49 protein-coding genes and 1 pseudogene (2 of these 50 cut by a window edge) are annotated in these 57,671 nt (G+C 61.0%); 22 read left to right on the top strand and 28 right to left on the bottom strand.

Annotation, left to right across the window (positions count from 1 at the left end; translation table 11 throughout):
• The 12 genes from BFQ04_RS04655 to ccoN (BFQ04_RS04600) all read right to left on the bottom strand — a co-directional run.
• Positions 1–493 carry the 5' portion of a FixH family protein gene (locus BFQ04_RS04655; protein WP_065949785.1) on the bottom strand. 47 nt of this gene lie to the left of the window's left edge, so the window shows 493 of its 540 coding nt (coding positions 1–493); the start codon lies at positions 491–493; its stop codon lies beyond the left edge, outside the window.
• A gap of 15 nt (positions 494–508) precedes the next feature.
• Positions 509–1,912: a cytochrome c oxidase accessory protein CcoG gene (gene ccoG / locus BFQ04_RS04650; RefSeq protein WP_065949784.1), complete on the bottom strand. Its 1,404-nt coding sequence runs from the start codon at positions 1,910–1,912 to the stop codon at positions 509–511.
• Between the two features lie 207 nt (positions 1,913–2,119).
• Positions 2,120–2,530 (bottom strand): type II toxin-antitoxin system VapC family toxin, encoded by a 411-nt coding sequence (locus tag BFQ04_RS04645; RefSeq protein WP_065949783.1) that lies wholly within the window; start codon positions 2,528–2,530, stop codon positions 2,120–2,122.
• The gene (locus BFQ04_RS04640; RefSeq protein ID WP_043048997.1) at positions 2,530–2,784 is read right to left on the bottom strand and encodes a type II toxin-antitoxin system Phd/YefM family antitoxin; all 255 of its coding nucleotides are present in this window, start codon (positions 2,782–2,784) and stop codon (positions 2,530–2,532) included. Before BFQ04_RS04640 ends, BFQ04_RS04645 begins: the two co-directional genes overlap by 1 nt.
• Before the next feature lie 175 nt (positions 2,785–2,959).
• A complete protein-coding gene (gene ccoP / locus BFQ04_RS04635) occupies positions 2,960–3,922 on the bottom strand; it encodes a cytochrome-c oxidase, cbb3-type subunit III (protein WP_065949782.1) in 963 nt (320 codons plus the stop codon).
• Positions 3,919–4,104, bottom strand: a complete 186-nt coding sequence (locus BFQ04_RS04630; protein ID WP_003193169.1) for a CcoQ/FixQ family Cbb3-type cytochrome c oxidase assembly chaperone — start codon at positions 4,102–4,104, stop codon at positions 3,919–3,921. Before BFQ04_RS04630 ends, ccoP (BFQ04_RS04635) begins: the two co-directional genes overlap by 4 nt.
• Before the next feature lie 5 nt (positions 4,105–4,109).
• Positions 4,110–4,718 (bottom strand): cytochrome-c oxidase, cbb3-type subunit II, encoded by a 609-nt coding sequence (gene ccoO / locus BFQ04_RS04625; protein WP_025854274.1) that lies wholly within the window; start codon positions 4,716–4,718, stop codon positions 4,110–4,112.
• On the bottom strand, positions 4,718–6,160 hold the full coding sequence (gene ccoN, locus BFQ04_RS04620; protein WP_065949781.1) for a cytochrome-c oxidase, cbb3-type subunit I: 1,443 nt from the start codon (positions 6,158–6,160) through the stop codon (positions 4,718–4,720). The genes ccoO (BFQ04_RS04625) and ccoN (BFQ04_RS04620) overlap by 1 nt, the downstream gene beginning before the upstream one ends.
• Before the next feature lie 421 nt (positions 6,161–6,581).
• Positions 6,582–7,493, bottom strand: a complete 912-nt coding sequence (ccoP, locus tag BFQ04_RS04615; protein ID WP_065949780.1) for a cytochrome-c oxidase, cbb3-type subunit III — start codon at positions 7,491–7,493, stop codon at positions 6,582–6,584.
• Positions 7,490–7,690: a cbb3-type cytochrome oxidase subunit 3 gene (locus BFQ04_RS04610; protein WP_065949779.1), complete on the bottom strand. Its 201-nt coding sequence runs from the start codon at positions 7,688–7,690 to the stop codon at positions 7,490–7,492. The genes ccoP (BFQ04_RS04615) and BFQ04_RS04610 overlap by 4 nt, the downstream gene beginning before the upstream one ends.
• Before the next feature lie 3 nt (positions 7,691–7,693).
• Positions 7,694–8,302, bottom strand: a complete 609-nt coding sequence (gene ccoO, locus BFQ04_RS04605) for a cytochrome-c oxidase, cbb3-type subunit II (protein ID WP_057721245.1) — start codon at positions 8,300–8,302, stop codon at positions 7,694–7,696.
• Between the two features lie 10 nt (positions 8,303–8,312).
• Positions 8,313–9,737, bottom strand: a complete 1,425-nt coding sequence (gene ccoN, locus BFQ04_RS04600; RefSeq protein WP_065949778.1) for a cytochrome-c oxidase, cbb3-type subunit I — start codon at positions 9,735–9,737, stop codon at positions 8,313–8,315.
• Positions 9,738–9,816: 79 nt separating this feature from the next.
• Between ccoN (BFQ04_RS04600) and BFQ04_RS04595 the strand changes: the two genes are divergently transcribed.
• Positions 9,817–10,509, top strand: coding sequence for an alpha/beta family hydrolase (locus BFQ04_RS04595; RefSeq protein WP_065949777.1), 693 nt, complete (start codon positions 9,817–9,819; stop codon positions 10,507–10,509).
• Positions 10,510–10,604: 95 nt separating this feature from the next.
• On the opposite strand, the gene BFQ04_RS04590 is transcribed toward BFQ04_RS04595, so the two are convergent.
• The 3 genes from BFQ04_RS04590 to BFQ04_RS04580 all read right to left on the bottom strand — a co-directional run bounded on the left by BFQ04_RS04590 (position 10,605) and on the right by BFQ04_RS04580 (position 14,072).
• Positions 10,605–12,170, bottom strand: a complete 1,566-nt coding sequence (locus BFQ04_RS04590; RefSeq protein WP_065949776.1) for a methyl-accepting chemotaxis protein — start codon at positions 12,168–12,170, stop codon at positions 10,605–10,607.
• A gap of 101 nt (positions 12,171–12,271) precedes the next feature.
• Positions 12,272–13,063: a CPBP family intramembrane glutamic endopeptidase gene (locus BFQ04_RS04585; protein WP_065949775.1), complete on the bottom strand. Its 792-nt coding sequence runs from the start codon at positions 13,061–13,063 to the stop codon at positions 12,272–12,274.
• 103 nt (positions 13,064–13,166) lie between these two features.
• The gene (locus tag BFQ04_RS04580; protein WP_065949774.1) at positions 13,167–14,072 is read right to left on the bottom strand and encodes a DMT family transporter; all 906 of its coding nucleotides are present in this window, start codon (positions 14,070–14,072) and stop codon (positions 13,167–13,169) included.
• 153 nt (positions 14,073–14,225) lie between these two features.
• On the opposite strand from BFQ04_RS04580, the gene aceK reads away from it, so the two are divergent.
• On the top strand, positions 14,226–15,941 hold the full coding sequence (aceK, locus tag BFQ04_RS04575; RefSeq protein ID WP_065949773.1) for a bifunctional isocitrate dehydrogenase kinase/phosphatase: 1,716 nt from the start codon (positions 14,226–14,228) through the stop codon (positions 15,939–15,941).
• A gap of 211 nt (positions 15,942–16,152) precedes the next feature.
• On the opposite strand, the gene BFQ04_RS04570 is transcribed toward aceK, so the two are convergent.
• Positions 16,153–17,391, bottom strand: coding sequence for a hypothetical protein (locus BFQ04_RS04570; RefSeq protein WP_139111896.1), 1,239 nt, complete (start codon positions 17,389–17,391; stop codon positions 16,153–16,155).
• 36 nt (positions 17,392–17,427) lie between these two features.
• Positions 17,428–18,162, bottom strand: a complete 735-nt coding sequence (locus BFQ04_RS04560) for a hypothetical protein (RefSeq protein ID WP_065949770.1) — start codon at positions 18,160–18,162, stop codon at positions 17,428–17,430.
• Positions 18,163–18,465: 303 nt separating this feature from the next.
• Between BFQ04_RS04560 and hrpA the strand changes: the two genes are divergently transcribed.
• From hrpA to BFQ04_RS04540, 4 genes are all read left to right on the top strand, one after another.
• On the top strand, positions 18,466–22,377 hold the full coding sequence (hrpA, locus tag BFQ04_RS04555) for an ATP-dependent RNA helicase HrpA (protein WP_065949769.1): 3,912 nt from the start codon (positions 18,466–18,468) through the stop codon (positions 22,375–22,377).
• A gap of 506 nt (positions 22,378–22,883) precedes the next feature.
• Complete coding sequence (locus BFQ04_RS04550; protein ID WP_065949768.1) at positions 22,884–24,005, top strand: beta-ketoacyl-ACP synthase III; 1,122 nt, start codon at positions 22,884–22,886, stop codon at positions 24,003–24,005.
• A gap of 119 nt (positions 24,006–24,124) precedes the next feature.
• Positions 24,125–24,739, top strand: coding sequence for an RNA polymerase sigma factor (locus BFQ04_RS04545; protein WP_065949767.1), 615 nt, complete (start codon positions 24,125–24,127; stop codon positions 24,737–24,739).
• Positions 24,733–24,966, top strand: a complete 234-nt coding sequence (locus tag BFQ04_RS04540; RefSeq protein WP_065949766.1) for an anti-sigma factor family protein — start codon at positions 24,733–24,735, stop codon at positions 24,964–24,966. The genes BFQ04_RS04545 and BFQ04_RS04540 overlap by 7 nt, the downstream gene beginning before the upstream one ends.
• A gap of 103 nt (positions 24,967–25,069) precedes the next feature.
• Here the strand turns inward: BFQ04_RS04540 and BFQ04_RS04535 are convergent, their stop codons facing one another.
• Positions 25,070–26,392, bottom strand: a complete 1,323-nt coding sequence (locus BFQ04_RS04535; RefSeq protein WP_065949765.1) for a putative porin — start codon at positions 26,390–26,392, stop codon at positions 25,070–25,072.
• A 286-nt stretch (positions 26,393–26,678) separates the two neighbouring features.
• Between BFQ04_RS04535 and BFQ04_RS04530 the strand changes: the two genes are divergently transcribed.
• The 3 genes from BFQ04_RS04530 to BFQ04_RS04520 all read left to right on the top strand — a co-directional run bounded on the left by BFQ04_RS04530 (position 26,679) and on the right by BFQ04_RS04520 (position 28,385).
• Positions 26,679–27,803, top strand: a complete 1,125-nt coding sequence (locus tag BFQ04_RS04530) for a GNAT family N-acetyltransferase (protein WP_065949764.1) — start codon at positions 26,679–26,681, stop codon at positions 27,801–27,803.
• A 77-nt stretch (positions 27,804–27,880) separates the two neighbouring features.
• Positions 27,881–28,159 carry a BrnT family toxin gene (locus BFQ04_RS04525; protein ID WP_065949763.1) on the top strand — a complete coding sequence of 93 codons (279 nt, stop codon included), beginning with the start codon at positions 27,881–27,883 and terminating at the stop codon, positions 28,157–28,159.
• Positions 28,137–28,385: a BrnA antitoxin family protein gene (locus BFQ04_RS04520; RefSeq protein WP_065887908.1), complete on the top strand. Its 249-nt coding sequence runs from the start codon at positions 28,137–28,139 to the stop codon at positions 28,383–28,385. The genes BFQ04_RS04525 and BFQ04_RS04520 overlap by 23 nt, the downstream gene beginning before the upstream one ends.
• A 122-nt stretch (positions 28,386–28,507) precedes the next feature.
• Here the strand turns inward: BFQ04_RS04520 and BFQ04_RS04515 are convergent, their stop codons facing one another.
• The 4 genes and pseudogenes from BFQ04_RS04515 to BFQ04_RS04505 all read right to left on the bottom strand — a co-directional run bounded on the left by BFQ04_RS04515 (position 28,508) and on the right by BFQ04_RS04505 (position 32,201).
• On the bottom strand, positions 28,508–30,340 hold the full coding sequence (locus BFQ04_RS04515; protein ID WP_065949762.1) for an ABC transporter ATP-binding protein: 1,833 nt from the start codon (positions 30,338–30,340) through the stop codon (positions 28,508–28,510).
• A gap of 82 nt (positions 30,341–30,422) precedes the next feature.
• A complete protein-coding gene (locus BFQ04_RS04510; protein ID WP_065949761.1) occupies positions 30,423–30,986 on the bottom strand; it encodes a peptidylprolyl isomerase in 564 nt (187 codons plus the stop codon).
• Positions 30,987–30,989: 3 nt separating this feature from the next.
• Positions 30,990–31,214 (bottom strand): annotated as a pseudogene (locus BFQ04_RS28260) (alpha/beta fold hydrolase); the annotation flags it as partial.
• Positions 31,215–31,277: 63 nt separating this feature from the next.
• A complete protein-coding gene (locus tag BFQ04_RS04505) occupies positions 31,278–32,201 on the bottom strand; it encodes a LysR family transcriptional regulator (RefSeq protein ID WP_065949760.1) in 924 nt (307 codons plus the stop codon).
• A gap of 49 nt (positions 32,202–32,250) precedes the next feature.
• On the opposite strand from BFQ04_RS04505, the gene BFQ04_RS04500 reads away from it, so the two are divergent.
• The 4 genes from BFQ04_RS04500 to BFQ04_RS04485 all read left to right on the top strand — a co-directional run bounded on the left by BFQ04_RS04500 (position 32,251) and on the right by BFQ04_RS04485 (position 34,877).
• The gene (locus tag BFQ04_RS04500; RefSeq protein ID WP_065949759.1) at positions 32,251–32,565 is read left to right on the top strand and encodes a 3-phosphoglycerate kinase; all 315 of its coding nucleotides are present in this window, start codon (positions 32,251–32,253) and stop codon (positions 32,563–32,565) included.
• 150 nt (positions 32,566–32,715) lie between these two features.
• The gene (locus tag BFQ04_RS04495) at positions 32,716–33,315 is read left to right on the top strand and encodes an FMN-dependent NADH-azoreductase (protein ID WP_065949758.1); all 600 of its coding nucleotides are present in this window, start codon (positions 32,716–32,718) and stop codon (positions 33,313–33,315) included.
• A gap of 203 nt (positions 33,316–33,518) precedes the next feature.
• On the top strand, positions 33,519–34,379 hold the full coding sequence (locus tag BFQ04_RS04490) for a carboxylate/amino acid/amine transporter (protein WP_065949757.1): 861 nt from the start codon (positions 33,519–33,521) through the stop codon (positions 34,377–34,379).
• An 81-nt stretch (positions 34,380–34,460) separates the two neighbouring features.
• The gene (locus tag BFQ04_RS04485) at positions 34,461–34,877 is read left to right on the top strand and encodes an Lrp/AsnC family transcriptional regulator (protein WP_065949756.1); all 417 of its coding nucleotides are present in this window, start codon (positions 34,461–34,463) and stop codon (positions 34,875–34,877) included.
• Between the two features lie 36 nt (positions 34,878–34,913).
• Here the strand turns inward: BFQ04_RS04485 and BFQ04_RS04480 are convergent, their stop codons facing one another.
• From BFQ04_RS04480 to BFQ04_RS04460, 5 genes are read right to left on the bottom strand one after another with little or no spacing between them, the layout of a single operon-like run.
• Positions 34,914–35,597 carry a phenylalanine--tRNA ligase beta subunit-related protein gene (locus BFQ04_RS04480; RefSeq protein ID WP_065949755.1) on the bottom strand — a complete coding sequence of 228 codons (684 nt, stop codon included), beginning with the start codon at positions 35,595–35,597 and terminating at the stop codon, positions 34,914–34,916.
• Positions 35,598–35,601: 4 nt separating this feature from the next.
• A complete protein-coding gene (locus tag BFQ04_RS04475) occupies positions 35,602–36,828 on the bottom strand; it encodes an ATP-grasp domain-containing protein (protein ID WP_065949754.1) in 1,227 nt (408 codons plus the stop codon).
• A 3-nt stretch (positions 36,829–36,831) separates the two neighbouring features.
• On the bottom strand, positions 36,832–38,013 hold the full coding sequence (locus BFQ04_RS04470) for an MFS transporter (RefSeq protein WP_065949753.1): 1,182 nt from the start codon (positions 38,011–38,013) through the stop codon (positions 36,832–36,834).
• 5 nt (positions 38,014–38,018) lie between these two features.
• Complete coding sequence (locus tag BFQ04_RS04465) at positions 38,019–38,333, bottom strand: Rieske 2Fe-2S domain-containing protein (RefSeq protein WP_065949752.1); 315 nt, start codon at positions 38,331–38,333, stop codon at positions 38,019–38,021.
• 11 nt (positions 38,334–38,344) lie between these two features.
• Positions 38,345–39,724, bottom strand: coding sequence for an iron-containing redox enzyme family protein (locus tag BFQ04_RS04460; RefSeq protein ID WP_256544553.1), 1,380 nt, complete (start codon positions 39,722–39,724; stop codon positions 38,345–38,347).
• Between the two features lie 645 nt (positions 39,725–40,369).
• Here BFQ04_RS04460 and BFQ04_RS04455 point away from each other — a divergent pair.
• From BFQ04_RS04455 to BFQ04_RS04420, 8 genes are all read left to right on the top strand, one after another.
• Positions 40,370–41,101 carry a thioesterase II family protein gene (locus BFQ04_RS04455; RefSeq protein WP_065949751.1) on the top strand — a complete coding sequence of 244 codons (732 nt, stop codon included), beginning with the start codon at positions 40,370–40,372 and terminating at the stop codon, positions 41,099–41,101.
• The gene (locus BFQ04_RS04450; protein WP_065949750.1) at positions 41,088–41,912 is read left to right on the top strand and encodes an SDR family oxidoreductase; all 825 of its coding nucleotides are present in this window, start codon (positions 41,088–41,090) and stop codon (positions 41,910–41,912) included. Before BFQ04_RS04455 ends, BFQ04_RS04450 begins: the two co-directional genes overlap by 14 nt.
• Positions 41,913–41,984: 72 nt before the next feature.
• Complete coding sequence (locus BFQ04_RS04445) at positions 41,985–44,930, top strand: amino acid adenylation domain-containing protein (RefSeq protein ID WP_083217917.1); 2,946 nt, start codon at positions 41,985–41,987, stop codon at positions 44,928–44,930.
• Positions 44,931–44,932: 2 nt separating this feature from the next.
• Complete coding sequence (locus tag BFQ04_RS04440) at positions 44,933–48,583, top strand: non-ribosomal peptide synthetase (protein ID WP_175413246.1); 3,651 nt, start codon at positions 44,933–44,935, stop codon at positions 48,581–48,583.
• A 16-nt stretch (positions 48,584–48,599) separates the two neighbouring features.
• Positions 48,600–53,669: a non-ribosomal peptide synthetase gene (locus BFQ04_RS04435; protein WP_065949748.1), complete on the top strand. Its 5,070-nt coding sequence runs from the start codon at positions 48,600–48,602 to the stop codon at positions 53,667–53,669.
• Positions 53,670–53,678: 9 nt separating this feature from the next.
• Complete coding sequence (locus BFQ04_RS04430) at positions 53,679–54,464, top strand: AzlC family ABC transporter permease (RefSeq protein WP_083217916.1); 786 nt, start codon at positions 53,679–53,681, stop codon at positions 54,462–54,464.
• A 1-nt stretch (position 54,465) separates the two neighbouring features.
• Positions 54,466–54,792 carry an AzlD domain-containing protein gene (locus tag BFQ04_RS04425; protein WP_065949747.1) on the top strand — a complete coding sequence of 109 codons (327 nt, stop codon included), beginning with the start codon at positions 54,466–54,468 and terminating at the stop codon, positions 54,790–54,792.
• Positions 54,793–54,814: 22 nt separating this feature from the next.
• Entirely contained in the window at positions 54,815–55,372 is a 558-nt protein-coding gene (locus tag BFQ04_RS04420) for an RBBP9/YdeN family alpha/beta hydrolase (RefSeq protein ID WP_065949746.1), read from the top strand.
• Positions 55,373–55,416: 44 nt separating this feature from the next.
• Here the strand turns inward: BFQ04_RS04420 and BFQ04_RS04415 are convergent, their stop codons facing one another.
• Positions 55,417–56,706: a mechanosensitive ion channel family protein gene (locus BFQ04_RS04415; protein ID WP_065949745.1), complete on the bottom strand. Its 1,290-nt coding sequence runs from the start codon at positions 56,704–56,706 to the stop codon at positions 55,417–55,419.
• Positions 56,707–56,898: 192 nt separating this feature from the next.
• On the opposite strand from BFQ04_RS04415, the gene BFQ04_RS04410 reads away from it, so the two are divergent.
• A protein-coding gene (locus tag BFQ04_RS04410) for a DEAD/DEAH box helicase (RefSeq protein WP_065949877.1) crosses the window boundary here: on the top strand, positions 56,899–57,671 show its 5' portion. 574 nt of this gene lie beyond the right edge of the window; 773 of the gene's 1,347 nt are visible here — the first part of the coding sequence; its start codon is at positions 56,899–56,901; the stop codon falls past the right edge of the window.

Below are 57,671 nucleotides of genomic sequence, written 5' to 3'. Positions count from 1 at the left end.
GCAAGTCCTTGTCGTGGCTGACCTCTTCTTCTTCGAACAGACGCCAGGTCTTGTCGCCTTCCACGCCGAGCAATTCGACGAAGCGGCGGCCCTCGACCTGGTCGGTGACCTGGCCGATGTAGCGACCGGGTTCGTTGTCGCTGCGGGTCAGGTTGATCTTGCGATCCTTCTCTGGCTGGGTCGGGGAGATCAGGTTCAGTTCCAGCGTGTTCGGGTTGCTGTTGCCGGTCAGGCGCAGTTCGACTTCACCGGTCAATTCGTCCAGGTGCAGCTTGCCGCGCAATTGGAGGGCCTGGGCCAGGCGTTCACGGTCCAGGGAGCGGTTGATGCCTTTGCCGGCCTCGTAGTAGTTGTCGTTGACCAGGTTGTCCGGGTTGTTGACCGCGATGGTCACCATGGACAAGGTCAGCGTCACCGAGCAGGCCAGGATCGCGATGATGATCCAGGGCCAGAGGTGCTTGTACCAGGGGCTTGCAGCAGTGGTTGCGGGCATTCTTGTGTTCCCTGTCTAACGAACTTGTGGGCCGATGAATCGGCTCTTGGCTTCAATATGAACGCTGGTGTCATCGGCGTCTTCGAGGATGAAAGTCACCTCGTTGGTGCTTGACGGCAGTTGCTCCGGCGCACTCGACAACTCCACCGGCATGCTGACGATATCGCCGGCGGCCACCTTGATTTCGCGCCGGCCTTGCAGCTTGAGGTCGGGCAGGCCGGCGGCGTCGAGCACGTAGGTGTGGTCGTGCTGGTCCTTGTTCATGATCTTCAGGCTGTAGACGTTTTCGATGCGGCCTTCAGCGTTCTCGCGGTACAGCACGCGGTCCTTGCTGACGTCGAAGCCCACCAGTGAGCGCATGAAGAATGCGCCAACCAGCAAGCCGATCATCGCCAGCAGCACCAGCGCATAGCCGATCAGCCGTGGCCGTAACTTATGGGTCTTCTGGCCGGACAGATTGTGCTCGGTGGTGTAGCTGATCAGGCCGCGTGGGTAGTCCATCTTGTCCATGATGTTATCGCAGGCATCGATACAGGCGGCGCAGCCGATGCACTCGATCTGCAGGCCGTCGCGGATATCGATACCGGTGGGGCACACTTGCACGCACATGGTGCAATCGATGCAGTCGCCCAGGCCCTGGGCCTTGTAGTCGACGCCCTTTTTACGCGGGCCGCGCACTTCGCCACGCCGCGGGTCATAGGAAACGATCAGGGTGTCCTTGTCGAACATCACACTCTGGAAACGCGCATACGGGCACATGTAGATGCACACCTGTTCGCGCAGCCAGCCGGCGTTGCCATAGGTGGCGAGGGTGAAGAAGCCCACCCAGAAGTACGACCAGCCGTCGGCCTGGCCGGTGAAGAAGTCCAATACCAGTTCGCGGATCGGCGAGAAGTAGCCGACGAAGGTCATACCGGTGACAAAACCGATCAGCAGCCACAGCGTGTGCTTGCTGAACTTGCGCAGGAATTTGTTGGCGCCCATGGGCGCCTTGTCGAGCTTGATGCGCTGGTTGCGGTCGCCTTCGGTGACCTTTTCGCACCACATGAAGATCCACGTCCACACGCTTTGCGGGCAGGTATAACCGCACCACACGCGGCCGGCGTACACGGTAATGAAAAACAGCCCAAAGGCTGCAACGATGAGAATGCCCGAGAGCAGGATGAAATCCTGGGGCCAGAATGTTGCGCCAAAAATGAAGAACTTACGCTCCGGCAGGTTCCACCACACCGCCTGGTGGCCGCCCCAGTTCAGCCACACGGTGCCGAAGTAAAGCAGGAACAGGCCGGCGCCACCGAGCATGCGCAGATTGCGGAACAGCCCGGTGAAGGCGCGGGTGTAGATTTTCTCTCGCGAAGCATAGAGGTCGACGCTTTTGGCAGGCGGGGTAACGTCATGTACCGGTATCTGGTTGCTCATCATTGCATCCCACGGCGGTGGAGATTTGCCTCGGCCAGTACGTGCCAACCGCGGTCAAATTAAGGGTGTTGCAGTGGCCTAATGATACGCCCCCGATGCTGCGCAAAGGGTGCGACCTTTGGTCGCGTTGGGGCAAATCAATTGATGGTGTAAGTGACCTGGATCAATTGACTTGTTAAGTATGGCCGGTTTTTGCTCGCAGGACGGTCATTCGTCCCATGGATTGATCAGCGCAACGCCGCTGGATTTGAAGTCGCTGACGTTGCGGGTGACCACAGTAAGGCCATGAACCAGCGCAGTAGCGGCGATCAGCGCATCACTTTCATTGGCTCGGTCTGGAACATGTAAGTGGGCACAGCGCAGTGCAACTGCAGCGTCTACGGGTAGGATTCTGGCGTCGAAAGCGGGCATCACATGACGTTTGAGCCAGGTACGCAATACCCTCCCCTGGGCCGGGTCTCGCCGCTCAATGCGCAGAACGCCGGTTTCCAGTTCCTTCAGCGTGATCGCCGAGATAAACATACGCGGCGCTATCACGCTTTTGGCCCAGGCGACTACGTTTGCATCCGCCTGGGGTTTACGAAGTTCGGAAATAACGTTGGTGTCGAGTAGATACATCAAGAAAGGTCCACGGGTCGATGAATGATCACGGCACGTTCGGTTTCGAAGTCGATATCGGCCGCTTCCGGCATCACCAGCAGGTCAACGATGTCGGCATTCAGACCTGTGAGTTTCTGGTAGTCCTCAATGCTTAGCAGCACATGGGCGGGCTTGCCGCGATCGGTGATAAAAACCGGGCCGTTGCGCGCGGCTTTTTTGGCACCACTTGTGTCCTGGTTGAATTCGCGGCTGGAAATGGTCGTGATGGTCATGGGCGCCTCCCAATGAATGGTGTTAATGTAGTTACGTTACTACGTCGTGGTTGCAAGCTTCAAGCGGCAAGCTACAAGGGGTGGGCGTCATTCGCTTGTCTGTGCATCTGGAACGAAAAAAGCCCCGTCAGCGAACGCAGACGGGGCTTTTCTCTTGCCGCTTGCCGCTTGAAACTTAGTCCTGCTTCTGCGACAAGCTGTACACATACGCCGCCAGCAAGTGCACCTTGTCATTGCCCTGCAGTTGCTCCTGCGCAGGCATCTGGCCCTGGCGGCCATAACGAATGGTCTGCTGCAGCTGGGCATAGCTCGAGCCGTAGATGAACGCACCCGGATGCGTCAGGTCCGGCGCGCCCATGGCGGGAGTGCCCTTACCGGCCGGGCCGTGGCAGGCCACGCAGTTGGCGGCGAAGAGTTTCTCACCGTTGGCTACGTCGGCCTTGGCGCCTTCGGGCAGTTTTCGGCCGTCAAGCTGGGTCACGACAAAACCCGCTACGTCAGCCACACCTTGCTCGCCGATGACTTCGGCCCAGCCTGGCATCACCGCGTGGCGGCCTTGCATGATGGTTTGCTTGATGGTTTCCGGTTCGCCGCCCCAGCGCCAGTCGGCGTCGGTCAGGTTGGGGAAGCCGTAGGCGCCCTTGGCGTCGGAGCCGTGGCACACCGAGCAGTTGGAGGCAAACAGCCGGCCGCCCATCTTCAAGGCTTGCGGGTCCTTGGCGACCTCTTCAATCGGCATCGACGCGAATTTGGCGAAGATCGGCCCGAACTTGGCCTCTGACCTGGCCATTTCCTTTTCCCATTCGTGCACGCCGGTCCAGCCGGTCTGGCCATTGGCAAACGCGGTTTGCTTGTCGTTGTCGAGGTAGTTGTAGCCCGGCAGCAGGCCCTTCCAGTTGCCCAGGCCCGGGTACAGCACCAGGTAGCCGAGGGCGAAGACGATGGTGCCGACAAACAGCATGAACCACCATTTGGGCAGCGGGTTGTCGTATTCCTCGATACCGTCGAACGAGTGGCCAACGGTCTCGTCCGTCTGCTCGGCGCGCTGGCCCTTGCGGGTCGACAGCAGCAGCCAGGTCAGGGCGAAGATGGTACCCAGACTGAGGACTGTGACGTACAGACTCCAGAACGTAGTCATTCTTTGTTACTCCTAGACGCTTGCTCGACGTGCTTGATGGCTTCGGGATCATCTGCAAAGGGCAGCATGGTCGCGTCGTCGAATTCCGATTTGCGCCGTGGGCTGAACACCCACAGCGCCAGGCCTATAAAGGCCACCATCACCACAACGGTGCCCAGGCCGCGAATCATCCCGATATCCATGCCGGTCACCGTTTGCTTTTGATGAGGGTGCCAAGGCCTTGCAGGTAGGCCACCAATGCGTCCATTTCGGTCTTGCCCTTCACGGCTGCGGCTGCACCGGCGATGTCTTCGTCGGTGTAGGGCACGCCCAGGGTGCGCAAGACTTCCATCTTCTTCGCGGTGTCCTTGCCGTCGAGCTTGTTTTCCACGAGGAACGGGTACGCCGGCATTTTCGACTCGGGCACCACGTTGCGCGGGTTGTACAGGTGCGCGCGCTGCCAGTCATCGGAGTAACGCCCGCCGACACGGGCCAAATCCGGGCCGGTACGTTTGGAACCCCACAGGAACGGGTGGTCCCACACGCTTTCCCCGGCAACCGAGTAGTGGCCATAGCGTTCGGTTTCGGCACGGAACGGGCGGATCATCTGCGAATGGCAGCCCACGCAACCGTTGGCGATGTAGACGTCGCGGCCTTCCAGTTCGAGGGCGGTGCGCGGCTTCATGCCTTCGACCGGCTTGTTGGTCACGTCCTGGAAAAACAGCGGGACGATCTGGGTCAGGCCGCCGATGCTCACGGCGATGACCATGAAGAAGGCCAGCAGGCCGATATTCTTCTCGACGACTTCATGCTTCATCAGTGGGCTCCCACAACGGCGATCTTGGCGGCGGCTTCGGCTTCTACAGGGTTCGAAGCACGCACGGTGCGCCAGACGTTGTAGGCCATGAACAGCATGCCGGCGGCAAAGAACGCACCGCCCAGGGCACGGACGATATAGCCCGGATGGCTGGCTTGCAGCGCTTCGACGAAGGAATACGTGAGGGTGCCGTCATCATTGATCGCACGCCACATCAGGCCCTGGGTGATGCCGTTGACCCACATCGAGGCGATGTAGAGCACGGTGCCGATAGTGGCCAGCCAGAAGTGGGTGTTGATCAGCCCGACGCTGTGCATCTGTGCGCGGCCGAACAGCTTGGGGATCATGTGATACAGCGCGCCGATGGAAATCATCGCCACCCAGCCCAGAGCCCCTGCGTGTACGTGGCCGATGGTCCAGTCGGTGTAGTGGGACAGCGAGTTGACGGTCTTGATCGCCATCATCGGGCCTTCGAAGGTCGACATGCCGTAGAACGCCAGCGATACCACCAGAAAGCGCAGGATCGGGTCGGTGCGCAGCTTATGCCAGGCGCCCGAGAGGGTCATCATGCCGTTGATCATGCCGCCCCAGCTCGGCGCCAGCAGGATGATCGACATCGCCATGCCCAGGGACTGTGCCCAGTCCGGCAGCGCGGTGTAGTGCAGGTGGTGGGGACCGGCCCAGATGTACAGGGTGATCAGCGCCCAGAAGTGCACGATGGACAGGCGATAGGAGTAGATCGGACGTTCGGCCTGTTTCGGCACGAAGTAATACATCATTCCGAGGAAACCGGTGGTCAGGAAAAAGCCGACGGCGTTATGCCCGTACCACCACTGAATCATCGCATCGGTCGCGCCGGAGTAGGCCGAGTAGGACTTGAACAGGTTCACCGGCAAAGACGCGTGGTTGACGATGTGCAGCATCGCCGTGACCAGGATAAACGCCCCGTAGAACCAGTTGCCGACATAGATGTGCTTGGTCTTGCGCTTGACGATGGTGCCAAAGAACACCACGGCATAGGTCACCCACACGATGGCGAGCAAAATGGCGATCGGCCATTCCAGCTCGGCGTATTCCTTGGTGGTGGTGTAGCCCAGGGGCAGGCTGATGATGGCGCCGACGATGACCGCCTGCCAGCCCCAGAAGGTGAAGGCGGCGAGGCCATCGGAGATCAGGCGCGTCTGGCAGGTACGCTGCACGACGTAATAGGAGGTGGCAAACAACGCACAGCCACCGAAGGCGAAGATCACCAGGTTGGTGTGCAGCGGGCGCAGGCGGCCGAAGGTCGTCCAGGGCAGGTCGAAATTCAATTGCGGCCAGACCAGTTGCGAGGCGATGAACACCCCGAGCCCCATGCCAAGGATCCCCCAGACCACCGTCATGATGGCGAACTGGCGAACCACCTTATAGTTATAAGCAGTCGGACTGATTGCTGTGCTCATTCTAAGGTTCCACGGTTTAAGTATTTTTATAGGTAAAATCGGCCGCAAGTATGTAGAAAGCGAGGGGCCATTGCAACGCAATGACTGACCTGTATCAAGGCGTTCCACGCCAGATTCTGCGCCCTTTCCATGTTGTGTGTAAGGATAAAGTCAGAAATCGAAAGCTGATCGAGTGGACAGGAATTTTCGAGGGCGCAACGGATACCGTCGCGTACGCCAGGATTGGCCCACTGCAGGAACAAGCGTAGACCCGAAAGCGAGGAGGGGACAGTTGGGTTTTGAAGGGGTGTGACACTTGGTCGCGAATGTCGCAACACTGTAGGAGCGAGCTTGCTCGCGAAAAACGTCAACGGTAACGCGGTCAGTCTGGTCTATCGCGTTGTGTTTACGTGCTTCGCGAGCAAGCTCGCTCCTACAAGTGCTAATGGGTCAGGCTATACACATAGGCCGCCAGCAGATGCACTTTGTCATTGCCTTGCAGCGCTTCCTGCGCCGGCATCTGGCCCTGACGGCCATGGCGAATGGTCTGCTGCAATTGCGCCAGGCTGGTGCCGTAGATAAACCCGGCTGGCTCGGTCAGGTTTGGCGCACCCATGGCTTCCACGCCGTGGCCTTGCGGACCGTGACAGGCCACGCAGGTGGTGTTGAACGTGGCCTGGCCCGCCACGAGGTCGGCAGTGCTGTCGGCGGGCAAGGGCAGCTTGGCCAGGTCGTGGCGTACATAGGCGGCGACATTCTTCACCCCATCCTCGCCCAGTACTTCACCCCAGGCCGGCATCGCCGCGTGACGACCGCCCATGATGGTGGCCTTGATCGCTTCGGCCGAACCGCCCCAGCGCCAATTGTTGTCCGCCAGGTTGGGGAAGCCATACGCGCCCTTGGCATCCGAGCCGTGGCACACCGCGCAGTTGGACGCGAACAGGCGACCGCCCATCTTCAAGGCTTGCGGATCCTTCGCCACTTCTTCCACCGGCATGGCCGAGAATTTGGCGAAGATCGGCCCGAACTTGGTGTCGGCCTTGGCCATCTCCTTGTCCCACTCCTTGGCCGACGTCCAGCCGTCTTCATAGCCCGGCAACACGCCTTTCCAGTTGCCCAGGCCCGGGTAGAGGATCAGGTAGCCGACCGCAAACACCAGGGTGCCGGCGAACAGCATGAACCACCACTGGGGCAGCGGGTTGTCGTATTCCTCGATACCGTCGAAGGCGTGGCCCATGGTCTGGTCGACGCTGCCCTTGGTCTCGCCCTTGCGGGTACCGATCAAGAGCCAGGTCAGGCCGATCAGGCTGCCGAGGGTCAGTACGCAGATCCATGTACTCCAAAACAGGGTCATGGCCGAGTGCTCCTTATTGCAGGCTCTTCTTGAGCGTCGGATGGAGAAGGTTCATCGGCGAAGGGCAGCAGGCGCGCCTGCTCGAATTCCGCAGTGCGCCGGTTGTTGAACACCCACAGCGACAGGCCGATAAAGGCGATGGCGACCACCAGCGTGCCGAGGCCGCGGATGGTGCCCGCATCGAATTCAAATCCCATGGCTCACCTCTTGCTCTTGATGGCAGTACCGAGTACTTGCAGGTAGGAAACCAGTGCGTCCATCTCGGTCTTGCCCTTGAGGCTGGCGACCGCGCCCGTGATGTCATCGTCGGTGTACGGCACGCCGAGGGTGCGCATCACCTTCAACTTGGTCTCGGTGTGGCTGCTGTCGACGGCGGCGGTGACCAGCCATGGATAAGCCGGCATTTTCGACTCCGGTACCACGTTGCGCGGGTTGTACAGGTGCGCGCGGTGCCAATCGTCCGAGTAGCGTGCGCCGACGCGGGCCAGGTCCGGCCCGGTGCGCTTGGAACCCCACAGGAACGGGTGGTCCCACACGCTTTCGCCCGCCACCGAGTAGTGACCGTAGCGCTCGGTCTCGGCGCGGAACGGGCGGATCATCTGCGAGTGACACTGCACGCAGCCTTCACGGATGTAGATGTCGCGGCCCTCCAGTTGCAACGCGGTGTAGGGCTTCATGCCTTCGACCGGCTTGTTGGTCACGTCCTGGAAGAACAGCGGGACGATCTGGGTCAGGCCACCGATGCTCACGGCGAGCACCATCAGCAGCATCAGCAGGCCAACGTTCTTTTCAATCGTTTCGTGTTTCATCACAGACTCCTCAGGCCAGCTGCGCGACAGGGACAGCTTCGACAGGCTGCACCGAACGCACGGTGCGCCAGGTGTTGTAAGCCATCAGCAACATGCCGCTGAGGAACACCGCACCGCCCACCAGCCGCACGATGAAGCCTGGGTGACTGGCCACCAGGGTTTCGACGAAGGAGTAGGTCAAGGTGCCGTCTTCGTTGACCGCACGCCACATCAGGCCCTGGGCAATGCCGTTGACCCACATCGAGGCGATGTAGAGCACGGTGCCGATGGTGGCCAGCCAGAAGTGCGCGTTGATCAGGCCGAGGCTGTACATCTGCTCGCGACCGAAGACTTTCGGGATCATGTGGTACAGCGCGCCGATGGAAATCATCGCCACCCAACCGAGTGCGCCGGCGTGTACGTGGCCGATGGTCCAGTCGGTGTAGTGGGAGAGGGCGTTGACGGTCTTGATCGCCATCATCGGGCCCTCGAAGGTCGACATGCCGTAGAACGCCAGGGACACCACCAGAAAGCGCAGGATCGGGTCGCTGCGCAACTTATGCCAGGCGCCCGACAGCGTCATCATGCCGTTGATCATGCCGCCCCAGCTCGGGGCCAGCAGCACCAATGACATCACCATGCCCAACGACTGCGCCCAATCCGGCAGCGCGGTGTAGTGCAAGTGATGAGGGCCGGCCCAGATATACAGGGTGATCAGCGCCCAGAAGTGCACGATGGACAAGCGATAGGAATACACCGGGCGTTCGGCCTGCTTGGGCACGAAGTAGTACATCATCCCGAGAAAGCCTGCGGTGAGGAAAAAGCCCACAGCGTTATGGCCGTACCACCACTGCACCATGGCATCCGTCGCACCGCCGTACAGCGAGTAGGACTTGGTCAGGCTGACCGGGATTTCCAGGTTGTTGACGATATGCAGGATCGCCACGGTGATGATGAATGCACCGAAAAACCAGTTGCCCACATAGATATGCTTGGTGTTGCGCTTCATGATCGTGCCGAAGAACACGACGGCATAGGCGACCCAGACGATGGTGATCAGGATGTCGATCGGCCATTCCAGCTCGGCGTATTCCTTGGAACTGGTGTAGCCCAGCGGCAGGCTGATCGCAGCCAACAGGATGACAAGTTGCCAGCCCCAGAAACAGAACGCAGCGATTTTCGGCGCGAACAGCGTTGTCTGGCAGGTGCGCTGCACCGAGTAGAAGGAGCTTGCGAACAGCGCGCAGCCCCCGAAGGCGAAGATCACCGCGTTGGTGTGCAACGGGCGCAGGCGACCGAAGCTGGTCCAGGGCAAATCGAAGTTGAGCGCAGGCCAAACCAATTGGGCCGCGAGAAAAACCCCGAGCCCCATGCCGACGATGCCCCATACCACCGTCATAATGGCGAATTGGCGGACCACCTTGTAGTTATAGGCGGTACTTAAAGTAGTGTTCATGGTTCCCCATCCACGGTTCAACCCAAGCAGATGCGGCACTTGGGCTGGAGTTATAGGCAGACTAAAAAGCGAGGCAAGCATGGGCAAAGAGCACAAGGCCAGTATTGACGGGGATCAATGGGCACAGTGTGTGCGCGAACGCGGCTGGTTGTGGGATGTCGCCACGGGCGCCCCCTCGGGCCAGCCGGCCACGCTGATCCTGGCCCACGGCGCCGGTGCGCCGATGGACTCGGCGTTCATGAACGACATGGCTGCGCGCCTTGCCGGGCATGGTGTGAGCGTATTGCGCTTCGAGTTTCCCTACATGGCCCAGCGCCGTGCGGACGGCGGCAAGCGCCCGCCGAATCCGGCGCCGAAACTGTTGGAATGCTGGCGCGAGGTGCATGCGCAGGTGCGACGTCATGTCGCTGGGAAACTGGCGATTGGCGGTAAATCCATGGGGGGGCGCATGGCCAGTTTATTGGCCGATGAGCTGGGCGCCGATGGGCTGGTGTGCCTGGGGTATCCGTTCTATGCGGTGGGCAAGCCGGAAAAACCTCGGGTCGAGCATCTGGCTGCACTGAAAACGCCGACGCTGATTGTGCAGGGCGAGCGGGATGCACTGGGTAATCGGGCGGCGGTGCAGGGATATGAGTTGTCGCCGAACATTGAGGTGATGTGGTTGGTGGCGGGGGATCATGACTTGAAACCGCTGAAGGCGTCGGGGTTCAGTCATGAGCAGCATCTGGAGGCGGCTGCGGCGCGCGTGGCTGAGTTTCTGGGTGCCTGTTAGGGACCTATCGGGGGCAAGCCCCCTCCCACATGTTGACCTCATGCCAACCTTGGAACTCGGTCGAGTGTGGGAGGGGGCTTGCCCCCGATAGCGGTCTAGCGGTTGAAACGCTCCACGAGCGAGTACTGGGTATTGGCGGTATGCGTCAGCTCTTCACTCAACTGCGCCGAGTTCATCGCCTGCTCCGAGGTCTGGTCCGCCAACAGCGCAATGGTGCTGATATTGCGGCTGATCTCTTCTGCAACCGCGCTTTGCTCTTCGGTGGCGGCGGCGATCTGAGTGGTCATGTCGGTAATATTGGCTACCGCCTCACTGATGCCCACCAGCGCCTGATCCGCTTCCATCACCCGCGCTACACCCTCTTCGGCCTGGCGATGCCCGGCGTCCATGGTTTGCACGGCTGCGGCCGCGGTGCTTTGCAGCTTGGCGATCAGGGTATGAATCTGTCCGGTCGACTCGGCGGTGCGTTGCGCCAACTGGCGCACTTCATCGGCCACCACCGCAAACCCACGGCCCATCTCACCGGCACGCGCGGCTTCGATAGCGGCATTGAGCGCCAGCAGGTTGGTCTGGTCGGCAATGCCCTTGATCACATCCACCACGCCGCCGATTTCATCGCTGTCCTTGGCCAATTGCGTGACGGTGACACCGGTCTCGCCCACCGCCACCGACAGGCGCTGGATCGCCTCGCGGGTTTCCCCGGCGATATCGCGGCCGCGACCGGTCAGGCGATTGGCTTCCTGGGTGGCATCCGCCGTGCGCTGCACGTGGCTTGCGACTTCCTGGGTGGTCGCCGCCATCTGGTTGACCGCCGTGGCCACTTGTTCGGTCTCCACGCGTTGGCGCTCCAGGCCGCTGGAGCTGTTGTGCGCCAGGGTGTTGGACTGCGCCGCCTGGTCGTTGAGGTGTTCGGCGGTGTCCTGCAGGCGGGTGAGGCAGGTCTTCAAACGCGCTTCCTGGCTGAGGATCGACATCTCCAGGCGCGCCTGGGCGCCACGGCTGTCGGTGTACATCTGCGCGATCAGCGGGTCGGAGGTGGTCTGCTCGGCCAGGCGCAGCAAACGCTTGAGGCCGCGCTGCTGCCAGCTCAGGCCGAGCAGGCCCAACGGCACCGACAGCCCTGCCGCCAAGGCAAAGCCCCATTGGGACGTGAGGGTGGCGCCGATCATGAAACTCAACTGGCTGACCAGGATAAACGGCAGCCAGTCCTGCAGCACCGGCAGCCACTTGTCCCGCTGGGGAACGGCCGACTTGCCCTGGTTGATGCGTTGATAGAGCGCTTCGGCCCGGCGGATCTGCTCGGCGGTGGGCTTGATGCGCACCGATTCGTAACCGATCACCTGGTTGCCGTCGAAAACCGGCGTCACATAGGCGTTAACCCAGTAGTGATCACCGGTCTTGCAGCGATTCTTGACAATGCCCATCCATGGCAAGCCTTGTTTGAGCGTCGACCACATATGCGCGAACACCGCCGCCGGAACATCCGGGTGACGCACCAGGTTGTGCGGGGCACGGGTCAGTTCGTCGCGGGTGAACCCACTGATTTCGACAAAGGCGTCGTTGCAGTAGGTAATCACGCCCTTGGCGTCTGTGGTGGAGATCAACCGTTGCTGAGCGGGGAAGGTACGTTCGCGCTGGGTAACGGGTTGGTTATTACGCATGATTGTTCAATCCGCAAGGCTTTCACGGGTTATCGGCCATGGCGGGCGTTTATTTAACTTATTTTTGCAACAATCCAGCTCCCTCCTACCGTCAGGAAGGTTCAGCTGGCCAGCATCGGGTAGGTGAACAGGCCGAAGTGAAGCAGATTCAAGCCAAAGTGCGTGGCAATCGCTGCGCCGAGCCCGCCAAACCGATACGCCAGGCCGTAACCGACACCGGCAATGCTCGCCAGCAGCACCCAGTGCCAACCGGCGCCATAATGCACCAGGCCGAATATAAGCGAGGCCAGCAGCAGCGCGAGGTTGTCGCCGTAGGGCAGGTGTTTGAAGCGTTGGCTCAGGCCACCCTGGATATAGCCACGAAACAGCGCCTCTTCCACCAGCGTCACCAGCAGCAGGTTGTTCAACACCCATAACCACGCCTGGTCCGGCCACTTCGGCGCCCAACTGATTATCCCAAGCAGGGCTGCGCCACCCAGCGCGGCGATGGCGGTCAGGGTGAGTGCCAGGGCCGTGACGCAGATCGACAGGCGCAATGAACGCCGCGCCACGATCCATGGGCAAGCCAGCAATAACCAGAAGCCGATCAGGGGTTTGTCCTGGTTCAGGTACATCGAGAACGGCACGGCGTCCGGAGTGAAGCGCTGGGGCGCAATGCCCCGGCCATTATGGAAACCCGGCAGCCAATGCATCGCCAGGCCCAGGGCCAGGACGATAAACAGGCCGTGACCCAGGTAGCGTGCCCAAGGGTTGCGTTGCTGGCGTACGGCATACCCGGCCACTAGCAACAGCGCCACTGAGACCGCCGCCAGCACGCCCAGTTGGCCGTAGCTCAAGGCCAGGACATAGCCAATGGAAAGCAGCGTGAGGTACAGCCAGGGCAGAGCAGTCATGTGAAGTCCTTCGAAAAAAACGGCCGGCATTATAGCGAGCGGTCCGGCTCGACGGAATGAAAACGCCTCCATGGCCTGAAGTATCCGGGAGCCGCGCGTGCATTCAGGCTGCTCGTGGCTCGCGCCTACTGTTGTGTGGCCGCAGCACCAGCCACAGCGCCCCTGCAATCAGCACCCCACCGTACAGGTGAGCCATGGACAGCGGCTCATCCAGCCACAGCGCGCCCCACAACACGCCGAACGGCGGGATCATGAAGGTCACGGTCATCGATTTGACCGGCCCGATGGAGGACAGCAGGCGAAAGTACAGAATGTAGGCAAAGGCCGTACACACCAGGCCCAACCCCAGCAACGACATCCACACCTGCCACCCACCCCAGCTCACCGGTGGCTGGCTGATGGCGCTGTAGGCAAACAACGGCAGCAAGAACAAGGTGGCGCCGAGCATGCTGCCCAAGGCCGACAGGCGGCTGTCCAAACCGCCGCGTTGATCCAGCCAGCGCCGTGCCAGAAAACCGGCAAAGCCATAGCAGGTGGTCGCCAGTAGGCACGCCATCGCGCCCATCAACAATTCCATGTCAAATGCCACCGGCCCCGCACGCGTGAGCACGGCTACGCCAAACAGCCCCAAGGCTACACCCGCGATTTTCGACGGTGTCAGGCGTTCACTGAAGAACAGCCCGCCAATCAGCACGCCCATCAAGGGGGTGGTGGCGTTGAAGATCGCTGAATAACCCGCCGGCAATACCTGGGCCGCCACCGAGTACATGGTTGCCGGAATTCCGGAGTTGATCACGCCCAACAGCAGGACGGTCTTGAACTTGCCCTGGAAATCCCAGCTCACGCGCATCAGTGCAAGAATCACCAACAAGCCGGCGGCAGCGATCGATACGCGGAAAAACGCGGTCGGCACGGTGCCGATTTCCGGCGCGATGATGCGCATGAACAGGAAACTCGCACCCCAGATGGCGGCCAGTCCCAGCAAGTAGAGGGTGTCGACAGGTTTCACGGAAAACTCCTACGCAATCAGGCGGGGGAGTGTTGCCCAGCGTCCCGGTCGACACAATCGCTAAGTAGCGTCGCCGATGAAAAATCGGCCTTCTCCTGCCTCGCTTCACTGGCTAAGCTCAGGGCTTCCCGCAACCCGTTCGAGGTTTTCCGTATGTCGCAGCCCGCCCTCGCTATCGCCCGGATGATCCTCGACGGTTTCGACGACTACCGTGAGCACTTTCGCCAAATTACCGATGGCGCGCGCGAACGCTTCGAAAAAGCCCAGTGGCAGCAAGGGCAGGCCGCTTCGGCGGCGCGCATCAACCTCTACGAAGATAAGGTGGGGGAGGTCACGGCACGTCTGCGCGCCGCTTTCGATGCGGGCACGTTGCAGGACATCGACCTGTGGCCCCTGGTGAAAAGTGCCTACATCGGCCTGATCGACCTGCGCTTTGACGATGAGCTGTCCGAAACCTGGTACAACTCGGTGTTCTGCGGCCTGTTCAGTCATGACCTGATCAGCGACGGCTGCATGTTCATTCATACCACGCGGCCCAGCCAGCGGCGGGCGCGGGCAGCGCAAACCCGCTCCTACACGCCTGTCGGCAATATAACCGAGATGCTCGCGCAGATTTTCTCGGACTACAGCTTCAGTGAGCCCTACGCCGACTTGCCTGCCGACCTGCGACGCCTGGAAGCGCAACTGCGGGAAAACCTGCCGGACTGGGTGTGCAAAGACCCGGACCTGAACGTCGAGCTGTTTTCCTCGGTGCTCTACCGCAATAAAGGCGCCTACCTCGTCGGCCGTATCTACACCCGCGACGAACAGTGGCCGTTGGTGATCCCCTTGCTGCACCGCGAAGAACGGGGCATCCAGATCGATGCGTTGATCACTGATGAAGCCGACGTGTCGATCATCTTCTCCTTCACCCGGTCGTACTTCATGGTCGATGTGCCGGTACCTGCGGAGTTCATCGGCTTTCTCAAACGCATCCTGCCCGGCAAGCACATTGCCGAGCTATACACCTCCATCGGCTTTTATAAACACGGCAAGTCGGAGTTCTATCGCGCCCTGATCAACCACCTGGCTACCACCGATGACCAGTTCATCATGGCCCCGGGTGTGCGCGGCATGGTCATGAGCGTGTTCACCCTGCCGGGCTTCAACACCGTGTTCAAGATCATCAAGGATCGCTTTTCGCCGTCGAAAAACGTCAACCGCGCCACGGTGATCGAAAAGTATCGCTTGGTGAAAAGCGTCGACCGGGTAGGGCGCATGGCCGATACCCAGGAGTTCGCCGACTTCCGCTTTCCCTTGAGCAAGTTCGAGCCCGAGTGCCTGGCCGAGTTGCTGGAAGTCGCCGCCGGCACGGTCCAGGTAGACGGCGACACGGTGCTCATTCGCCACTGCTGGACCGAACGGCGCATGACCCCGCTCAACCTCTACCTCGACAACGCCAACCCCGCCCAGGTGCGCGAAGCCCTGGAAGACTACGGCCTGGCGATCAAGCAGTTGGCGGCGGCGAATATCTTCCCTGGCGATATGCTGCTCAAGAACTTCGGCGTCACCCGTCACGGCCGGGTGGTGTTCTACGACTACGATGAAATCTGCTTTCTCACCGAAGCCAACTTCCGCCACATCCCCGCGCCGCGCACTCCCGAGGATGAAATGGCATCGGAACCCTGGTACTCCATCGGCCCGCTGGACGTGTTCCCTGAAGAATTCCCGCCGTTCCTGTTTGCCGATGCTGGCCAGCGCAGGTTGTTCGATGAGTTGCATGGCGAGTTGTACAACGCCGATTACTGGAAGGGCCTGCAGGAGGCGATTCGGGCTGGGAAGGTGATTGATGTGTTTCCATATCGGCGCAAGTGGGAAGGCATGTCTTGAGTCACCGGGTCTGCGCGATTGAGCCAGCGCTACGGCGTGGCCCAAACAGTCCGCATGGGGGGACTTATTTTTTTGCCCATTCGACAAGGCGGATAACGCCGTGCGGCCCCATTTGATTGACCGTCTCAAGGCCGCACGACGTCTGCGCCAACCTGTTCCCCTTCAATCGATCCAGGCGGGCCTGGGTGTATCAGGCATTTTCGCTATCGCGTTATTGATGTGAAGCGGTCATGCCATGAAGGGCCAGATTGTTTGCCAGATCTGTATAGATATTGCGCAAGTCGGTGTTCAGTTCAGCCACCAGCGCTCGCTGTTTATTGCTTTCTTTAAGTTGACTGATAGCCGCCTGCTTGACGTGCATGCTGGTACTGGAATGAACCAGTGACTTGAACTGCGCGCGCTCCTGGGCGCTGTCAGCTTGTTCCGTGCGGGGCACTGCGTTCAGTTGTACAAAGCCTTTTTCGATGACGGCCAGTTCCAGTTTGATTCGGCGGTTGTTTGGCGCAGTCAGCAGCAGCGCGGGGTTCATGCCCTCGATCGAGCTGCCATCAAGATTGCCGTTGCGCCAGGCATCGCGCAAATTCACCAAGGCGCCCCGTGCGGCATCGACCGCCTGGGACGAGAGTTTATCCCCCAGGCCGTTGCGCTGTGCGGTATCGACAGTGCGGTCCAGTCGGTGGAGTGTCAGTTCCACCGATGCCAGTTGCTTGTGCCGCTCGAGATTCTGCTCCAGGCGTTTGCGCTCCGGAACCAGGCCGATGGAGGATTTGAACTGGCTGCTGCCTTTCAAACGGCCCGTCGCCCATGCATTGCGATAATCGGTCATGGCGTTGCGTTGTTTGAGAAAGAGGTCTTCCTCGGCGTGAGAGAGGGGGAGCGGCTGTTGCTTGATGTGGCTATCCAGCAGCGCAATCTCTTTGTCCAGGACGTTGATATGTTTGACCGCCTGTTCCAGGCCGTGCCCACTCAACTGCTTGCTCAGTGGTGCAGGCTGCAGGACGGCAACCGTTATCGGGTCCAGCTCGCAGGGCGGTGGCGGGGCGGCGGTGGCCCACGCTGCGCGTCGATCCAGCAGGGCAGTGCGTTGCTCCACGCGAGCCGTCAGTTGCGCGTAGCGTTGCTGGAGGACTTGCAGGCTTGTCCTGTCATCTGGTTGCACGGCGAAGTGGCTGCGGCTTTGCTGGTCGAAGGTTGCAAGCGCGTCATTAATCCTTGAAATATGCATCCAGGCTTGAAGCTGATGGCCTCTGTCCTGCGGTGCACTCTCCGGCATGGAGCTGACAGGGCTGAACAACGTCTGTTCAAGCCGCCGGGCGTTGTCGAGTATGTGTCGGTGCCCTTGCCCTACCAGGCTGTTGACCACCGCTTCATGGATAGCGCGGGTCTGCTGGAACAGCTGGCCCACGGTGGAACCAAGTGGGTTGGAGGGAAATACTTCGGGTCTGGTCATAATGGCATCTGCGCTACGGTTGAGTGGTAGTGGGCCTCAAATGTCTGCGTTCTTCAGTTCTTCAGCCAATCTGTAGACCTGTGCCAGGATTGGAGATGCGCTCAGCGGGTCGGGCAGGTAAACGTCTCGGTATTCGGCTTGCGCAATATTCCACAGGTTGTCTATCGCTGCTTTCAGGTCGTTCTCCTTCAATGCTCGCGGAACAGTGAGGCACTGGCCGGCCAATTGAGTGACCAGCTGCGATGACCCAGCGAAAGCGCCGTTGGCCCAGGAATTTTTGAGGCTACCTATCTTGCGCCAGAGATTCCCGACGGTTTCCAGATCAATCGATGTTCCCTGCTCCTGGCCATGGCTCATCAACAATGCGCCCAGTTGTTCAGCCCGCTCGAGCAGGCGGTCGAGGCGGTGCACATGTTTGACTGCCTGGGACAGCGCTCTTCCTGACAAATGGGGAGAAAACTGTGTTGCATCCTGATGGGTGGAGGGGTTGGCTGTGTCTTGCTCGTCGTTTGCGTCACGTGCGGGCTGAGGGCTGATGCTGTTCGTGGCCTGCCAGTAGCTGGGCGGGAGCGATGCAGGTCGTTGTGATTCGAGCTGCCTGACCGAGTCCGGGTGCGTATCTTCGGCGTACATTTGCAGCGTGTTGAAATAGGCCTGAGCGCTGCGAGCACGCTGTTCCAGGGCGGGGTCCTGCTCCTCCGTATAAGCGGGGACCGTGTGCAAGGTCCATGTCGTCGGGAAAGTGGGCGATTCCGCAATGGGTGTGGGCATCAGGTTTTTCCTTGGCGAGCAGCGGAGAGTGGGAGTGCAGGTGTTGTCGCAGTAAAGCGCGCCGGACGGTGGCCAAGCCATATGAAGAGCTCTGATAGCCCTGTATGAAGAGTCTGATGAGGGAGTGGGCTGGGGCGTGCTCGTCGGGCTCAGAATCGCCTGCTGCACGCCTAGGAAACGGCCTTGTTACGGTGATGAAAGAGCCTGGTTCGTTCACAAGGTCAGAAATCTGCGACAATTGCCGCCTTACGATCATGTCACCGCAGGCTCACCTGCCTCACTATAAAGACCTTTGCGTACCTGATGACTGACCAAGCCCCCACCCTCGACCAACTGCTCGACACCCTCGATCACGCCATGCTCGCCGACCGCCACCGTTTGCGCCGGCAGTTGCTTGAGCTGCGCAAAAAGCCCGACGAGCAAAAGCTGGCGCAGTGGGTGGCGCGCATGCAGGCGTCCTGCGCCCAGGTCACGGCGCGGCGTGCGAGCCTGCCGGTGATTCGTTACGACGACAGCCTGCCGATTGCGGCCAAGCGTGACGAGATCAAGGCTGCGCTGAACAAGCATCAGGTGCTGATCATTGCCGGCGAAACCGGCTCGGGTAAAACCACCCAGTTGCCGAAAATCTGCCTGGAAATCGGCCGTGGCCAATACGGCCTGATCGGCCATACCCAGCCACGCCGGATCGCCGCGCGCAGCGTTGCCAGCCGTGTCGCCGAAGAACTGGCCACGCCGCTCGGCGCGTTGGTCGGCTATCAGGTGCGCTTCGAGGACCAGAGCGATTCCAATACGCTGATCAAGCTGATGACCGACGGTATCCTGCTGGCGGAAACCCAGAACGACCGCTACCTGGAACGCTATGACACGATCATCGTCGACGAAGCCCATGAGCGCAGCCTGAACATCGACTTCCTGCTCGGTTACCTCAAGACGCTGTTGCCGCGCCGGCCCGACCTGAAAGTCATCATTACCTCGGCCACCATCGACCTTGACCGTTTCTCCAAACACTTCGACGATGCGCCGATTGTCGAGGTCTCGGGCCGCACGTTCCCGGTCGACACCTGGTACCGCCCGCTGACGCTGGAGCAGGATGAGGAGGGCAACCGCGTCGAGGACGACCTCACCGTCGACCAGGCAATCCTCGCCACCCTCGATGAAATCGCCGCCTATGAGCGCAGCGAGCGGCGCAGCCCCGGCGATGTGCTGGTGTTCCTGCCCGGCGAACGCGAGATTCGCGACGCCGCCGAGATGCTGCGCAAGGCCCAGCTCAAGCACACTGAAATCCTGCCGCTGTATGCGCGCCTGTCACCGGCCGAGCAACAGCGCATTTTCCAATCGCACCCGGGCCGCCGCGTGGTACTGGCGACCAACGTCGCGGAAACTTCGTTGACGGTGCCGGGCATTCGTTATGTGATCGACAGCGGCACCGCGCGCATCAGCCGCTACAGCTACCGCGCCAAGGTGCAGCGCTTGCCGATCGAAGCGATCTCCCAGGCCAGCGCCAACCAGCGTAAAGGCCGTTGCGGCCGGGTCGAGCCGGGCATCTGCATTCGGTTGTACAGCGAAGAAGACTTTATCGGGCGCCCGGAATTTACCGACCCTGAAATCCTGCGCACCAACCTGGCGGCGGTGATCCTGCAGATGCTGCACCTGCGCCTGGGCGAAATCACCGACTTTCCGTTTATCGAACCGCCGGATGGCAAGGCCATCAGCGACGGTTTCAACCTGCTGCAAGAGCTGTCGGCGGTGGACCGCAACAGCCAGCTCACACCGTTGGGCCGCCAGCTGGCGCGCCTGCCGGTGGACCCGCGCATGGGCCGCATGCTGCTCGAAGCCGCCAAACTGGGCAGCTTGCAGGAAGTGTTGATCGTGGCCAGCGCCATGTCGATCCAGGACCCGCGCGAGCGTCCGCCGGAGCGCCAGCAGGCCGCCGACCAGGCCCATGCGCAGTGGAAAGACCCGGATTCGGACTTCGCCGGGCTGGTCAATCTGTGGCGCGGCTTTGAAGAGCAGCGCCAGGCACTGACCGCCAGTCCGCTGCGCAACTGGTGCCGAAAGAACTTCCTCAACTACCTGCGCCTGCGCGAATGGCGCGACTCCCATCGCCAGTTGAGCCTGATCTGCCGCGACATGCAGTTGACGATCAACAAGGAACCGGCCGACTTCCCGAAATTGCACAAGGCGGTGCTGTCCGGCTTGCTCAGCCAGATCGGCCAGAAGACCGAGGACGGCGACTACCTGGGCGCGCGTCAGCGGCGCTTCTGGATTCATCCCTCCTCGGGCATCGGCAAGAAACGTCCGCAATGGCTGATGACCGCTGAACTGGTGGAAACCACCAAGCTGTATGCGCGCATGGTGGCCAAGATCGACGCCGACTGGATCGAACCGCTGGCCGGGCACTTGATCAAGAAAAACCATTTCGAACCGCATTGGGAGAAAAAGCGCGGCCAGGTGGTGGCGTTTGAACAGATCACCTTGTTCGGGCTGATCGTGGTCGGACGCCGGCCGGTGCATTACGGGCCGATCGATCCGGCGGTGTCGCGCGAGCTGTTTATCCGTGAAGGCCTGGTGCGTGGGGAAATCCAGTCCCGCGCCAAGTGCCTTGCGGCCAACCAGCAACTGCTGGAGCAGCTCGACGAACTGGAAGCCAAGGCGCGCCGACGTGACATCCTGGCCGACGAGGAAACCCTCTACGCCTTCTACGATGCGCGCCTGCCGGCAGAGATCCACCAGACGGCGACCTTCGACAGCTGGTACAAGGTCAACAGCCAGAAAGACCCGCAACTGCTGATCATGCGCGAGGAAGACGTACTGGCCCGCGAAGCCAGTGAAGTCACCGCTGCGCATTACCCGGACACCTTGCACCTGGGCGACCTGGCCCTGGCCTTGAGTTACCACTTCGAGCCCAACCACCCGCGTGACGGCGTCACCCTGCGTGTGCCGGCGCCGCTGTTGCCGGCATTGCCGGCCGAGCGCCTGGAATGGCTGGTGCCAGGGGTGATCGAAGCCAAGTGCATCGCGCTGGTGCGCAACTTGCCCAAGGCGCTGCGCAAGAACTTTGTGCCGGTGCCGGATTTCGTCAAGGCGGCGCTGCAGCGCATCGAGTTTGGCCAGGGCTCGCTGCCCCAGGCGCTGGGCCGCGAATTGCTGCGCATGACTGGTGCGCGGGTCAGCGATGAAGCCTGGGCCGAGGCGGCGCAGCAGGTGGAAAACCATCTGAAGATGAACCTGGAAGTGGTTGATGGCCAGGGCAAATTCCTCGGCGAAGGCCGTGACCTGGCGCAGCTGACGGCGCGTTTCGCCGAGGCCAGCCAGGCGGCGCTGGCGGTACCGCAAACCGCAAAAAGCCAGCAACCGGTAGAAGCCAGGGTGTTCGCACCCGTGGCGGAGAAGACCCAGCAAAACATCGCCGGCCTGTCGATGACGGTCTACCCGGCGCTGGTGGAAGAAAACGGCACGGTCAAGGAGGGGCGTTTCTCCACGGCCGCCGAGGCCGAATTCCAGCACCGTCGTGCCTTGCAACGCCTGCTCATGCAGCAACTGGCGGAACCGGCGAAATTCCTGCGCGGCAAATTGCCGGGGCTGACCGAGTTGGGCCTGATGTATCGCGAACTGGGGCGCATCGATGCACTGGTCGAAGATATCCTGCTCGCCAGTCTCGACACCTGCGTACTGGAAGACGAAACCAATCTACCGCGCGATGGCGCCGGGCTGGCCGGGCTGGCCGAGCGCAAGCGTGGCGGCTGGACCGAGCACGCCGAGCGTCTGGCGCGCCTGACCCTGGAAGTGCTGAAACTCTGGCATGGCCTGCAAAAACGTTTCAAAGGCAAGATCGACCTGGCCCAGGCAGTGGCCTTGAACGATATCAAGCAGCAGTTGAGTCATCTGGTGTACCCGGGTTTTGTGCGCGAAACTCCGGCGCAGTGGTTCAAGGAACTGCCGCGTTACCTCAAGGCCATTGAGTTGCGCCTGGAAAAACTGCCGAGCCAGGTGCAGAAGGACCGTGTGTGGAGCACCGAACTGAGCGGCCTGTGGGCCCAGTACCAGAACCGCCTGAACAAGCACGCCCAGGAAGGCAAGCGCGATCCTCAGCTGGAACTGTATCGCTGGTGGCTGGAGGAATATCGGGTGTCGTTGTTCGGCCAGCAGTTGGGTACCAAGGTGCCCATATCCGACAAGCGATTGAGCAAGCAATGGAGCCAGGTAGAGCCTTGAGGGCTGCCCAGTTTCCCAAGTGAGCAGCGATCAAAGGTGGGAGGGGGCTTGCCCCCGATGACTGAGTGTCAGCCACTGATGCCTTGACTGATACACCGCCATCGGGGGCAAGCCCCCTCCCACATTGTGAGCTGTGTGCAGCCGGACTATCGAGGAAATTTCCGACAAGGATTTGGGTCCAGTACCGCAGCAAGCAACTGGTAACACGGTCCCACTGTGGGAGGGGGCTTGCCCCCGATGACTGAGTGTCAGCCACTGATGCCTTGACTGATACACCGCCATCGGGAGCAAGCCTCCTCCCACATTTAAGGGTGTCTGTCCGGGAAGTGGCGCCAAACCCCAGTGTTTGTGGCAAACTTCGCGCCCATAAATGCCGGAATCGTCGTAGCAGCGACGTGATGGAATAAAGCATTGCCAGTTTGATGCCCGCTGGATGGAATCAAACGACCTACAGTTTGGTACGACGGTACCAATATCTTCTGCCTGACAGATTTAGAGGAACGACCGTGCATAACGTCGTCATCAGCGGCACTGGCCTGTACACCCCGGCCAACAGCATCTCCAACGAAGAGCTGGTGCAGTCTTTCAATACCTATGTGCAGCAGTTCAACAGCGAAAACGCCGCGGCCATCGAGCGCGGCGACGTGCAGGCGCTGACGGAGTCCAGTGCGGCATTCATTGAAAAAGCCTCGGGCATCAAGAGCCGCTTCGTGATGGACAAGGACGGCATTCTTGACCCGCAGCGCATGGCCCCACGCTTGCCCGAGCGCAGCAACGACGAATGGTCGGTGCTCTGCCAGATGGCCGTCGGCGCGGCCGAACAAGCCCTGCAACGCGCCGGCAAGACCGCCGCCGACATCGATGGCGTGATCGTCGCCTGTTCCAACCTGCAGCGTGCCTACCCGGCCATCGCCATCGAGGTGCAGGAAGCCCTGGGTATCCAGGGCTTCGGGTTTGACATGAACGTGGCGTGTTCCTCGGCCACCTTCGGTATCCAGAATGCCGCCAACAGCATCCAGCTGGGCCAGGCCCGGGCGATCCTGATGGTCAACCCGGAAGTCTGCACCGGCCACCTGAATTTCCGTGACCGCGACAGCCACTTCATCTTCGGCGATGCCGCCACGGCGGTGATCCTCGAGCGTGCCGACCTGGCGACCTCCGAGCACCAGTTCGACGTGGTGAGCACCAAGCTGCTGACCCAGTTCTCCAACAACATCCGCAACAACTTCGGTTTCCTCAACCGCACCGCGGAAGAGGGCGTCGGCGCGCCGGACAAACTGTTCGTGCAGGAAGGCCGCAAGGTGTTCCGCGATGTCTGCCCGATGGTGGCCGAATTGATTGGCGCGCACCTGGCAGAAAACCAGCTGGGCGTCACGGATGTGAAGCGCTTCTGGCTGCACCAGGCCAACCTGAGCATGAACCACTTGATCGTGAAGAAACTGCTGGGGCGCGAGGCTTCGGTGGAAGAAGCGCCGGTGATCCTCGATACCTACGCCAATACCAGTTCGGCAGGCTCGGTGATTGCGTTTCACACCTATCAGGATGACCTGCCCAAGGGCGCTGTTGCCGTACTCAGCTCTTTCGGCGCCGGGTATTCGATTGGCAGTGTGATCCTGCGTAAACGCTGATTGCGCGGCCGGGCGCGGGCAAATGTGGGAGCTGGCTTGCCTGCGAAGGCATCGGCTCGGTGTGCCTTAATCATCGCTCCCGCATTGAGCGTATTTCCAAGGCGAGATTGAGGTAAACGATGGCGGCAGCGGACGACACGCATCTGCTTGAACGCCTGCTCAAGGGCGAGCAGCGGGCCTACAAGGAGTTGGTCACCACGTACCAGAGTGCGATGCGGGCGGTGGCCTATGCCATCGTCGGCCAGCGGCATGCCGATGAAGTGGTGCAGGATGCCTGGCTGTCAGTGGTACGCAGCCTCGCCAGGTTCGAAGGGCGCTCCAGCCTGAAGACCTGGTTGCTGACCATTACCGCGAACGCCGCCAAGGGCCGCTACAAGCAAAATCGTCGGGAGGTGTTGCTTGACGACCTGCCTTCTCCCCATGGAACCATCGGTGATGAACGCTTTACGCCTGACGATGGACACTGGGCCGTAGCGCCGTATGCCTGGCACCAGGACACCCCGGAAGCCTTGCTGACCGAAGAGGAATTGCGCGACTGCCTGGAGCACACGCTTCTGAGCCTGTCCCAATTGCAAAGCAGCGTGCTGGTGCTGCGTGAGCGCCAGGGCCTGGAGCTGGAAGAAATCTGTAATCTTCTGACGCTCTCGCTCTCCAATGTGCGTGTGTTGTTGCACCGGGCACGGCTTAAAGTCTTTGCCACAGTGGAGCACTTTGAGGAAACGGGCGAATGTTGACGTGTAAGGAACAAGTGGCACGTTCCAGTGACTACCTCGATGGGCAATTGACCTTTCGTGAGCGTCTGCTGGTGCGTCATCACTTGATGTTCTGCCCCAACTGCCGACGATTTATCCGTCAGATGCGCCTGATGCAGGCGACGTTGCGGATCATGCCGGACGAGCCGGTGCAGGATGCGGATGCGCTGGCCGAGCGACTCGCGGCCCAGCGGCGTAAAGATGTGTAGGCGCGAGCTGGCTCGCGAAAAACGTCAACGATAGCGCGGGTAGCCTGGATAACCGCGCTGCCTGTTCGTTCTTCGCGAGCCAGCTCGCGCCTACAGGGTGAGATTAGAACTTGGCTTCAGCATCCAGCTGCAGGGTGTTGGTGTTGGCATCACGCTGGGTACGGCTGGCGTAGTCAGCCTTGGTCAGGAAGTACGTGGCGCCCAGGGCGAAGTTCTTGTCGATGTCGTAGCTGACCTTCATCTTGTGACCGCGCGAACCGGTGGTGCCGTTGGCGAAGTCCGAATCGGTGAAGGCGCCTACCACTGCGTCACGTTGCGTATCGCGGTAGTTGTAGTCCAGGTTGAAGCCGAACACCTTGGACTTGGCACCCACCAACCAGGCGGTGTCCTGGTCGGTCACGGCATCGTTGTTTTTCACGTATTGGCCGTAGAAGGCCAACGGCACTGCCAGGCCGCCGATGTCGGCTTGGGCAAACCCTTCGTACAGACGGAATTCACCGTTGGCCGAGTTGCCGTTGACCGCCAGTGCGCAAGGCGTGGTGGTGGTCGTGCAGCGGCTGTCCTTGTCGTTCTGGTAGGCGTAGACACTGCCGCCCAGGGTCATTTTCAGGTTGTCGGTCAGCGAGAAACGCGTGCCCAACTGGCCGGATGTCAGACGCAGGTCGTGGCGAAATTGCACGCCGTCGCCGTCGACGTTGTCCTTGAGGTTGTAGTTGCCCAGGCTGCCGAACAGCTCGGCACTGCTGCCCAATGGGTATTTGTAGGTGACGGCCAGGCCTTCCGGGTTGATGTCGCTGTCCCAGATCACATCGCCCATGCTCACCCACGGTTGCAGCATCTTGCCGCCGATCACGTGCAGGTTCTTGATCTGGTCCGGGTGGTAGTCGATATAGCCGAGGTCCAGCCAGATCGATTTCTTATCGAAGTAACCATCCTGGTCCTGGTTGGTGGAACGCGCATCGTCGCCGCCGCCCGTGGCGATACGGATACCGGTGTCCACTTGCGGGTTGATCTCGGTGTAGGCACCCAGGCGCGCGCGGATACGTTGACGGTCCTTGTCACGCCCGCCGTTGTTGGGCTCGCCATCGATCTTGATGGTTTCCTGGCGAAAGCGCACATCGCCCTTGAACTGAGTCTTGGCGGCCCACGCCAGCTTCTGGTCGAAGCTGCTCAGCTCGTTGGTCTTTTTCGCGGTGGCCGCGATCTGTTCGTTGGTTTCCTGTTGGGCCTGGCGTGCGATCTGCTGTTCTTTCTGGTCCTTGGCCAACTCGTTCTGCAATTCGGTGTACTGCGAAGCGGTGATCTGGCCGTTGGCCTTGAGCATGTCGAGCAACTTAGCGTCGACTGCAGCGCTGGCCGGAACGCTCAGGGCCAGCAACAGGCCGCCGCACAGGACCGCCGCAGTTTTAGTGGAAGCAAGACGCATATCAATCTCCGAAAGTGAGGAGGGGTAACAAACCCTCCAGGACACAACCGACCGATGACGGACGGAAAAAAGGCCACCTGGCAAACCCGGGTGCTCTAAAAACAGGCGTCAGTATCGCGACGGTTTATGACGGAGTAGTGGCCAAGTGATTTCATCTCCATGACAATTCGTTTGCCCACGGAACTATTGATTTCGAGTTGTGTCGTGGGTTTTTTCGGGGTGTGCACACGGCTGTGATAGGCGATACTCGCCAGGCTTTCACGCCCAAGACACAGAGAAGATGCCAATGCCGCTGCAACGCCTGGACAGCCTGTCCGACATCACCCCGCAGGCCTGGGATGCCCTGGCGCCGCAGGCCCAGCCGTTCGTGCGGCATGCGTTCCTGAGCGCACTGGAAGACAGTGCCAGCCTGGGGCTCCATTCGGGCTGGCGACCGGAGCACTTGCTGCATTGGGAAGGTGAGCGGCTGGTGGCGGCATTGCCCGGTTATCGCAAGTGGCATTCCTACGGCGAGTACGTGTTCGATCACGGCTGGGCCGATGCCTGCGCGCGCGCCGGCATCGACTACTACCCCAAGCTGCTGACGGCCGTGCCGTTCAGTCCGGTCAGCGGTCCGAGGTTGTTGGCCGCCAATGCCGAGGACGGCTTCGAACTGCTGAACAGCCTGCCCGGTTACCTGGAAATCGAAGGGCTATCGAGCGCCCATATCAATTTCACCGACGCGCTGGCCGATGACGCACTGGCCCGGCAACCCGGCTGGCTGCAGCGCCTGGGCTGCCAATTCCATTGGCAGAATCGGGGCTACCGCGACTTCCAGGACTTTCTCGATGCCCTGAGTTCACGCAAGCGCAAACAGATGCGCAAAGAGCGCGAGCAGGTGGCGGGGCAGGGCATTGAGTTCGAGTGGTTACAGGGCCATCAGTTGAGCGAAGCCCAGTGGGATTTTGTCTACGCCTGTTACGCCAACACCTACGCGGTACGCCGCCAGTCGCCCTACCTGACCCGGGCGTTTTTCAGCCTGTTGGCCGAGCGTATGCCCGAGGCGATCCGCGTGGTCCTGGCCAAACAGGGCTCACGCCCGGTGGCCATGGCGTTCAGCCTGATCGGCGGTGACAGCTTCTACGGCCGCTATTGGGGCTGTCTGGCGGAGTTCGACCGGCTGCATTTCGAGACCTGTTTCTACCAGGGCATGGACTACGCCATCGCCCACGGCCTGCAACGCTTCGATGCCGGCGCTCAAGGCGAGCACAAATTGATTCGTGGCTTTGAACCGGTGATTACCCGTTCGTGGCATTACCTGCGCCATCCGGGCTTGAAAAACGCCGTGGAGGATTTCCTCGAGCGCGAGCGAGTGGGCATTCTGGCGTATGCCGAAGAGGCGAGGTCGGCGCTGCCTTATCGGCAGGCCTGAGCCACCGGTCTGGCAGAACTGGTCAAAGAAGCCGAAATCGCTATTCTGTATGTACAAAAGTACATACAGAGCGTGCCATGCATTTTGAGTGGGATGATTCAAAAAATAAGGCCAACATTGCTAAGCACGGCATCGATTTCAACGACGTTCCGGATATCTTCAGACATCCAATGCTGGCCTTGCGCGATGATCGAGCGGATTATGACGAAGAGCGTTGGATCAGTATTGGCTGGATCAAATTATTGATTGGTGTTGTCGTATACACCGAACGGCGTGGCGATGTTATCCGTATCATTTCCGCCCGAAAAGCAACCAAGAAGGAGGCCAAATATTATGACGCAAACATCGAAAACTGATTGGGAGCGCCTGGCCAAGATGAGTGATAAAGATATTGATACCAGTGAAATTCCTGAACTGGATGCTGAGTTTTTTCGACGTGCTGAACTGCGTGTTCCTGTGAAGCAGGCGGTCACCATTCGACTTGATGCCGATGTTTTAGAGTGGTTCAAAGGTCAAGGCACTGGCTACCAGACCCGTATTAACCAGCTTTTGCGCCAATACATGCAGGCTCATCAAGGCTGATCAACACGTTAAAAAGGTCGGCGCTGCCCTATCGGCAGGCCTGACCGTAAGATCGTTCCCACGCGGAGCGGGGGAACGATCAAGGCCCGCTCTTATTTTGAGTCGTGTGGGTCTCGATACCTTCAATCGATGCCAACAAACCCACCCGTCTGGTGCTGCCACAACCGCGCATACAGCCCGCCATGGGCCAGCAGTTGGGCGTGGCTGCCGCTTTCGGCGATCTGGCCTTTCTCCAGTACGACCAGACGGTCCATCCGCGCGATGGTCGAGAGTCGATGCGCGATCGCAATCACGGTCTTGCCCTGCATCAGGGTTTCCAGGCTTTCCTGGATCGCGGCTTCCACTTCGGAGTCGAGTGCCGAGGTGGCTTCGTCCATGATCAGGATCGGCGCATCCTTGAGCAGCACGCGGGCGATGGCGATCCGTTGGCGCTGGCCGCCGGAGAGTTTCACCCCACGCTCGCCCACATGGGCATCCAGCCCGGTACGGCCTTCGGAATCCGACAGCAGCGGGATAAACTCGTCGGCGCGCGCCTTGTGCACGGCGGCCCAGAGTTCTTCGTCGCAGGCCTGCGGCTTGCCATACAGCAAGTTGTCGCGGATCGAGCGGTGCAGCAGCGAGGTGTCCTGGGTGATCATGCCGATCTGCGCGCGCAGGCTTTCCTGGGCGACTTCGGCGATGTCCTGGCCGTCGATCAGGATGCGCCCGCCCTGCAGGTCGTAGAGGCGCAGCAGCAGGTTGACCAGCGTCGACTTGCCCGCACCGGACGGGCCGATCAGGCCGATCTTTTCCCCGGCCCTGATCTCGAGGTTCAGGCCGCCAATGATCCCGCTCCGCTTGCCGTAGTGGAAATCCACCTGCTCGAAGCGCACCAGGCCATGGGGCACTGTCAGGCGCGGGGCGTCGGCGCGGTCGACCACCGCAAGCGGCTGGGCGATGGTCTTGAGGCCATCCTGCACGATACCGATGTTTTCGAAAATGCCGTTGACCACCCACATGATCCAGCCGGACATATTGACGATGCGAATCACCAGGCCGGTGGCCAGGGCAATGGCGCCGACGGAAATCAGCGACTGCGTCCACAGCCACAGGGCCAGGCCGGTGGTGGTGACGATCAGCAGGCCGTTCAGGACGGTGATGACCGCGTCCATGCTGGTGAGCACGCGCGCCGCCAGTTGGGTTTTCTCGGTTTGCTCGACAATCGCTTCCTTGGCGTATTCCTGCTCATTCTGCGTATGGGCAAACAGCTTCAAGGTGGTGATGTTGGTGTAGCCGTCGACGATGCGCCCCATGAGTTTGGAGCGCGCTTCGGAAGAGATCACCGAACGCTCCTTGACCCGCGGCACGAAGTAACGCAATGCCAGGCAGTAGCAGACGATCCAGATGATCAACGGAATCATCAGCCGCCAGTCGGCCTCGGCAAACAATACCAGCGAGGTGATGGCATAGATCGACACGTGCCAGATGGCTTCCGCTGTTGCCACCGCAGAGTCACGCAACGAGTTGCCGGTTTGCATGATGCGTTGGGCAATCCGCCCGGCGAAATCATTCTGGAAGAAATTCAGGCTCTGCTTGAGCACATAGCTGTGGTTCTGCCAGCGGATCAGGCTGGTCATGCCGGGGTTGATGGTCTGGTGCACCAGCAAGTCATGCAGGCTGTTGAAAATCGGCCGCAGCAGCAGGGCGACCACTGCCATCCAGATCAGCTCGGTGCTGTGCACCTGGAAGAAATTCGCGGGCGGCGTGCCCTGGGCCAGGTCGATGATGCGGCTCAGGTAGCTGAACAGCGCGACCTCGATCAGCGCACCGATCAGGCCCACCACCAACAGCGCGGCAAAACACGGCCACACCTGGCGCAGGTAGTAGAGGTAGAAGGGCAGGACGTTGTCGGGCGGGGCTTCGCTTGGGGGGGCGCGAAAAATATCGATCAGTTTTTCAAAACGACGATAGAGCATTAGGCTTGACGCCCGCCGTGCGGGCTCTCCTTTCAAATGCGCACGTCGCCTTGTGGGCAACGTGCGGAAGTTCCTGCAGACCTCAGTCGATGCGCTTGGCCGACTTGATCAGGACAGGATCGATTGGCACGTTCTGCATGCCTTGCTTGGTGGTGGTCTGGGAATTGACGATGATATCGACCACGTCCATGCCCTTGACCACCTTGGCGAATACCGCGTAACCGGCATCGCGACCCGGGTCGAGGAAGGCATTGTCGGCCACGTTGATGAAGAACTGGCTGGTGGCCGAGTTCGGGTCATTGGTGCGGGCCATGGACAAGGTGCCGCGCACGTTATGCAGGCCGTTGCTGGCTTCGTTCTTGATCGGTGCTTCGGTCGGCTTTTGCGACATCTGCTGGGTGAACCCGCCGCCCTGGACCATGAAGCCCGGGATCACACGGTGAAAAATCGTGTTGGTGTAGAAGCCCTTGTCGACATAGGCGAGGAAATTCTTGGTGCTGATCGGCGCCTTGACCGGGTCGAGTTCGATTTCAATGTCGCCATTGGTGGTGGAGATCAATACGTGGGGCGCCTTGGCGGGCTCGGCCGCCATCAGGTTGGCAGCGAACAGAACGGAACCGGCAAGGAAGGCGATTTTTTTCAGCATGGGTCAGTGATCCTGGGTAGTGGTGTCGACGGTCTTTGGAAAATCGAGCAGGGTGGCGTCAAAGACTTCGGGTTGATCCAAGGGCGTGGCGTGGTGGACATTTTCAAACACCACCAGTCGCGCGTTGGGCAGCAGTTTTACATAGTTTTCTTTCTGCGCCACGGGTGAGTCGTCGTGGTCGGCGTTGATGACCTGGGTTGGACAGGTGATTCTGGAACGTTGTTCCTGTCGCCACAGCCCACATTGCGTCGAGCTTGCGCGATTGAACGCCGCTCATGGGTGGACTCCGTTTCAGGCTTGCCGAGGGGCCGCGAAGGGCGCGTCCAGCGCAGCGGTATCAAAGGTGCGCAGCAATTCCACGAGAATCTGCGTCGCCGGCCCCAGGGGTTTGTCCTTGTTCGAATACAAATAGAACGTGGGGTGGCGGCTGCCGCCCTGTTCCAGCGGCAGTTGCTTGAGCAGGCCTTCGGCGAGTTCGCGTTCGATCATGTGCCGGGGCAACCAGGCAAACCCCAGGCCGCTGCCCACGAACGCGGCGGCGGTGGCCAGGCTGCCGACGGTCCAGCGCTGTTCGGCGCCGAGCCAACCCACGTCGCGCGGTTGCTGGCGGCCGGAGTCGCGGATGACCACCTGCATCTGGCTTTCCAGGTCCTGGAAGCTCAACTCGCGGTTCATACGGTGCAGCGCATGCTCGGGATGGGCCACGGCGATGAATTCCACATCGCTCATTTCGGTGCCCAGGTAACCGGGAATGCTGAAGCCGCAGATCGCCAGGTCAGCCACGCCTTCTATCAAGAGCTCCTCGACCCCGGACAACACCTCCTCGCGCAAGCGTACCCGGCAGCCTCGGCTCTGCGGCATGAAGGCGGTCAGGGCGCGTACCAGGCGCGCGTTGGGGTAGGCCGCATCCACGACCAGCCGCACTTCGGCCTCCCAGCCTTGTTCCATATGGTGGGCCAGATCTTCCAGTTGGCTGGCATTCTTCACCAGTTGCCGCGAGCGGCGCAGCAGCACTTCACCCGCATCGGTGAGTACCGCCTTGCGTCCGTCGATGCGCAGCAGCGGCACGCCGAGTTGGTCCTGCATGCGCGCCACGGTGTAGCTCACCGAGGACTGCGAACGGTGCAGCGCTTCGGCCGCCTGGGCGAAGCCGCCATGGTCGACCACGGCCTGCAACGTGCGCCATTGATCAAGGGTCACGCGGGGCGCTTTCAAGATGAGCTCCTCTTGTCCTAAGCTGGCGGTCCTTATTGGAGACTGCCGAATGAGAAAATTGTGTTGTGTGTTGCTGGCGCTGCTGCCGATGAGCGCATTTGCCTACCCCATCGACGTGACGAAAAAGATCGACGGTGTAAGCATCGACTACACCGCGTCCGATGTGGACGGCGATATCAGCTCGATTCAGCTCAATAACTACGGCACCCAGGATGCGCTGTGTTCTGTCATCTTTACCAACGGCCCGGAAGCGCCGCGTCGTCGCACCGTCACCGTACCCGCAGGCAAAAGCACCCACACCACGGTCAAGTTCAACCGCGCGATCATCAAGATGCGAATCGCCCTGGCGTGCGCACCGAAATAAAGCGAGCGCGGAGCGCACTGTAGGCATACTCCGCTTATAAACAAATTTATAGATGGGTTATAGCAGTTTTTTGCGCTTTTTAATCGAAGTGGCCATGGTTAATCTTTTTTCCATCGACTCACAGCATTTACCGATGGAGCCTACATAGCCATGTCCAACGTTCTGATCATCGAAAGCAGCGCCCGCCAGCAGGATTCGATTTCCCGCCAACTCACCCAGCAGTTCATCAGCCAGTGGCAGGCTATTCACCCAGGCGATCAGATCAGCGTGCGCGACGTGGCGCTCAACCCGGTACCTCACCTGGACGCGAACCTGCTGGGCGGCTGGATGAAACCTGCCGAACAGCGCAGCCCGGTCGAACAGGCTTCCCTGGATCGCTCCAACGAATTGACCGACGAGCTGCTCGCCGCCGACGTGCTGGTGATGGCGGCGCCGATGTACAACTTCGCCATCCCCAGCACCCTCAAGGCCTGGCTGGACCATGTGTTGCGCGCCGGGGTGACCTTCAAATACACCGCCACCGGGCCGCAGGGTTTGCTGACCGGCAAGCGCGCCATCGTGCTCACCGCCCGTGGCGGCATTCACACCGGTGCTGCCTCGGATCATCAGGAACCGTATCTGCGCCAGGTCATGGCCTTTATCGGGATTCATGACGTCACCTTCATTCATGCCGAAGGGGTGAACCTGAGCGGTGATTTCCAGGAAAAAGGTATCAACCATGCCAAAGCCCTGCTCGCGCAGGTGGCTTGATCCTTTAATCGCCAGATAATCCCCCGGTGTTTATCTAGCCCCACGCAATCCCTTCAAGTACGCGTACCGAACCTCCCTTTGCACTTTTTGCTCCTGAGTGCTCCTGCCCGACTGCCGCTTCAGCGAGGTCGGGTTTTTTTTGTCTCGAGTTTCTTCAAGCATCGAAAAGCTTTAATGTCGCGCCCATTCGAAACGAGGCGCACATGGGCTATCTACTGGTTGTCACCCTGATTCAGGCATTTTCCTTCAGCTTGATCGGCGAATACCTCGCCGGTCACGTCGACAGCTACTTCGCAGTACTGGTGCGTGTGGTACTGGCCGGGTTGATCTTTATTCCACTGACCCGCTGGCGCTCGGTGGCACCGGCATTCATGCGCGGCATGCTGGTCATCGGTGCGCTGCAGTTCGGCGTGACCTACGTGTGCCTGTATCTGAGCTTTCGCGTACTGACGGTGCCGGAGGTGTTGCTGTTCACGATCCTTACACCGTTGCACGTGACCCTGATCGAAGACGCGCTCAACCGGCGGTTCAATCCCTGGGCACTGGTCGCCGCACTGGTGGCGGTGGCGGGGGCGGCGGTGATTCGCTTCGACCAGATCACCCCGAACTTCCTGATGGGCTTTGTGCTGCTGCAACTGGCCAATTTCACCTACGCCGCCGGGCAAGTCCTGTACAAGCATCTGGTGGCACGCTATCCGAGCGATCAGCCGCACTACCGACGCTTCGGTTATTTCTACCTGGGCGCCTTGCTGGTGGTGTTGCCCGCGTTCCTGCTGTTCGGCAAGGCGGATTTCCTGCCCCAGGCGCCGCTGCAATGGGGGGTGCTGGTGTTCCTGGGGGTGATCAGTACCGCGCTGGGCATGTACTGGTGGAACAAGGGGGCGTGCCTGGTCAATGGCGGCACCCTCGCGGTGATGAACAACCTGCATGTGCCGGTGGGGCTGCTGCTGAACTTGCTGATCTGGAACCAGCATGAGCCGCTGGGAAGGCTGGCCCTGGGCGGTTTGGTGATTCTGGGGGCGGTGTGGGTCAGTCGATTGGGTATTAAGCCGCGTCTGGCGTAGAGTCTGCGACCTGAAGGTGCCAGTGATGTGTGAGCGGTAATGAAAGTGTGTTATCGAAAGGAACAGTGTGGGGGTGGCAGAGTGGACAAGGTCGATGAGCTGATAATTGCTGCATTGAAGGACGACTCCCGAGTCAGCCTTGCGGAACTGGCGCGCCAGGTTCACAAGTCTCGAACCGCCGTGGAGTCGCGGGTTCAAAAACTGATCGAAAAGGGCATCATCCTGCGCTTCACCATCAATGTCGCTGAGGGTGATGAGACCCAGCAATCGGCATTTTTGATGCTCAAGCTCAACGGTAGCAGCTGCCACCTGGTGTTTCCGAAGATCTACCAGTATCGCGAGGTAGTGCAGGCCTATTCATTGTTTGGCGACGTGGACATGATGCTCGAGGTGCGCTACCGCAATTTTGAAGAGTTGATGGTGTTCAAGGAGAGCCTGCTCAAGATCGAGCATGTGAATGAGGTGGTGGTCAATCCGGTGCTCAAGGCCTGGCGCTAGGCCGCTGCCGTCCGCGACGGCAGCAGCTGCGCCCGATCAGGCTGACGCGTGGTCGTGGAAGGTTTCGAGAAAGTAGTGATTCAGGGCCGGCATTGTCTGGCGCAGGGTGTCCACGAATTCTGCGATGACCGTCTGGTTGAATTCGAACGTGGTGTCGTCATGCCCCAGTACCACCACCAGCAGGCTGGACGATGCGTTCGTCAGTCTGAAGTCATGGGCATCGGCATCGACTTTGCCGATGCTCGCCAAGGGCACGTCGCCGCAGGTATAGACGATGTCGCCCGCGGGGATCATGACGTCCTTCTTGGCAAACAACGGGCGGAAGGCCCGCGGTGCCGGCGAGCGCATGACATGGATATCGTCCCGCTGATGATAGGTGTGTACACCTATGCTGACGCCGTGTCGGATCGCCACGGCGTTATAGGCATCGACGACGTTATTGATGGGGCGCACACCGTTGGCGATGAAGCGCCGCAGCAGTTTTTCGTTGGCGCTGACCGTGTTGGTGTAGCCGAGCTTTTCAAGCTGCCGGGCAAACCCTTCGTAAACGGGATTGGCGTCCAGTTCATTGAGGTGTGAGGCCACATGATTCAAGTTGCTCTGCAAGAGACTGACGAAGCTCTGGTCGTCAGACACGCTGATGTTTTCGACAACGGCGGCGCACGCGTTATTGAGGCCCAGGTCCAGGGCTGACTGTTGAATGATCAAACGACTTTTCATGCCCTTAGCTCCATAGCTTATTGCGCAGAAGTTGCGTGCTGGCATCCAGCTGTTGCAGGCTTGGGTGCTGCAACCAGAACAGCCCCGGGCAGGTGGCGAAGTCGATCGTGACCGGCGTGGTATCGCCCGGGCTGAGGAAGAAGCGATGACCGCAATAGGCTTCATCCAGCATTGCGCTCTGCAGCGCCTGTGGTGAAGGCGCGGTAAAGGTGCGGCGTTCGTCGGAACAGAAAAAGCCGATACGACCATGGCTGATCTCACGTGCGGCACCGGCCGGCGGGCGAGGCCGGCCGAGGTAGCTGTCGATGGCCAGCGATAACAGGTCCGGCTGGTACACCTGTTGGAACAGCAGCGGGGCGATACCGCCATGCAAACGCCCGCCCGCTTCAATCATCACCGGACCGGTGTCGGACCAGATGATTTCCATATGAATCGGCCCGATCTCGATGCTCAGGGCCGCCGCTGCCTGACGCGCGTAGTCGATCAGAGGTTGCAGCTCTTGCGCCTGCGGATCGAGGGTGTCCAGGCTTTCATAGACAAACTTGCTGCCGTTTTTGTGGATCTTGGTGTATTTGCACACCGTGGCGATGGTGTACTCGCCATCAAAGGCGACCATGTCCACCACGTACTCCGGGCCCGACACGAACGGCTGTACGATAAACCCGAGGTTGAACTCCCCAAGGTCGTTTTTCTGCCGCCAGGCCGCGTTGTTCAAGGCGGTTTCCACTTCGTGCTTGCCCTGGGCGAATACCACGCCTTCGGTGGCGGCCGAATTCAATGGCTTGACCACGTAGGTGGCCGCGTCCTCCAACGAGTCGACGACTTCCCGGATGCGGGTTGGCGAACTCAACAGTTGCGACGCAATGTTTGCCAGTCCGTGTTTCTTGAGCGCTTGCTGCATGGAAAACTTGTTGCGCCGCAGGTCGCTGGTGATACGGCTGTTGCCCGCAATACGCAGCACTTCGGTGAGGTAATCGGTGAGATAGATCGCGGTCTCGCAGCCTGCGATCACCGCGCTCAATGACAGCGTCTCGAGGGTTTCCAGCAGGCTCTCTTCCCAGTGGTAGACCTGTTCGAAATCTTCCCTGATCAGGTCATCGGTGAAGTGCCTGGGCAAGGTGTCGGCGGATATCACCGCGATACACTTCACGCCCTGGGCCTTGAACAACGGGGCGTAGAGTTTTCCGGTGGAGAACGGGTCGACGATCAGTACGGTTTGCAATTGAGGCATTCCTTATTCAAGGGTCGCGGTGGCCGGGACCGCCGGTGTGAGGTTCCACGCCAGCACGGCGGCGGCCAACAGGCCGGCGGAGACGATCATCAACACGCGCGCACCTTCCAGCCCGAGAAATCCTGCGGTGGTAAAAAACGTCAGGATCATGGGCGCCGAACCACTGACCAGCAGGTAATAGAGCGAACTTTTTGCAGCAATCACGTCGGCCACCCGAGCGTTGGGCGCCGACTCGATCAGGTTTTTACGCAATTGGATGCGCAGGCTGTTGATGCAAAAGCCCAGCAGGAACGCGGCCGCCATCATCACGTAGAGGTTCTGGAAATACACGATTGCCACGTCGGCCAGCAGCACCAGCACGATGGCGCTGTAGCTGTTGAGCTTGATACGTGGCAGCACCGCCGCACTGAAGGCACCCAGGCCCGCCAGGCCGCTGGCCACGCCGAACAAGGTGGCGTTCCACTCATTGAGCTTTTGGAACACGATCGGCACCAGGCTGTTGAAGGCGCCGATATGGAACCCGATCATGCTTAACACGATGATCAGCACGTAAAGGTTTCGCGGCAGGTTCAGTGCCTGGGCGACAGGGCTGTCGCTGGCCTGCTCGGCGGTGTCGGCGCTGGGCGTGGCCTGCACGAAAAGGATCGCCGCCAGCGAGACAATCGCCGCCAGGCTGATGATCTGAAGGGTCTGGCTGACCGAAAACACGTCCACGATCACCCCGCCCAGCAGCGCGCCGCCAAAGGCACCGATCTGGATGGACGTTTGCATCAGCCGCGCCGAGGTGTCGCTGTCGGTCGCACCGGCCAACACCAGCTTGGTATTTTTCGACTCGAGGGTGCTGATGGTGAAATAGTCGGTGACACCGACCACAAACGCGATGGCCAGGAAGCCGATGGGCAACACGGCGGCGTTCGTGAACGACAGGCCAAGCACGGCGGCGAACGCGGTCAGGCGGATGTACAACAGGCGTTTCATGCTCAGTTCAATGGTGAAAAACTTGCCGATGTATTGTTCGCACACATACGGCACTACGGTCGCCACGCACAGCGTGGCCCCCACCAGGAATGTCGAGCCGGTGGTTTCCAGGCCGAACCAGACCATGGCAATCACAATCGCCATGTCCAGGCCGGTAAACAGGGTCACGATCGAATAAAACGCTGTCAGTGTTGATTTAGTGGTCATAGGGGTCAGTCGTAACGAGAAAGTTTGAGTAAAGGCACACACCGCTCGGTGTCACCCACGACGGTACTGAACTGGTTCCTGACGCGAACGGTGGGTGGCGACTTCTTTTCCAGGTTGCACACCTTGTAAGCGTTGTCGTGCCACGGGCAGATCACACTTTGCCCGTCGCCTGTGGTTTCACCCATGTGCAAAGGGCCGCCGCGATGGGGGCAAGTGGTCGGCAGCAGCTGCGTCGAATAGGTGTGACGCTTGAGAAAATAGGTGGTGTTTTCCACGGCCACGTAGTTGGCGTCGGTAAGGTTCAGGCGGATAGCTTTCATGGGGTGCCTACTCAAAGTGCCGTGACGGTATAGGTGCAGGACGGGCTGACGACGCGGGTGCCATGCAGCATGCCCTTGGGAATCACCACGCCTTCCCCGGCCTTCAGGCGCACGCTGAGTTCGGGGCTTGCGACAAAATCCAGCTCGCCGGTTTCAACCCAGAACAGCTCGTCATTGGGGTGGGTGTGCGGCACCGAGAGTTCGTGCTTGGCCTCGGTAATGCGCAGGTCCACCGGCTTCAGGCCGTTTTGGGCGGCAGCCAGTGCACGGTGTTCATCCAGCTCGTCATGCCATTTGATATGGGCGTAAAGCTCTTCGTCGGCGATGTCCTGCAGCAACCTGAACTCTTCGAAACCGCGGACGAGGTCAGGAATGATCTTGCTGCCAAATTGCTTGATCATGGGCAGGATGAGGCGCTGCAGGGCCATTCTTCCGTGATGCACATCGATGTGTGAATGTTCATCGAAATAGTCGGTGGAGACGCTGTCGCCGAAAATGGCCTTGATGGCGCTCGACTGATGTTTGGTGGTGAGCGCCAGGGTGGCCTCGGTGTAATACATCGCGCCAATGTAGCGGAACAGCTCGCCGTGGTTGGCGGACACATAATGGAAGTAGTTGGTCAGCGACAAGGAACCTGCGGTGTAGAACTGCCAGTAATGGTGCACATGATGAGACATGCCCATGTCTTTGAGCATGTCTTCAAAAATGGTGCTGTGCTTCTTTTTATCGACGCCGTAGCCATATTCATCGATCAGGATCTTGAACAACTCGCTGGTGTACACACCGCAGTTGCCCAGCACATTACGCGCCATCGCCGACGCTTCACTGAGGAAATCGCCGGCGCATTGGGTCATGAAGAAACGCGCGGCACGTTCAGGGTTGCGGCTGGTGGTCAGTACCTTGTGCAACTTGGACTCGGAGTGCGCGACCTCCTCCAGGACTTTGTCGGTGTGGGCGACAAACGACTCCAGGCACCACGAACCGTTGATATGCACTTCTTGCTTGAGCCAGTCGTACAGATATTGCTCGAGCAACGGACGGATCTTCTTGCCGCTGGCAGCATGCTCGGGGTCGTAGAACTGTTTGAACGCCTTGAGATCGAGTTCCATGGGCGGTTTTGGCAGAAATACCAGGTCCTGCTCATAGATATTCAGTAACAAGCGTTGCGCCAATAGATGCTGGCTGTCTGAAAGTTGGTCGCTTGTCAGGCGAGTACTGATAATTACATCTGAAATATCCTGCGGCCGAGAAGGGCGCTGGAAAGGGCTGTTGGTATAAAAGCTGCGCGGCTGGGCAAAAGCCTGGGCACCACCGTAGTGCGTAAGCGCCTCGGCATCCGAACTGAGTGCGAAGTGTGGCGCATCATCTGACAGCTTAGTTGTCCATAACATAAGAAGTGCCTTTTGGCTGATTTGTTCGATGCCCAGATGCTATAGATTTGGTTTTTCTAAAAACAGATTGAAAATCGGGTGCGTAGATAGTGAATTTCACTAAACGCATAGGCGGAGTCTTCTTTGTCAGTTGGGTCAGTTGATTTTTTTCAGGGCGACGACTACACATGTTCGTCGGCTTTTTTCAGGCACGCCCAGGGTACCCGTCAATCGGCAGCGGGAAAGGAATCCAGGAGAAACGTCATGTATATCAGCCAGTTGAAGACAGAAGGCGTGTTTGATTTGGGTGAGGCCGAAGGTCAGCGCCGCGCCGTGCGCCGTGCTGCGACAGGTACTGATACCGACCCTTGAACGCGCAAAAAAACCTGGGGTCAGGCCGTCATTGAGTGTGCACTTCGCGCGCTCATTGCCTGGGACTTCAGGTTCGACGGCTCATTCGAGTCGTTTCGTTATTAGTTAACTCATTCATCGGCTGGCCGTGAGGCACGTCGACGTACGTGTGCCCGACAGTCAGTCGTCGGCGAGTGGGTTATTGCTGTTTGTCAGGGCCGATGGGGAGTTATTGGCGCGGTAAGGCTGATAGTTCAGATCGCCCGCAAGTTGTCATTTTAATTGTTGAGTTCAACTTTATAACCCAGGTGCGAAATGTCTAAAGTTCCATTGTTGTGTTTTCCGTTTGCGGGTGCCGGTCCTTCTGTTTTCCAACCCTGGAAGGCGTTGGCGGGTGAGCGGTTTGAGGTGTTACCGGTGACATTGCCTGGCCGCGAGCGGCGTTTCGTCGAGCCGGCCTATCGGTCGGTCAAGGCGGCGATCGAGGGCAGCCTGGCGCAAGTGCTCGAACTGCTGGCAGGGCGTAGCGAAGTGGTCATTTTCGGCCACAGCATGGGGGCCGTGCTGGCGTTTGAAATGGCGCGCAAACTCTGCGCAGTCACGTCGGTGAAGGTTGTGCACCTGGTGGTCAGCGGCTCGCCCGGCCCCCTGTGCCCGCGTGAGGCGAAGGCCACCGGCCTGAGCGATGACATGTTCCTGGCGCAGGTTGCCTCGTTCGCCGGTTACAACCATCCGGCGCTCAGCAACCCGGACATGCGCGCCATGCTGCTGCCGTCCCTGCGCGCCGACGTCGAGCTGCATGAAGGTTACCTGCCGGAATCGGACCAGCCGTTGCCGGTGCCTGTGCTGTCGATACGTGGCGTGGAAGATGACCTGGTCACTCGCGATCAGGCCGCGCAGTGGGCCAGCGCCACCAGCGTCGGCTTTACCGCCCTGGAGGTCGAAGGTGGGCACATGTACTTGAGCGAAAACCCCGAGGCCGTCTTGCAGGCGATCCACACCGTCCTGGCGGGCGTCACACCGGAGGCGGCTCATGCGGCTGGTTGACAAGACTGCAGTGATCACTGGCGCGGCCCGTGGGCTGGGGCGGGCGTGTGCGGTGCATTTTGCTGAACAGGGCGCCGACCTGGTGTTGCTGGACGTGGCTGCGGATATCGAAGGTGTCCCCTATGCGTTGGGCACGCTCAGCCAGTTGGACTACACCGCGCAGCTGTGCCGCGACCACGGCGTTTCGGTGCTGACGGCTCAAGTCGATGTGCGGCGCGGTGAGCAAATTGACGCGGCGATCGCCACGGCACTGGAGCGTTTTGGGCGGATTGATGTGCTGGTCAACAACGCCGGGATTGCCGCGCCGTCCGGGCAGATGATCCATGAGATTTCCGAAGAACAATGGCAACTGATGATTGACGTTGACCTGACCGGCGCCTGGCGAATGATCAAGGCGGTCGGGCACTGCATGGTGGCCCAGCGCAGCGGCAGCATCATCAATATCGCCTCCACCGCGGGCTTGGTGGGGTACCGCAATTTCGCCGGCTACGTCAGTGCCAAGCACGGCATTGTCGGCTTGACCAAGGCCGCGGCGCTGGACTTCGCGCCCTTCAAGGTGCGGGTCAACGCGCTCTGCCCGGGCTCGGTACGGGACGATCCCAAGGTGGAAGGCCGGATGCTGTCGGAGATTGCACGCTCACTCGAAGTGCCCACCGGCGAGCATGAAGAAATCTTCGTCCAGGCCCAGCCGATGAACGCCTTGATTGAGCCGCAGAGCATCGCCACGACAGCGATATGGCTGGCATCCGACGACGCGCGCCAGGTGACGGGCAGCGTGATTGCGGTCGACGGCGGTTTTACTGCCCGCTGATGGCAGGCGTCTTTCATCTCTTTGCAGGGCTCGCGGTGGTGCAGACCCCAGAGCAATAAGGGCAGGTTCAAAATGGATAGTTTACTTAGCACTGCGGTGGCGACTGAGCCTCAGTCTGTTCAGCGTTCCGTCCTGGTGGGCGCCAAGCGCCGCGATGGCGCCTATTGCCACGGTGTGCGTTACAGGGTCAGCGGCGTTTCTGATGTGACGCAGCTTCAACAGCATTATTCGCGTGTGGTGGCCCGCTATTTGCCCGATGGCAATACGCACGAGGCGCCGGTGGCCTACACCCTCTGGCATGAAACGGTTGCCGCGCAGTCCGGGGATGCCGTGGCGTTGCGCCGGGCCGAGGCGCAGTTGCGACAGCCACTTTCACCGTCGAGCCCTGCCGCGTTGCGGGCAGTGTTGCTGGAATACCAGGATAGCGTGTGCGACCTGATTCTGATCGCGCGTCGCGGCCAACTGGACCGGCGCTCGTTGCTGCTGCTGGGGGATGCCTTGCTGTGTGGCGGCGACCAGCCGCTGCAACCGCTGGCGCTCACGCAGGCCACCGGCTTGCCCGACGTGCAACGCTTGGAGGAAGAGCGTTTTGCCGCACCGGAATGGGCGCTGGGAGAGCCTGGCCAGGCGGCGCTGGTGTCACGTTTCCACCTGCCTCTGACGCCGCAGCAGACCGGCAGCGCCAGCAGTTGGCTGGCGGCGTTGGCGGTGACCCTGGGCCAATACGCCGAGGCGTTGCCCTGCGAGATCGCGACGCTGGTGCAGGACGACCAGCGCCCACCTTTCGCCATGGGCGCCTACGAGCGGCTGGTGCATGTGCCGATTGAGGCGCAGGGCACGTGTGCCGCATTGCAGGCCACTGTCGCGGCGCACCTGCCGCGTCTGGAGGACGCGCCGGCCGGGCCGCTCAAGGCTTTTGTGGCGGCCATGATTGCCCGCGATCCCGAGGCAGACCTGGCGCCCCTCAGCGACTATCAGTCGTCCTTGAGCCGCCTGTATTCGCTGCTGTTCGTGCGTGACCAGAATGCCCAGGGCGAGGCCTATCTTGAGTGCGCCTACCATTGCCAGTCGTTCAATGACGAGGTTATCCGGCACTTTGCGCGGTCACTGGTGCATGTTCATCAGCAAGTGCTCGAGCTGCCCGAGGCCCAGGTAAACAGCCTGTGCCTGCTCAGCGACACCCATGCGCTGCAGGTCGGTTCACTGGGCCGCACCGTCCAGGCTGAAGACCCGCTGCCGCGCATCGAGCAGCGCTTTGCCGAGCAGGCGCGCCTGCGTCCCCAGGCGCTGGCGCTGTCGTTTGAAGGGCAGCGCCTCACCTATGAAATGCTGGACCAGCAGAGCAGCCAGTGGGCCCATGTTTTGCGCGCCGAAGGCGTCGCGCAGGGGGATCTGGTCGGCGTCTGCCTGGAGCGCTCCCTGGAGCTGGTGGTCATGCTGCTCGCGCTGCTCAAGGCCGGTGCAACCTATGTACCGCTGGACCCGGCGTACCCGGCCGAAAGGCTGGCCTATACCGTGGACAATGCACGCATCGGCCTGGTCGTCAGCAGCCAGGCGCAGTTCCCAGGCCCGGTCCGGTTGCTCTCTGTGCAGGCAATTGTCGAGCGCTGCGTTGATTATCCGCCCGTCGCGCCTGTGCACACCGGCGACTCGCAGGCGCCTGCTTATGTCATCTACACCTCCGGTTCCACCGGCAAGCCCAAAGGTGTGGTGGTCCGCCACTGCAACCTGCTCAGCCTGCTCATCGGCACGCAGGACGACTTCAAGCTGTCCGCCTCCGATACCTGGACACTGTTCCACTCCAGTGCGTTTGATTTCTCCGTCTGGGAAATGTGGGGCTGCCTGCTAACCGGCGGGCATCTGGTGGTAGTGCCGTATTGGGTCTCCCGGTCGGCCCGGGAGTTTCACCAATTGTTGGTGCGTGAGCGGGTCACGGTGCTGAATCAGACCCCGTCGGCTTTTTCGCAATTGATCGACGCCGACGAGCACAGCGACGAGGCCCTGGCGCTGCGCCTGGTGGTGTTTGGCGGCGAACCTCTGGACGCCGGGATGCTGGTGCGCTGGTTCGACCGTCACCCCGAGTCTGTATGCCGGATGGTGAACATGTTCGGTATCACCGAAACCACGGTGCATGTCACGGCGCAAACCATCACCCGTCGCGAGGCGCTCCAGGCCACCCGCTCGGTGGGACGACCCGTGGACGGCTGGCACGTTTACATCATGGACGAGGCGGGCCGCTTGCTGCCGCCAGGCGTGAGTGGCGAGATCTGTGTGGCCGGTGCCGGGGTAGCGCTGCACTACCTGAACCAGCCGCAACTGACCGCCGAGCGTTTTATCGAGGGGCCGGCCCACATTGGCCGACTCTATCGCAGCGGTGACAAGGGGCGCCTGCGTCCGGATGGGCGGCTGGAGCACCTTGGCCGCCTGGACAGCCAGATCAAATTGCGTGGTTTTCGTATCGAACTGGATGAGATCCGCTCGGTGCTGCTGCAAGTCAACGCGGTGGTCGCCGCTGCGGTGGTGCTCAATCAGGGTAAGCCAGGGGATGCGGCATCGGCGCGACTGGACGCCTACATCGTGCTCAACGGCGGCAGCGTGCAGGAGGTGCGCCAGCATGCCGGCAAGTTCCTGCCGGAGTACATGCTGCCGGCGACCTTCACCGTGCTGGATGTGCTGCCCCTGACCGCCAATGGCAAGCTCGATGCACGGGCCTTGCCGGCACCGGCCCTGCAAGGGCTCGCCGCTGCGCCGAGCAAGAAAGCAGGCGTGGTGGGGGATGACGTGACCCAGGCCCTGGTGGCGATCTGGGAGACGGTGCTCGGCGTTCCGGTGGCGCTGGACGACAACTTCTTCGAGCTGGGGGGCAACTCCCTGTACGCGGTGCGTATCGATGCTCTGTTGCGTGAGCAACAGTTGCCTTCGATTCCAATGCGCGAGATCTACATCCAGCAGACCGTGCGCAACCTCGTGGCGTTTCTGCAGGCCGCCGAGGGTGAGCCCTCGACTGCGGGGGTGTGATGATGTCGACTTCCCCAGAGCTTAATGACTGCGGCGTCTGCAAGCGCACCCTGGCGCTGGCGGACATCGGTGCAAGCGGCCTCAGCCCGGCGTGGCTGTTGGCCGGATGGTCGGTGCTGATTCAGGTGTACACGCGCCAATCGCGGGTCACGTTGCATCCGCGGCTGACGCACGGACCGGGAGCGGTGCTGGAGCTGGATCTCGATCCCGCTCAGGCGTGTTCGGTCCTGGCCGAGCAGATCGAGGCGCACCTGGCGGCCTTGCCTGCGACTGCGCGGTATGTGGTCGCCACCGCGCCCGATGCGCCGCCCGGCAGCGGGCAGGAAATCACGCTGACCTGGGCCGATCAGCACCTGTGCCTGCGCAGCGACCTGACGCTCGATGGGCAAAGTTTCGAGCGTTATCTCGAACACCTGGCGCAGGTTTATCGTCAACTGGCACAAGCGCCCGACCGCCCCATCAGCCAGCTGCACGCGTTGCCGCCCGAGCAGGCGAGGCAAGTGCTCGAAGGGTTCAATCGCACGACCCGCAGCTACCCGTCCGACCTGACCATCGAGCAGCGCTTTGCCGCGATTGCCACGCGGTTTCCCGAGCGGTGTGCGGTCATGCACCGTGATCAGCACCTGACCTACCTGCAGCTGGATCAGCAGGCCAATCGCCTCGCCACACGTTTAAGGGCAGAAGGGGTGGTGGCCGGTCAGGTGGTGGCGCTGCTGATGCCGCGTATCCCTGCCATGGTGGTGGCGACCCTGGCGATTCTCAAGGTCGGCGCTGTCTACCTGCCGATTGATCCGGACTATCCCGAAGACCGGATCAATTTCTTGCTGCAAGACAGCGGCGCCGGGCACTTGCTGGTCGACAGCGCCCAACGCCGGCAGGGCGGCGGGGTCTTCAGCGGGCGCACCCTCAACGTGGGCGAACTCGACGGCCAAGCGTGCGCAGCCTCGCTGATGTCGGCGCCTGGACGTGCCGAAGCCGCGGCTTACGTGATGTACACCTCCGGCACGACGGGCCAGCCCAAGGGCGCGATCGTTACGCACAGAGGCGTGATGCGCCTGGTGTGTAACCCCGACTACGTGGTTTTGGACCAATACACCCGCATGCTCCAGGCGGGCGCCATCGGTTTTGATGCCGCGACGTTCGAAGTCTGGGGCGCGCTGCTCAACGGTGGCTGCCTGCAACTTGTCGATCGCGACGTCTTACTTGACGCGACGGCGCTCGGTCGCTTCCTCGCCACTCACCAGACCACCTGCGCGCTCATCACCACGTCGCTGTTCAACCAGCTGGCCGCACAGGACCCCGCGCTGTTCAAGCCCCTGCAGCAGTTGGTGATTGGAGGGGATGTCATTTCCCCTCTGCATGTTCAACGCGTGTTGAGTGCCTGTGCGCCGCTGCGCCTGATCAACGCCTACGGGCCGACTGAAAACGCGGTAATTTCCACGGCGTGCACGGTGACGCAGGCCGACGGCCTGCACATTTCCATCGGGCGTCCCATCGCCAACTCGACGGCCTACATCCTCGATCGCGCAGGTCACCCCGTACCGATCGGCGTCGAGGGCGAACTCTATGTGGGCGGCGACGGCTTGGGCCTGGGCTACCTGAATCGAGGGGATCTGACTCAGGCGGCGTTCCGCAGCGAGGCGGGCATCGGCGGGCGCCTGGTCTACCGGACCGGCGACATGGCGCGCTGGCAGGAAAACGGCAGCATCGAATTTCTCGGCCGGCGTGACCATCAGGTGAAAATCCGGGGTTTCCGGGTGGAGACCAGCGAGATCGAACAACAGTTGCTGGCACTCGAATCCGTACGCCAGGCCCTGGTACAGGTGCACAAACAAGCGGTAACCCAGGAGCGCGTCCTGGTGGCGTATCTGGCGCTGGAACCGGGTGGCTGCGTTGATCGCGTGCGGCAGGCGCTGGCGTGCAAGCTGGCGGCGCACATGGTACCTGCGGCGTTTATCCGGTTGGCGAATCTGCCGCTGACGACCAACGGCAAAGTCGACCGAGCGGCACTGCCGCTGCCCGAACCCGCGGACTTCATCGGCGGCGGGCTCGACAGTACGGCGCCCGACACGGCCACTGAGCGCGCATTGGTACAGCTGTGGGCCGATGCATTGGGAATGCCTGCGGTAGGGGTGCATGCCAGCTTGTACGACATGGGCGCCAGTTCGTTGACGGCGACCCTGCTGGCCGGTCGTATTGAACAAACCCTGGGCTGGCGCTGCCCGGTGGCGCAGTTGCTGGCGACGCCGACCGTGGCCGGGATCGCCGCGTACCTGGATGCCAACACTGGGCGTGCGGCATTGTTGCCCGGGAACATCAGCGTTGCGAATGAACAGCCGCGCTATCAGGCCTCAGCCCAACAGCAGCGCGTTTATATCGAACAAATGAAGGACGAGCGCGCCACGCACTACCACCTGCCCATGATCGTGCCGCTTGCCCAGATGCCGGACGTGCCGAAATTGTCGGAAGCGTTGCAGGCGCTTGTGCAACGCCACGAGATATTGCGCACGGAGTTCCTGCAGGAAGACGGCACGACCTGGCAACGGATTCAGGCGCGAGTGCCGGTCGAGCTGCCCGTGCATGATTACGCCGGCACGGCCGAGGCTTTCCTGGGCCAGTTCGTGCGGCCGTTCGCGATGAGCGAGGCGCCGCTATGGCGTGTGGCCGTGGTACGTCACAGTGGCGGCGTCGCGTTGGTGTTGGATATCCACCATCTGATCACCGACGGTTTCTCCCTGGCGTTGTTGTTCCGCGAATGGGCCCTGGCCTATGACGGCCGGCCGGTCGCCCAGCCGGTATTGCAGTACAAGGACTACGCCCAGTGGATGACGCAGGACACGGTTGCACCGCTGTTGGCGCACGCCGGTGCGTACTGGCAGCAGGTGTATCAGGTGCCGTTCAAACCGCTGGACATTCCCTGTGATCACCCGCGTTCGCACAAGCGTTCCACTGCCGGTGGCCGGTTGGATTTCGAGCTCGGCAGCGAGCGCACCCTGGCGTTGCGCACCCTGGCGCGCGAACACAGGGTGACCCTGTTTCAGGTACTGCTGGCCGGCTATGGGCTGTTCCTGGGGCGGGTGAGCATGGCGCGGGACGTGACCGTGGGCACGCCTGTGTCGGGTCGCAACCTGGCGCAAACCCAAGCGCTGCAAGGCATGTTCGTCAACACCGTGTGCCTGCGCCTGGCACTTGCCGGGGAGCTGCGCTTCGACCAGTACCTTCAGGACGTGGCCGCACATGCCAACCAGGCGTTCGATCATCAGATCTACCCCTTCGATGGCCTGGTGAAAAGCTTGCCGCTGGTGCGCGAGCCCAACCGCAACCCGTTGTTCGACAGTTTGTTTGCCCTGCAGAACACCGACCTCGAAGCGCTCGACTTTCTCGGTGGCCAGCCCCGCTGGGTACCCGAGGCGACGCAGAGCACGATCTTCGAACTCAATTTGCAGATCAGCGAACAGCCGCAGCAACTGAGCGCCGCCTGGATGTACAGCAGCGATCTGTTTCTGGCGCCCACCATCGGCAGTTTTCGCGACACCTACCTGGCAATCCTGGACGCGCTGTTGGCCGACCCATCGCAACGCCTGGATGCGCTGCTGATCACCGAGCCGGCCGAACAGGCCGTTGAACTGCCCACTATCGACTTCTGTTTCTGAATTCCCGGAGCTTGTGATGCAATCGATTGAAACCCTTGGTCAACTTAAGGTCGCTGCGGCCCAGCGCCCGAAACAAGCCGCTTACTGGCGCGAACTGTTCAACCTGGACTGGAGTAGAACCGGTTTTCCAGTCGACACGTCGCTGGCCGGTGAACCGCGCCAGAGCGCGCTGACGCTCGCCTTGCGTGGCGAGGTCTCGGCCCAGGTCATCAAGGTGACCCGAGGCAACGAGGCCAGCCAGCAAGTGTTGTTGACGGCGGCGGTGATCGCCCTGCTGCAGGTCTACACGCGCCACGAAGTGCTGGTGGTCGGTCTGCCGGCCAGCTTCGAACCGAGCCTTGTCGCGTCGCAGAACCTGGCGTTCCCCCTGCACGCCAGCCTGCACAGCGACACCAGCTTCAAACAATTGCTGGACCAGGTGCGCAGCCGCGTACTGGGCGCCATCGAGCACAGTGACTACCCGCTCGCGCTGTTTGCCGACGAACTCTCACTGCCGGAAACCGAAGGCCAGAGTCCGTTTTTCGACGTGGCCGTGGAAATCGCTCATCCGCAAAAGCCCGGCCTCGCACAGCGTCTGGACGTAGCGACGCTGTTCAGCTTTAACGTCGGCGCCGAGCAGGTCGAGCTGACGATCCACTTCGATCAGCGCAAATATGAGGCCGCCACGCTGCGCTGGGTGGCCATGCACCTGGAGGAACTGTTGGCGCAGGTCTTGAGTGCGCCTCAAGCGCCGTTGGCGAACCTCGACCTGATGACCGCCCGCGATGTGGATTTTCTGAGTACGGTCAATGCCACCGAGCAGGCCTACGACCAGAACGTGAGGATCGAAACGCTGTTCGCTCGTCAGGTGCAGGAGCGCCCCGAGGCTGTTGCAGTGGTCTCTGACGCTGGGCAAATGACCTTTGCCGAACTGGATAAACGGGCCAACCAACTGGCCCGCACCCTCGTCGAGCGCGGCGTGTGCCGTGACCAGGTGGTGGCGGTGGTGGCCCAGCGCTCCAACGAAATGCTGGTGGCGATTCTGGCTGTGCTCAAGGCGGGCGGGGCGTACCTGCCCATCGACCCGAACTATCCGCAGTCGCGGATTGACTATGTACTCAATGACAGTGGCGCCCAGCTGATTCTGGCGCAGACGCACCTGCTGAGCGAGTCGGCGGACCGCGAACAGCAGGTCATCGACCTGGCCGATGCCGCTGTGTACGCGGCCGACGACCAGGCGCTGGCGGTGGTGGGCGATTCGCGCAACCTCGCCTACGTCATCTACACCTCCGGATCTACCGGTCAGCCCAAGGGCGTGATGGTGGAGCATCACTCGGTGGTCAATCGCCTGGCCTGGATGCAGCGTGCCTATCCTATCGGCCCTGGCGATGTGATTTTGCAGAAGACCCCGATTGCCTTCGACGTATCGGTATGGGAACTGTTCTGGTGGATGATCGAGGGCGCGACGGTGTGCCTGCTGGCACCGGGCGCGGAGCGTGACCCGGAGGCGATGGTCAGCACTATTGAGGCCCATCGGGTCACGACGCTGCACTTCGTGCCGTCGATGTTGAACGCGTTCCTCGGGTATGTGCAGAGCGCCCGTTCCGGCGCCCGGTTGGCGAGCCTGCGCCAGGTGTTCGCCAGTGGCGAAGCGCTTGGCGTGCACCAGGTGCGGTTGTTTGAAACGCTGCTGTTCGACACCCACGCCACGGCCCTGATCAACTTGTACGGGCCTACCGAGGCCACGGTGGACGTGTCTTACTTCAACTGCTGCGGGCGCAACCTGAGTCACTTGGTGCCCATCGGCAAACCCATCGATAACACGCGCCTGCACATTGTGGGGGCGAACCTTCAGCCCCTGCCGGTCGGTGTGCCCGGCGAGCTGTGCATTGCCGGTGCCGGTTTGGCCCGTGGCTATCATCAGCGCGAGGCGTTGACGGCCGAGCGTTTTGTCGAGCAGCCGGTGGCGGGCGAGTCGCGTATCTACCGTACCGGCGACCTTGCACGCTGGTTGCCGAACGGGGAAATCGAATACCTGGGACGTATCGATAACCAAGTCAAACTGCGCGGCCTGCGCATCGAATTAGGTGAAATCGAAAGCCGCCTGCGCGCTTTTCCCCAGGTGCGTGAGGCGGTGGTCGTGGTGCGCACCCTCGGCGAGACCCAATCGCTGTGCGGCTATGTCGAGGCGCCGCACACCCTGGACCTGGCGCAACTGCGCAGCTTCCTCGGGCAGTTTTTGCCCGACTATATGGTGCCCACCCACCTGACCGTGCTTGAGGCCTTCGCGTTGTCACCCAGCGGCAAGCTGGATCGAAAAGCACTGCCGGACCCGCAGTTGACCAACGCCGACGACACGGAGTACGTGGCGCCGCGCAACGCCAGTGAGACCTTGCTGGTGGGCATTTGGGAAGACGTGCTGGGCGTGCGCCCGATTGGCGTGCATCACAACTTCTTCGCACTGGGGGGTGACTCCATCCACTTCGTGACCATCCTGGCCCGGGCGCGTACCCAAGGCATGGACTTCACCTTCCAGGACTTCTTTGCCCGTCCGACCGTCGCTCAACTGGTGGAGGGGCTGGCGTCCGGCACTGGCGGCGAACAGGTTCGCCATACGTTTGAACCTTATGAACTGCTGAGCCCTGCGGACCGCGAACGCTTGCCCGAAAGCGCCGAAGACGCCTACCCGTTGTCCATGCTGCAGGCCGGACTGATCTTCCAGAACGAACTCAGTTTCGGCACTGCGCAGTATCACGACATCATCAGCTACACGATCAAAAGCGCAATTGATTTGGCCGTATTCGAGCAAGCCGTGCGGATTCTGGTGCAGCGTAATCCGATTTTCCGCACCAGTTATCATTTGTCCGGCTTCGACCAGTTCATCCAGATGGTCAATCGGGACGTGGAGCTGCCGCTGACGATGGCGGACCTGCGTGGCATGGACGAGCAGGCCCAGGAACAGTGGTACCAGCAATGGCTCGAAGACGAAAAGGCCCACCGTTTTGTCTGGGAAAATGCCGGACTGGTGCGCCTGCATGTGCATGTGCTGAGCGACACGCTGTATCGTTATGTGCTCAGCCAGCACAACTCGGCCCTGGATGGCTGGAGCATCACGCTGGTACACACGCAGTTGTTCGACATCTACTACAGCCTGCTCAAGGGCAACACGTACGACAAGCCGCTGGTCGATAACCACCTGCGCAACTACATGGGCCTGGAGCAGCAGTCGCTGGCCAGCGTTGCCGACCGTCAGTTCTGGCACGACCTGATGGAGGAGGCGCGGTTTACCCAACTGCCGCGCCTGCAAGCTGAACAGCCGACGGACGGCTTATCGGTGGTGTTCCATGAAGTGAAGATCGACACCGGGCTGTCGGAGCGAATCATTGCGTTGGCCGATGCCCTGAATGTGCCGGTCAAAACCGTGTTGATGGCCGCGCACCTGAAGGTCCTGAGCGAACTGACCGCCGACAATGACGTGCTGGTCGGCTATGAGCACAGTGGGCGTCCCGAGGTGGATGGGGCGACGCGGGCGATTGGCCTGTTCCTCAATACCCTGCCGCTGCGGGTGAAGATCGCCAAGGGGTCGTGGGCGCAATTGATCCAGCAGGTGTACAACGCCGAAACCGACCTGCTGCCGCACCGCCGTTACCCGATGGCGCAGATCAAGCAAGACATGGGCACCCAACAACCCCTGTTCGAAACCGCGTTCAACTACACCCACTTCTATTTGCTCAAGGACCTGGAGAGCCTGCCGGAGTTCGACCTGCTGGACGTACGCGCCAACTCTGAAACCGAGTTCGTGCTGCGTGCCGAATTCTCCCGGCATTTTTCCACCGACGAGGTCCATCTGAGCCTGCACTACCACGACCACGTTTTCAGTGCGCAATACGTCGAACAGATGGGGGATTACTACCGTCAGGCGTTCGAACTGATGACCCGTGACCGTCAGGCGCCCCACGATGCCATCCCGCTGCCGAGCCCTGAACAGGCGCAATTGTTGAATCAGGCCCGGGCCGGCGAGGTCATGACCTTTGCGCGGGCGAGCAAGCCCCAGGGTGCCGGGTCAGGCGCCACGCCATTGGCCCCGCACACACCCACCGAGCGGCGTATTGCCCAGGTGTGGGCGCAAGTGCTCGGAGTGCCGGTAGAGAGCATCCAGCTTGAGGACAACTTCTTCGAGCTGGGCGGTACCTCGATGGCGGCGATTCGCGTCGCGCTGGTGTCTGAAGGCTTGATCTCGATTCCCAACCTGATGCGCCACTCCACGCTCAAGCCCCTGGCCGACGCCATCGATGCCGGCGCGGGGGATGTACAGAGCGTGTTGCAGCGCCTGGCACCACCGTGCAGTCACGCCAGCGCTGCGGTGGTGTGTTTCCCCTATGCGGGCGGCAACGCCATCAACTTCCGCGACCTGGGCCAGGCATTGGCGGCGGATGGCGCTGAGCGGGATCTCTTTGCGGTCGAACTGCCGGGGCACGACATCACCCGTGCCGATGAGCCGCTGCTGGATGTGCAGGAAGCGGCGCAACGCATCGCCCGCGCCATTGAGCAGACTTCGCCGGGTGTACCGCTGTTGTTCTGGGGGCATTGCGTCGGTGCGGCGCTGATGCTGGAAACCGCGCGATTGCTTGAAGGGCAGGGGCGTACGATTTCCCGGCTGTTCATTGGTGGCAAGTTACTCGACGACGCCGAGTCGACGCGCCAGCGCACCGCGCAAACCCAGGCGCTGAGCCATGAGCAAGTGTTGAACTGGATGGTCGGCGAAACGGGCTACCAGGAACTGGCACAGATGAATGAGCAACAGTCGGCCACCTTGATCCGTGCTTTCCGCCATGACGCCACGGTGGCCAATCTGTACCTGGCCGATGCCGAGGAGGCGTGGCGCGACCGAACCCTGGTGGCGCCGCTGACCGTGGTGGTGACGCGTGACGATGGCATGACTGCTGACTTCGCCGAGCGCTATCAGCGTTGGAGTCTGTTCAGCCAGGACGTGTCGCTGCAGGTGATCGACGACGGTGGGCATTACTTCTGCCGGACTCGCCCCGAAGCGGTGGCTGCCGTGATCAACGCGGCCTGCCTGACCAGCAGCCCACGTACTCATCAATAAGGAATCGACATGACCCATAAAGAGTCGTTTGTACAGGACGCGGCGGTGGCAGCGGGCGCCGTCGCGCTCAATGCCGGCCCGATGCCCAATCGCCGGGAAGAGCTGACCGCCGGGGCGAAGGCGATGATTCCGTTTCTGGTGTCGGCATTTCCCATGGGGCTGCTGGGCGGTGCCTTCGGCATGACCAGCGGCCTGGGGGAAGCCAAGACGTTGGCGCTCGCCATGGTCCTGAACTCGGGCACGGTGCAGTTCATTGCCATCAAGTTGCTGCAGCAGGATGCGGCCGCGTCGGTGTTGCTCCTGACGGGCCTGGTGCTCAGCCTGCGCCTGTTGATCTACAGCACGGTATTGCGTTCCAGCACCCGCCACTTGTCGCAGCGCTGGCGTGCGGTATTGGCCTTCGGCATGATCGACGCGGTGTTCTTCGTGATGCTGGATCGATTCAAGAAACACCACGAGGCCTATCCGGGTTGGCAATGGTTCTATGCGGGTGCTTCCCTGGCCATGTATGTGAACTGGATGGTGGCGACCGTGATCGGTATCGCCATCGGTGCCTCGTTGCCCGACCTGATTCAGCACGGGCTGGATTTCCCGATGATCGCAGTGTTCGTCGCCATGCTGGCGTCCACCCTGGTCAACTGGAAGGTATGGGCCACGGTGAGCTGTGCCGGGGTGGTGGCGCTGCTGTTTGTCGCGCTGCCTTACAACCTGGGCTTGTTGATCGCCACCGTCGCGGGCGCCGCGATGGGTGTGCTGTGTGAAGTGTTGGAAAAACGTCGCGCCAAGGAGCTGTGAAATGACTACCTGGATCTTGATTTTCGGTTTGGGCCTTTGCACGTTCCTGCCACGCTACCTGCCCCTGGTGCTATGGGGGCAGCGCGAGCTGTCACCGCTGGCCAAGACGGTATTGGGCGCGGTGCCTCCGGCGGTGCTGGCGGCGTTGGTGGTGCCGGCGATGCTGGTGCCCACCGGGACGGCCATCGATTTCAGTGTGCAAAACCCTTATCTGCTAGGGTCTGTAGCGGTGTTTGTGTTGTTTTTCCTGACTCGGCGTATGTTGTTGTCGAGTTTTATCGGTGTGCTGGTGTTTTTTGCAGTGCAGTGGTTTTTTGGTCGTGTATGAAAGGTCTTGAGGGAGAGGGAAGATGACAGTCAACGTTTTGATCCTGCCGGGCCTGTTCAACTCCGGTGAAGCCCATTGGCAATCGCAATGGGAGCGTCAGTTCCACGGTTTGCAGCGGGTGGAGCAGCAGGACTGGGAAACACCGGTCGCTGCCGATTGGGTGGCGCGCCTGAATCAGGCGATAGAGGCGGCCGACAGCGACGTTGTGCTGGTCGCGCACAGCCTGGCGATTACCCTGATCACCCGCTGGGCGGCGCAGTATCCGCAGTCGAACAAGGTGAAGGGCGCCTTGCTGGTGGCGCCGAGCGATACCGAGGCGGACTCGTATCCGTCGGGCACCACCGGTTTTACGCCGATGTCGATGCAGCGCCTGCCTTTTCGCACGATCCTGGTGGCGAGCACCAACGATCCCTACGTCACCCAGGAGCGGGCGAAAGCGTTCGGCGAGGCATGGGGCAGTGAACTGGTGTGGGAGCAGGACGCCGGCCATATCAGCGGCGACGCGGGGTATGGGCCTTGGCCGAAGGGTGTGGAGTACCTTTACCAATTGACCGGTGACCCGCAGTTCCAACTTAAGTAGCGGCCACTGCGAGGGGCCGGTCAAGCCCCTCGCAGCTCAGGTTGTCAGTGCTCCAGGGTTTGCGCGGCGTTGGCATTTTGCGTCATCGCAAACAGCCCGCTGCGCAGGTCCGTGCCGCTCGGCTGCTGATACAGGCTCAAGCCGAACTCCGGCAACACCGCCAATAAATAATCGAAAATATCCCCCTGGATGCGCTCGTAGTCCGCCCACGCCGTGGTGCGGGTGAAGCAGTAGATTTCCAGCGGCACGCCCTGGGCGGTGGTCTGCATCTGGCGCACCATGCAGGTCATGTTCGGCTGGATGTCCGGGTGACTTTGCAGGTACGCCAGGGCATAGGCGCGAAAGGTCCCCAGGTTGGTCATGCGGCGGCGGTTGGCCGACAGTTGCGCGCTGTGGCCCTGGGCCTCGTTCCAGGCCTTGAGTTCGGCCTGCTTGCGACCGATGTAGCCGGTGAGCAGGTGCACCTGGGTCATGCGCTCTTCTTCGTCATCGCGCAAAAAGCGCACGCCGCTGGCGTCGATGAACAGGCTGCGCTTGATGCGCCGGCCGCCGGAGGCCTGCATGCCGCGCCAGTTCTTGAACGACTCGGACATCAGGCGCCAGGTGGGAATGGAGACGATGGTCTTGTCGAAGTTCTGCACCTTGACCGTGTGCAGGGTGATATCCACCACATCCCCGTCGGCACCGACCTGGGGCATTTCGATCCAGTCGCCGACCCGCAGCATGTCGTTGCTGGTCAATTGCACACTGGCGACGAACGACAGCAGCGTGTCCTTGTACACCAACAAGATCACTGCCGACATCGCACCCAGGCCCGATAGCAGCAACAGCGGCGAACGGTCGATCAGGGTGGCGACGATGATGATTGCACCAAACACGAACAGCACCATCTTTGCCAGCTGCACATAGCCCTTGATCGAGCGGGTGCGCGCATGTTCGGTGCGTGCGTAGATATCCAGCAGCGCGTTGAGCAGGGCACTTATCGCCAGCACCATGAACAGGATGGTGATCGCCAGGGCCACGTTGCCGATGAACAGGATGGCGGTCTTGCTCAGGTCCGGCACCAGGTACAGGCCGAACTGGATCACCAGGGACGGCGTCATCTGCGCCAGGCGATGGAAGACTTTGTTATGCCGCAGATCGTTAAGCCAGTGCAGCGCCGGTTGCCGGCCAAGTAACTTGACCGCGTGCAGGATAAGGTAACGTGCCACACGCCCTACCACCAAGGCCACCACCAGCAGTACCAGCAAGCCGAGGCTGGAATGCAGGACCGGGTGTTCATCGAGGGCGCCCCAGAGGTCTTGGACGTTGAGCCAGAGCTGTTTGATATCCATGGGTTAACCGATTCTTCTGTAAGACAACACGGGCCGATTAGAGCATTTAAGTGCAACAAAGTTGACGCCACGGACAAAATCGCTGACAAAAAAGCAGCTGATTAGCACCGTTCGCGTAAAGAAACTCGGTTTGGACGCCCGAAACCGGTAACCTATGCAGCTGATATTTTGTATTTCTTCGAGGTAGCACCCGTGTTTTCCCAATTCGCCCTGCACGAACGCCTGCTCAAAGCCGTGGCCGAGCTTAAATTTGTCGAGCCTACGCCTGTGCAGGCAGCGGCCATTCCGCTCGCGCTCCAGGGGCGTGACCTGCGGGTGACGGCGCAAACCGGTAGCGGCAAGACCGCTGCTTTCGTCCTGCCGATTCTCAACCGCCTGATCGGTCCGGCCAAAGTCCGCGTCAGCATCAAGACCCTGATCCTGCTGCCGACCCGCGAGCTGGCCCAGCAGACCTTGAAGGAAGTGGAGCGCTTCTCGCAGTTCACCTTCATCAAGTCCGGCCTGATCACCGGCGGTGAAGATTTCAAGGTCCAGGCCGCCATGCTGCGCAAGGTGCCGGACATCCTGATCGGCACCCCGGGCCGCATGATCGAGCAACTCAATGCCGGTAACCTTGACCTCAAGGAAGTCGAAGTGCTGGTGCTTGACGAAGCCGACCGCATGCTCGACATGGGCTTTGCCGACGACGTGCAGCGCCTGGTGGCCGAGTGCGTCAACCGCCAGCAGACCATGCTGTTCTCCGCCACCACCGGCGGCTCGACCCTGCGCGACATGGTCGCCAAGGTGCTGAACAACCCCGAGCACCTGCAGGTCAACAACGTCAGCGACCTGAACGCGACCACGCGTCAGCAGATCGTCACCGCTGACCACAACGTGCATAAAGAACAGATCCTCAATTGGCTGCTGGCCAACGAGACCTATCAGAAGGCCATCGTCTTCACCAACACCCGCGCCGCTGCCGACCG

Source organism: Pseudomonas sp. 37 R 15, from assembly GCF_900004865.1.
GTDB lineage: Bacteria > Pseudomonadota > Gammaproteobacteria > Pseudomonadales > Pseudomonadaceae > Aquipseudomonas > Aquipseudomonas fluorescens_AM.
Note: the sequence above shows the minus strand (reverse complement) of the source record. Positions and strands in the feature narration are given on the sequence as shown.

Coding starts and splice junctions, on each gene's coding strand:
- BFQ04_RS04510 (WP_065949761.1), bottom strand. CDS start 30,986: ATGCTGAAAAAAATCGCCTTCCTTGCCGGTTCCGTTCTGTTCGCTGCC.
- BFQ04_RS04475 (WP_065949754.1), bottom strand. CDS start 36,828: ATGCCTCAATTGCAAACCGTACTGATCGTCGACCCGTTCTCCACCGGA.
- BFQ04_RS04420 (WP_065949746.1), top strand. CDS start 54,815: ATGACAGTCAACGTTTTGATCCTGCCGGGCCTGTTCAACTCCGGTGAA.
- BFQ04_RS04500 (WP_065949759.1), top strand. CDS start 32,251: ATGAGAAAATTGTGTTGTGTGTTGCTGGCGCTGCTGCCGATGAGCGCA.
- hrpA (WP_065949769.1), top strand. CDS start 18,466: ATGACTGACCAAGCCCCCACCCTCGACCAACTGCTCGACACCCTCGAT.
- BFQ04_RS04490 (WP_065949757.1), top strand. CDS start 33,519: ATGGGCTATCTACTGGTTGTCACCCTGATTCAGGCATTTTCCTTCAGC.
- BFQ04_RS04560 (WP_065949770.1), bottom strand. CDS start 18,162: ATGCCCACACCCATTGCGGAATCGCCCACTTTCCCGACGACATGGACC.
- BFQ04_RS04645 (WP_065949783.1), bottom strand. CDS start 2,530: ATGTATCTACTCGACACCAACGTTATTTCCGAACTTCGTAAACCCCAG.
- BFQ04_RS04495 (WP_065949758.1), top strand. CDS start 32,716: ATGTCCAACGTTCTGATCATCGAAAGCAGCGCCCGCCAGCAGGATTCG.
- ccoP (WP_065949780.1), bottom strand. CDS start 7,493: ATGACCCTGTTTTGGAGTACATGGATCTGCGTACTGACCCTCGGCAGC.
- BFQ04_RS04450 (WP_065949750.1), top strand. CDS start 41,088: ATGCGGCTGGTTGACAAGACTGCAGTGATCACTGGCGCGGCCCGTGGG.
- BFQ04_RS04415 (WP_065949745.1), bottom strand. CDS start 56,706: ATGGATATCAAACAGCTCTGGCTCAACGTCCAAGACCTCTGGGGCGCC.
- BFQ04_RS04425 (WP_065949747.1), top strand. CDS start 54,466: ATGACTACCTGGATCTTGATTTTCGGTTTGGGCCTTTGCACGTTCCTG.
- BFQ04_RS04530 (WP_065949764.1), top strand. CDS start 26,679: ATGCCGCTGCAACGCCTGGACAGCCTGTCCGACATCACCCCGCAGGCC.
- BFQ04_RS04570 (WP_139111896.1), bottom strand. CDS start 17,391: ATGACCAGACCCGAAGTATTTCCCTCCAACCCACTTGGTTCCACCGTG.
- BFQ04_RS04515 (WP_065949762.1), bottom strand. CDS start 30,340: ATGCTCTATCGTCGTTTTGAAAAACTGATCGATATTTTTCGCGCCCCC.
- BFQ04_RS04435 (WP_065949748.1), top strand. CDS start 48,600: ATGCAATCGATTGAAACCCTTGGTCAACTTAAGGTCGCTGCGGCCCAG.
- ccoN (WP_065949778.1), bottom strand. CDS start 9,737: ATGAACACTACTTTAAGTACCGCCTATAACTACAAGGTGGTCCGCCAA.
- ccoO (WP_057721245.1), bottom strand. CDS start 8,302: ATGAAACACGAAACGATTGAAAAGAACGTTGGCCTGCTGATGCTGCTG.
- BFQ04_RS04595 (WP_065949777.1), top strand. CDS start 9,817: ATGGGCAAAGAGCACAAGGCCAGTATTGACGGGGATCAATGGGCACAG.
- BFQ04_RS04465 (WP_065949752.1), bottom strand. CDS start 38,333: ATGAAAGCTATCCGCCTGAACCTTACCGACGCCAACTACGTGGCCGTG.
- BFQ04_RS04585 (WP_065949775.1), bottom strand. CDS start 13,063: ATGACTGCTCTGCCCTGGCTGTACCTCACGCTGCTTTCCATTGGCTAT.
- BFQ04_RS04545 (WP_065949767.1), top strand. CDS start 24,125: ATGGCGGCAGCGGACGACACGCATCTGCTTGAACGCCTGCTCAAGGGC.
- ccoN (WP_065949781.1), bottom strand. CDS start 6,160: ATGAGCACAGCAATCAGTCCGACTGCTTATAACTATAAGGTGGTTCGC.
- BFQ04_RS04540 (WP_065949766.1), top strand. CDS start 24,733: ATGTTGACGTGTAAGGAACAAGTGGCACGTTCCAGTGACTACCTCGAT.
- ccoO (WP_025854274.1), bottom strand. CDS start 4,718: ATGAAGCATGAAGTCGTCGAGAAGAATATCGGCCTGCTGGCCTTCTTC.
- ccoG (WP_065949784.1), bottom strand. CDS start 1,912: ATGAGCAACCAGATACCGGTACATGACGTTACCCCGCCTGCCAAAAGC.
- BFQ04_RS04630 (WP_003193169.1), bottom strand. CDS start 4,104: ATGGATATCGGGATGATTCGCGGCCTGGGCACCGTTGTGGTGATGGTG.
- BFQ04_RS04590 (WP_065949776.1), bottom strand. CDS start 12,170: ATGCGTAATAACCAACCCGTTACCCAGCGCGAACGTACCTTCCCCGCT.
- BFQ04_RS04430 (WP_083217916.1), top strand. CDS start 53,679: ATGACCCATAAAGAGTCGTTTGTACAGGACGCGGCGGTGGCAGCGGGC.
- BFQ04_RS04445 (WP_083217917.1), top strand. CDS start 41,985: ATGGATAGTTTACTTAGCACTGCGGTGGCGACTGAGCCTCAGTCTGTT.
- BFQ04_RS04610 (WP_065949779.1), bottom strand. CDS start 7,690: ATGGGATTTGAATTCGATGCGGGCACCATCCGCGGCCTCGGCACGCTG.
- BFQ04_RS04535 (WP_065949765.1), bottom strand. CDS start 26,392: ATGCGTCTTGCTTCCACTAAAACTGCGGCGGTCCTGTGCGGCGGCCTG.
- ccoP (WP_065949782.1), bottom strand. CDS start 3,922: ATGACTACGTTCTGGAGTCTGTACGTCACAGTCCTCAGTCTGGGTACC.
- BFQ04_RS04520 (WP_065887908.1), top strand. CDS start 28,137: ATGACGCAAACATCGAAAACTGATTGGGAGCGCCTGGCCAAGATGAGT.
- BFQ04_RS04525 (WP_065949763.1), top strand. CDS start 27,881: ATGCATTTTGAGTGGGATGATTCAAAAAATAAGGCCAACATTGCTAAG.
- BFQ04_RS04440 (WP_175413246.1), top strand. CDS start 44,933: ATGTCGACTTCCCCAGAGCTTAATGACTGCGGCGTCTGCAAGCGCACC.
- BFQ04_RS04460 (WP_256544553.1), bottom strand. CDS start 39,724: ATGTTATGGACAACTAAGCTGTCAGATGATGCGCCACACTTCGCACTC.
- BFQ04_RS04455 (WP_065949751.1), top strand. CDS start 40,370: ATGTCTAAAGTTCCATTGTTGTGTTTTCCGTTTGCGGGTGCCGGTCCT.
- aceK (WP_065949773.1), top strand. CDS start 14,226: ATGTCGCAGCCCGCCCTCGCTATCGCCCGGATGATCCTCGACGGTTTC.
- BFQ04_RS04640 (WP_043048997.1), bottom strand. CDS start 2,784: ATGACCATCACGACCATTTCCAGCCGCGAATTCAACCAGGACACAAGT.
- BFQ04_RS04480 (WP_065949755.1), bottom strand. CDS start 35,597: ATGAAAAGTCGTTTGATCATTCAACAGTCAGCCCTGGACCTGGGCCTC.
- BFQ04_RS04470 (WP_065949753.1), bottom strand. CDS start 38,013: ATGACCACTAAATCAACACTGACAGCGTTTTATTCGATCGTGACCCTG.